This is a genomic window from Shewanella sp. Arc9-LZ (assembly GCF_010092445.1).
In the GTDB taxonomy this organism is placed as follows: domain Bacteria; phylum Pseudomonadota; class Gammaproteobacteria; order Enterobacterales; family Shewanellaceae; genus Shewanella.
This window is the reverse complement of sequence record NZ_CP048031.1, coordinates 1845486-1903156: the sequence shown is the minus strand read 5'-3', so window position 1 is coordinate 1903156 and position 57671 is coordinate 1845486. Positions and strand designations below refer to the sequence as shown.

Below are 57671 nucleotides of genomic sequence, written 5' to 3'. Positions count from 1 at the left end.
ATCAATAAGCGCATTGTGAGCAGAATAAACGGGTAAACGGTAACGTTCACGGCTTGCATTCAAGCGTAACGAGCCTTCTTTCAATACCGATTGTTGCATTAAACAACGTTTTTTTTCTATGGCCAACGTATCGATAAATACCAACGGAATTGATTGACCAAAACAGCGTATCAACTGCTGCTGAATAAACTGTATGTCTAATGGTGCATGGTGCGCCACTAAAATATAACCCTTTGTTTGTGATAAAAACCAATCAATTGCCTCGGCTAACGTTAACGCCATATGCAATTGATTATCGACAATACCGTGAACCGTCGCGCTATGACCCACACTGCCACTAATGGATATCATCATATGTTGTGCTTTTTCAAGCGGAATGACACCGTTGATAATTGGTACCAAACCGATACTGATGACTTGATCATGGATTGGATCTAAGCCCGTCATTTCAAGATCAATCGCCATCAATGGAGCATCTAGAAATAGTGTTGTTAATGCCGGCGTGATTGCTTCTAAATATGTATTTAATGGCGACGGTAAAGTGGTCATTTTTTTACGCCACAACACCGTTTTTACCCACCAAAAATTGACCACTAGAAACTCCTCATGAACTTAAGCTTTATTCCTGCTTGTGCATCGTGCACCACTTTAAATGCATCACGAAGCTGATGACGCATTAATGAAGAAAGATGTTGTGGTTTAAGATAATTGTTCACTGGTAAATTATTGGTGGCTTGGTAACCTTGATTAGCTAGACGCATGTGCGCAATGAACTCATGGGCATCCGCCAAATTAAGTGCATCTTTACGATTAATAATATTAGCGTCCATTAACGCTCTGATCCGCTTAGCAGTATTAACCTCTTTGATACCTGCACTTAACGCATATACTCTGGCAATGTCATTAATTAATGCACTGCCCTTATGCTTTAAATCCATACCTTTCACTTCACTACCATCACGCTCAAGGACAAACTTCCTAAAAAAGCCCAATGGCGGTGATTCAGTTAACGAGTTCCCCGCCATTCCGGCAAGGAAAATATCGTTATTTTGTGTAGCGGCTAAAACATCATCTTGCAGTTCACTGAATAAACTCAATGGCCCAAACACTGGGCGCATGTCGAAAAATATACTGGCATGCATTAAAGCTTTTGGTTCCGGCGTGTTTACCCATCTAGAGAAAAGCCCCTTCCACTTCACCAGTGACAAGCGCCATTTGGGATTTTGCGCCATAATGTCACCAGGGCAATAAATATAACCACATTCATCTAAGCCCTTACATACCGCTTTTGTTAATGCTTCAAAATAAGCACCAGCAAATTCATCGGGTTCATGTGCCAGCAATAAGCCATTATCTTGGTCAGAACAAGCAACCTGATCTTGCCTGCCTTGGGAACCAAAAGCCAACCAACAAAACGCCATTGGTGCCTGACCTAAAATCTGTTGATTCAATTCAATCAGCCGACGCGTTAATGCATCAGTTACCGAGGTTAATACTCTACCTATCTCTTCAGCTCTAGCATCGGCACTGATTAAATTTTGTAATAGTAGCGGGATTTGCTTACTCACTTGAATAAGTTTCTCTATATTCGCTTGCCGTCCTATTTCGCCAATAAGCAGTAGAGGTTGTGAGCTTTGCGAACGCAAAATATCAGTACTAGTGATCATCCCTAACGCACGGCTTCCATCAACCACAGGTAAGTGGTGAATATTATGTTCACTCATCGCCAACATTGCTTCGAATACTAGCGCGTTGACATGAGTTGTCACGGGATTGATGGTCATGGCTTGACTCACCAGCGTATTGACATCTAAGCCTTCTGCGATAATTCGATTACGTAAATCTCGATCGGTCAAAATACCGGTTAATTTTTGATTATCGATAACGAGCACCGATGAGACCCGGTGTTCACGCATTAATTTAGCCGCATCCATAACACTGGCATGAGCGTCGATGATAATGGGCTGAGATGACATAATTGAAGTAATACGGCTAGTCGTGGTCAAGTCTTTAGCGGTAAATTTAGTTTCATTGCGTAAGCGTTTAGCAAAAGCACGAGCAAAAAATTGATCAAAGCTGCGATGTTCAGAACGTAATTGGGCAAAGACTGATTGTGGTAAATGATAAACCAAACCATCTTCTAAAATGGCCACTTTATTAATGACCTTTTCACCCGATAATAAGGTGGAAAAACCAAAACATTCTCCTTCGCCAACACGGTCAACCAATACACCTTCAGGATCGCGCACTTCAAATGCACCGCTGCGCACAATGTACAATTTCGGATTGTCTTTATCGAACTCAACAAAGGCAGACGCTTTACTGTAATAACCGACGCTAATCTTTCTCGCACAATATTGAATACTATCTTTAGGTAGCGTGTCGAAAGGCGAATGTGCTGCTAAAAACTGCTCTACGGGTTGTAACTCACTGGCATCCATTAATCATTTCCCTATTGTGCATGGGCGAACAATATCACTATAACAAAGCGTTTCGCTTATCTGCTATAGGACTAAAGCCCAACAAAAAGAGCGCCTAAGCGCTCTTTTTAAACAGTGTTGATTACAGCAGTTTAATGATCGTGTGCTTCGCCTGACCCTTTAGGGAAACGAATAGACTCAACCATTGCGACTATTTCGTCAGGAATTTTAGCAGTAACTTTACTGACAGCAAAAGCGACACCAAAGTTAACCATCATTCCCACCATACCAATACCTTCTGGTGAAATACCAAATAACCAGTTTTCAGATGTATTCGATGCAGGATTAATAAACTTGAAGTAGGCAATATAACTAGCAGTAAATAATAGCCCGATCACCATACCTGAAATAGCACCTTCTTTATTCATGGTTCTAGAGAAAATCCCCATGATAATAGCAGGGAATAACGAGGCTGCTGCGAGACCAAATGCAATGGCCACCACCGCGGCTACGAATCCAGGAGGATTAATACCAAAGTAACCCGCCATAACAACCCCGAAACCAGCAGCTATCCGTGCATACATTAACTCTTTCTGATCCGAAATATCCGGCATTAGATTTTTCTTGAGTAAATCGTGCGACACAGAGGTTGAAATTACCAGTAATAAACCCGCAGAGGTAGATAATGCTGCAGCTAAACCACCCGCGGCAACTAATGCAATAACCCATGCTGGAAGATTGGCAATTTCAGGCGTGGCAAGAACCATAATATCGCGGTCAATGTTCATCTCATTTTTTTCACCATTGGTGTAAAAAATCTTGCCATCGTTGTTCTTATCGTCCCATGTAATTAAACCCGTTTTTTCCCAGTTTTTAATCCAAGTTGGCGCAGTTTCATAAGGCACGCCAGTTGATTCTGGTCCATTGATGGTTTCAATCATATTAACGCGAGAGAAAGCAGACAATGCAGGAATAGTGGTGTACATAATAGCGATAAATACTAAAGCCCAGCCCGCAGAAATACGCGCGTCTTTTACTTTAGGAACAGTAAAGAAACGTACAATCACATGCGGTAAGCCTGCTGTACCAAACATTAATGCACCGGTAATAAAGAACACATCTATCATCGACTTGGAGCCTTCGGTATATTGGGAGAACCCGAGTTCTGCCGATAATCCATCGAGCTTATCGAGTAAATACACCCCCGTACCATTACCTGCGGCATCAATCATCTCAGCGCCAAAACCAATTTGCGGTAATATGTGACCTGTCATCATTACTGAGATAAAGATAGCAGGAACCATAAAGGCAAAAATAAGAACGCAGTATTGTGCTACCTGTGTGTAAGTAATCCCTTTCATGCCACCTAATACAGCATAAAAGAATACGACTGCCATACCAATGTACACCCCTGTTTCTACGTCAACTTCTAAGAAACGAGAGAACACTACGCCAACACCACGCATTTGGCCTGCAATGTAGGTAAAACAAATAAAGATGGCACAAATAACAGCGACAGTACGTGCCGTCTGAGAGTAGTAGCGATCACCAATAAAGTCCGGAACCGTAAATTTACCAAATTTACGTAAATAAGGCGCCATACATAATGCTAATAGCACATAACCGCCGGTCCAACCCATTAGATAAACTGAGCCATCATAACCAGTAAAAGATACAATACCGGCTAATGAAATAAACGATGCTGCTGACATCCAGTCGGCTGCAGTTGCCATACCATTTAGAACAGGGTGAACACCACCACCTGCAACATAAAACTCTTTAGTTGAACCAGCACGAGTCCAAATGGCGATCCCGATGTACAGCGCAAAAGTCGCGCCGACAATTAAATATGTTAGTGTTTGAACATCCATCTTAGTGCCCCTTAGTCTTCCTGAACATTGTATTTTTTGTCTAATGTATTAGCTTTCGCCACATAAACAAAAATCAGCGCCACGAATACATACATTGCACCCTGCTGCGCAAACCAGAAACCCAGTTTGAATCCCATAAAGGTAATTTCGTTTAACACATCTACTAATAGAATACCGCAGCCAAATGACACTGCAGCCCAAATTGCAAGCAAGCTAAGTACTAAACGTAAATTCTCACGCCAGTAACCCGCTGCCTTATCGTTATTTTCGAAACTCATTGCGACTCCCCTAAGTTATTTTTTGTAAAGCCATTGTTAATTTAGCAATTCAGGGGGCCATCACAATCAAGACCTTAGTCGTACTTGATTAACAAACGTTAACGTAAAATATTAAAATGCATATAAATCAGATGATTGAGAAATAATGAATTGAAATGAACTTCTTGTTTTTCAATTTAATTAGACCAAGGTCGAACAAGATTTCGCCATTAAAAGATTGAGATCTGCATCACAAAAGATAAAAAGGAATATTTGTGAGTAAAAAAAACTTCGTTTGCGTTGAAATCTGTTCTATTTCCTGAGATAAATGCTTAGATAGGAATAAATCTTTTTAGAATACAAATAATAAGGATATTTTTTTGACATTGCCTCGCATTAATCAACAACACCTTTTATTCTCGATTATCTTGGGAGTAATAGGATTGTTCATCAATTGTTACCCGATACAATTTTTTGCTAACGTGCAATTTGTATTAGGTAACACGGTGACTGTCATTGCTGCTGTTTTATTAGGGCCTTGGTATGCATTTTTGACCGCAATGATGGCATCAACAGGATTAATGTTGATATGGGATAGCCCGCATGTTTACTTATTTTTTGGGCTTGAAGCATTATTTTTAGGCTATGCCAGACGCCGTGATATCTATGCCTTATATGCCGATGCCGCTTATTGGTTATTTATAGGTGCACCAATGGTGTATTTATATGTGGTTCTATTGATGGATATACCGCCATCTCACTTAGGCTTTATTATTTCAAAGCAAGGCATCAACGGACTGATATATACCAGTATTGCATCATTACTTATTTTAGCTATTCCAAAGTTATGGTTTTTAAAAGACAAAGTTAAAGACCGCAACCGTAGACAATTAAGCGCGCAACTGACTTATTTCTTCACCTTAATGGTGACGTTAACATTATTGTTTTCAGCGTTAATCTTTAATTTTTATTTTTTAGAACGTCAACAAGTCATGTTAAAACAAAACATGACGGAAGCGGTCGCCCACCTATCGACCTCTGCACAAAATTATATCAAAAACCATCAAACCGTGATCCAAAATACAGCAAGTCAATTAGATTTAGTTGCCGATAAACCAGAGCAATGGCAAGGCATTTTATCAAGTTCACATCAAAACTATCCCGGTTTTATCAGTATGTTGATCGCCAATCCGGCAGCCAATATTGTGGCAGCCAGCCCAGTATCAAGACTATTAACACAGCAATTACCAGAACAAAGTATCAACATTAACGATAGAGATTATTTTATTGAGTCATTCTATAACCAACGCCTATTCGTATCATCTGCCTTTCTAGGCCGCGGTTTTGGTAATGACGCGATTATTGCCATGAGCGCTCCCTTTTATCTCGATGAGCAACGCACACAAGTAGCAGGAATAGTAGAAGGTTCGCTTGATTTAACTCATTTTTCACATATTGATCAAGTTAATGAATATACCGAAGATGAATCTGTAGTGATGGTTGATGAACAAAATCAAATTATTTATGCTTCCAAAAAACTCGGTTTAAAACCACTTTCACAATTTAATTTTGCAATAAATAAAGGAGTGTATCGTGCCAATCTTGAGTTAATCAATATTCACAATACTACCTCAATTGTGCCTGAATATATGTATGCTCACCGGGAGCTCGATAATGGTTGGACAGTGTATATTTTAAAAGAATTTTCGCCGCTACTAAAACTCGCTGAAGAACAAATGTTCAGTAGTTTTATCATGCTGTTGATTGCATTATTGGGTACCTTCTATATTTCAAAAAAGCTCAGCGCGTTGTTAACGGTGCCATTAGAAGCTGTCGCCAATCAATTCAGTCAGTCATATTCAAGTCCAGAAAAAACCTCGGCAATTGACGATAGTTCACCCAGAGAAGTATTCAACCTGTATCAACGATTAGCAGCCAGTAAGCAACAACTCATCGCGCATCAAGTCGAGTTAGAAGAGACTGTGGCTAATCGTACCGCGGAATTAGAAAAGGCCAACAAAAAACTCACCGAGCTGGTTGATAGAGATCCGTTAACTGGCTTATATAATCGCCGTTATGCTGAACGTAAATTTGGTGAGTTAGTGGATTTTTGTTTGCGAAGCGATCAGGCCATTACTGTTGTATTGCTTGATTTAGATTTCTTCAAAAAAGTAAATGACAATTATGGCCATTTAGCTGGAGATGAGTGCTTGCGGAACGTGTCGCATTTATTGCAGAAATACTTTAAACGCGACATTGATATTGTGGCCCGTTACGGCGGAGAAGAATTTTTGCTTATTCTGCCTTTGTCCAATACCTTACATATTGAACACCATCTCAATGGCTTTAGAGAAGCACTGTCGCAATTAGAAATCACCTCACCCGAAGATAAACAGTCATTCAACGTGACGGTCAGTATTGGTGCTATTACGGCCAGTGCTGATTATGAAGCTGAACTCGATAAGTGGATTAAAGTCGCTGATGATAATCTCTACCAAGCAAAACAACAGGGACGTAATCGAACAATCATTAACATCATTAATGACTAATATTTAGCGGTTTATTGCCTAATGGTGACTCAGGTTGATACCCTTGAGTAAACTCATCAATTCGAGTCATCATGTAAGGATAAAATGGATTCCATTTCTGACGTAACATGTCATCAGCAGTCACACTGAAAATGCCTCGTTCACCTTGATAAATTGCTCTGCCTATTTGGATTTTATCCGAATCAATGCCTGGTAGAGGCCCGTAAAGGGTATCTTCAATCGGAAAACTTAACGCCACATGAGATAAAGAATACACATCATTAGGCCAAGTTAAACTTAACGCTAACACATCATTGGTTATCGATTTATCAGCTAGCTCCCTGACTTGAACATGATTATCCCGTTGCGGATCATTTTCAACCAAACTTAAACGGTAAGGTAATTGCTTTGGTAGCCAAAATGGAGCAAAAGTCGCCAGTGGATCTTGAAACAGTAATTGGTTGTTACTCTTCGTCCTATTGACATCAAAGAGCACCAATTGATGGCCTTTGTTTAGCGGCAATTTTTGATATAGCAAATCAACCACAGCAAGTGAAGAGACCGTATCATCAACAACTGACTGAAACGTTAGTATTGCAGGAATAGCATCAAACTGTTGCGGCGATAATGACGCTAATAAGGTCTGGTTACGCTGAGTTAACTGATATACAACATCGCCAGCATTAACAGCAAAAGACCGATATTTAAAGGGATCATATTCCGTTTGAATGCTGTTCCAATACAGTTTATCTTGGCCGAGTAATTTACCCAGTTTAGCTTGCCAATAAGCGCCTGCTGCAATGGGAGCAAGACCAATGGCTGGTGATAACATGACCATACCGGCAAAGCTTGTAGGCTTATCTAAACTGATATTCTCAAGTTCATGGTTTAACGCTAAAGCAGCTCCTGTCGAAAAACCGACCACATAAATGGGTTTACCGGGTAATTGGGCAGACAAGCGGGCAACAGCTAGTGATACAGCCCCAGCAAGATCAGGCCAAGTAATGTCGGTTAATCCAGAAGGAATGGTACCGTGCCCTGGCAAGCGCAACCCTAAAACATAAGCCTGGTGCTGATAATGCTGCGCAAAATGCGACATCACATAAGGTGAGTCGGACATACCGTGCAGCAATAAAAGGCCAAACTCAGCCTGGGGATTTTTCCATTCGAAAGAACGATTCCAATTTTGTTGCCATAACCCAGGATCAGACAGGCTATTACGCTCATAACGATTAATTGGGGATGCTATTTCAGGTTGATATTGACGGTAAACTTGCTGTTCTACTTCAGCAAAAAGTTTATCTTCTAATTGTAAATATTGGCTAAAATCAGTTAAACCAGACTGTTGATGGTATTCAGAGGTTAGGTGTGTCGTGTGCCATAATGATAAATTAGGCCGCGCATTAAGCATCCAAACAGCAGTAATAATTAACGCTAACCCAATACCTAAAGCACCATAAAATGCGGCAAATAAAAAATGTTTTGTCGATCCAATCACAATTGCACGCATAATTACCTTAAAAAATAGATACCGAATACAAACAAAAATTTAGCGTAACATTTACTGCTGAACTGTCAGGCACTTACTATTCATAACAATACTGGAAATAATATGTCATCAGGTTTATATAGCCATATATGGGGACCGATGAATCCCGATATCATTTTTTATTTACCTACTCCTCCAGAGCTACCCGCGCACTGGCAAGCCACGCATCCCGATGCAATCACACAACTGGTCACATTAAATGGTAATCACTGGCGGAAAATTGTCACCATAATGGCGAAGATTTGCTGTTTAGAGCACGATATTAATGCTAATAAAGGGATTAATTGGAAACAGATCCGTGACCAATTATTTAATGAACATCATAATCCACAAACCGGAAAACACATCAACACTCCATCACGCTTGCATTGCCAATTACGTATTGTTAACCCCAATATTGAACATCACGACGAGGTAGTATTTCTTCCTGAATTTTGGCATATTTTATGTGGTAAAGAAGCCCAGCAACGTATGGGAATATCCGATCCTCGGCAGTATACATCACTAGATGAAAAGCAGAAAATACAGCACCAGCACACGGTGTTACTGACGCCATATTTAGATTATCGACAATATGCTAATGCGCTAATAGAACTCACCCGACAACACATCACCTTAAGCAAAGTGTAAGATATTAATCGTAAATCGTCGGAATAGGCTCACGTTTATGTTGGGTACGTTTATAGATACTCACCAATTTATCTTCCACAGACTTAGCAACATCTTTACCTTCTAAGAAGTCATCAATTTGATCATAGGTCAGCCCTAAAGCGACCTCATCTTCAAGTTGAGGCTTATTGTCTTCTAAGTCCGCCGTAGGGGCCTTTTTGACCAATATCTCTGGCGCGCCTAAATGGGCTGCTAATTGACGTACTTGACGTTTATTTAAGCCAAATAACGGCGCTAAATCGCAAGCCCCATCGCCCCATTTGGTATAGAAACCAGTAATATTTTCCGCACTATGATCAGTGCCCACAACAAGGCCGCCCATAGCACCTGCGATATCATATTGGACTATCATGCGCATTCGGGCTTTAACATTACCCTTGAGAAAGTCAGTCTTAGCAGCATCTGTTGATGCTAAACCCGCGGCGGTGAGACCCACTATAGTGGCATTATGGATGCCAACAACACCATCATGAACATTCACGGTCACCTGTTTTGAAGGCTGAATAAACTGACAGGCTAGCTGAGCTTCAGCTTCATCTTGCTGGACATGGTAAGGTAAGCGCACTGCAATAAACTGATACTCGTCACTGGTTTTTTCTTGATTAAGGCTATTCACTGCCAGTTGGCATAAACGTCCAGCAAGTGATGAATCAACACCGCCACTGATCCCCAAGACTAAAGTTTTGCTGTGAGCATCTGATAATTTTGCCTTAATAAAAGCAATTCTGCGTTGGATCTCAAACTCAGGCTCAATAGCCTTAAGTACATGCATCTCTCTTAAGATTTGTCCTTTCACGTGACGCTCCTGATTGCTTATTAATATTCTGACTTTCGGTGCCTATTCTATAAAAATCTACACAAAAAAAAACGATAATGATGCATCATTATCGTTTTATTTTTATCGATGACCAATCATCGTTCCCAATATGACTCTTCTAGACTGTCTTCTCGCTCTGGTAAACCACGAGATAAACGTGGACTATGCTGCGCTAACACCTCGTATGCAACGCGATTAGCGTATTTACACACTTGTGAAAACGACGAATAACATAAACCATCTCGTTTATGTTTACTCGAACCAGGCACATTGGTTTTATGGAACGTATTGGCTGATAAATCATGAAGCAACGCAGACAAAGCTCCATCACCAGCACCATTGGTATTACGAATTAATTCAGGTCCACCCATGTAAGGGGCAATGTGAGCGTACACTTTTATGGGCGTATCGCAATCCACTTGTAATTTAGGGCGAGAAAACTCATAACGGTTAAATTCAGGAATGGCGCCCGGTAATAAGGTATGGCTGGTTTCACGCTTTTCAGCATCTTCAGTATAACCCGCAGTATAAAGCCCTATCGCACCCGCCGTGGTTAGCACCATGTCACACCAATCTAGCGCCATTTCACTGGCAAGCAACGGGTCTTTAAAACCCGTTAACGCTTCACCTTCGTCTTCATTCATGGCTAAAATAGTGACATGCTCATTAATAAAATTTTGCCACCATTGCGGATCTTCTTGAATTAAAAAACGTGTCCCTAAGGTTAACACCACTGGTACATCGGCTTCTTTAGCGTAATTAATGGCCGTCATTGCCGCATCAGTAATGCCATCACCTTCGCTTGCTCGCATCAGGTATGCCGTTAATACTAACGCCGAACTGCCTTGTATCACCTCTTTATCGATATACTCAGGTGTTAGCTTATCCATCGCGCCTTTACTGATAGCAAACGTGCGTTCACCACAATCGGAAATTAACGTAAAGCAGCGACCGATAGGACCATCGACAGGTTGTAAAAAGTTAAGATCAACCTTTGAGGAAGTGTTACATAAATAGCGATATGCATAGCTACCCACCATAATATGTTGGCTCATAACCCCAAAAAGCACTGAGCGGTCATCGGCTAAAATCGAATAATTATGGACGGTGTTACCAATAGTGCCACCGGCAAATTCATCGCTGATCATCTCATTGGATTTAAGTTCATGGTACAAATTATGGGCTTGCTCATCATTAATGAGAGTAGAGTTGCCTTTAGGTAAGCCATATCGCTCAAGTAACTCGTCTTCTACTTTAGCCTCGATATCAACCAAGGTTTGATCGATACCGCAAATGTAAGTAGAAAAAGGTTGAGGCTGCTGCGTAAGTTGAGCCAATAACGGATCACGACTGTTTACAGGGAAATAGTGTTTGGACTTACGTTGACCAGGAAACTTCATATTGGGCTCTCATAGCTTGGCGTCCGTGCAAGTGTGAAATTAATTACCACTGACACTCATTCAATTTTATATGAGTCGTCATCCGCGAAAATGGCGGCAGATTTTATCATAGGTAAGCGTCAATCCTATATCACTTTTATCACATTCACGGCCTAAATATGTTCCGTTGAGGTCATCAGTCTTATTTTATTAGTTTTTGACCTACGCCGATATATTGCCTCTGGCTAAATCAACTGGACAATATTAGTCCGTTCAATCACACATTAGCCTCAATAGTGCTGTATTGAATAACTTAAGTTTGGGCTGATAGATTGGGTAAATCGAGTAAAAGGACTGTTCAACAGTCATGTGAAACTTGCCATTGTATGACTATCAAGGCGCATGAAGACTTCAATAGCGAGCCGATGCAATGGTGGCATTAGAATTTGATAATCGTGTTTACAATCTCGAGCGGAGGTTAAATAAACATTGATTCTATATGAGTGATTCAATATCAGTGATTCAATATTAGTGAAAAGTATTCCCACTAATATACAGCAACGGTTAGGTTATTCTTTAGGCATAAAAAAAGCCTGCAAAGCAGGCTTTTAATGGCGGAGCTAATCAGCGATTATTTTAATACGCTGGCTAGTTGCTCACTCACTTTAGCGACAGATTGAGTACCATCATACTTGTTGTACTGAGTCTTACCGGCAGCAGCAACTTTGCCATAATAATCAACTAATGGCTTAGTTTGCTCATGGTAAATGCTTAGACGCTTGCGTACGGTACTTTCTTCGTCATCTGGGCGGATAGATAAATCTTCGCCAGTGACATCGTCTTTACCTTCCACTTTCGGTGGATTGAACACCACGTGGTAAACACGACCAGAACCAGAATGAACACGACGTCCGCTCATACGCTTAACGATTTCTTCATCAGGCACATCGATTTCGATAACATGATCAATCTCAATACCATTTTCAGCCATAGCATCAGCTTGAGGAATTGTGCGAGGGAAACCGTCAAGTAAGAAGCCTTTTACGCAATCTTCTTGAGCAATACGCTCTTTCACTAACCCAATGATAAGATCGTCTGAAACTAATTGACCTGCATCCATTACTTTCTTAGCTTCTAAACCTAATGGCGTACCAGCTTTAACCGCGGCACGTAACATATCACCAGTTGAGATCTGTGGGATACCATACTGTTCCATAATGAACTGAGCTTGGGTACCTTTACCGGCACCTGGGGCACCCAATAAAATAATGCGCATCTCAAAAGTCCTCTTTTAAGTTTGTGTTCTTTTTAGGGCGGCGATTTTCGCACATCTGCCGCACTTTTAATAGCGCTTTTGTTATGACATTAGACCAAGATCTAATAAGGGTTGTAACAAAACAGCTTCAATTTGTTTAATACAACAAGGTATACAATTTACGGCGATATTGATTGGCTAACGTATTGCCCTGACCTATCGCGGTTAGAATTTCCATGAAGACTTGTTTAACTTTGCCATCAGCAGCACTCATATCTTTTTGTAAAATAACAAACAATAATTCAAGGGCTTCTTCGTTACGTTGAGCAACATTTAATGCTTTGGCTAATATAACAACTGCGTCTAGATTATCAGGTTGCTCTGCGACATTTTGTTGCAGCTGACGAATTTCTGGAGTATCTGCCGCATCTTCCGCTAACGCTAATTTAGCCACTAAATTATGATAGTAACTGTCTTGATCCGCTAAACCTATACGGGCAAGTAGCCCTTTGGCTTCTGCGAGTAAACCTTGCTGTAAAGCCACATCAGTCATCACCAATGCAACTTCAGGTGCTTGTTGTGAATCGATAAAAATTGTTTTTAACTGGTCAGAAATTTTAGCTAAATCTTCTGGCGATAACTCACCTTGGGCTAATTGCTGCTTAACATCATCAAACTCTTGTATCCACATTGGCGGTAAATGTTTGTCGAGCAAATCACTAATTTGTTCTTGGCTTTGCGCCCCAGAAAAACCATCAATGGGTCTACCTTTATCTAAAATCAATGTGGTCGGTACGTTCTGAATTTGGAAGTAATTCGCAATTTCTAACTCAGTTTCACAATCCACTTTAGCGAGAATAAATCGCCCACCTTGGCTATTGGCAAGATGCTCCAGCGTCTGCAACATTTGTACACTTTCGGGCTGTTGTTGCGCCCAAAATGCTAATACCACCATTTTTTGCATTGAGGTATCAACAACTTGTTGAATATTATCTTTAGTAAGATTAATGAGGTAGTCCATATTGCCTCCGCAGAATGACAAAAACAAAAGCGGACTTATTGTCCGCTTTTACTGCTTAAATCGAGTTTACTTTACACTCGCCAATAACATTTGATTGGTCAGTTTAATAAACGCTGAAGGGTCAGCCAAACTGCCTTTCTCGGATAACAATGCCTGTTGTAATAACAAGTTAGCCCAATCAGCAAACAATTGCTCGTCAGTTTCGTTATTCAAATGCTCAACCAAAGGATGCGTTGGGTTAATCTCAAATGTTGGCTTAGACTCTGGCACAGGCTGACCAGCAGCTTGCATCAGTTTAATCATTTGCGTCGACATTTCGCCTTCGCCCGCTACCACACACGCAGGAGTATCAGTTAGACGAGAAGTAACACGAACCTCAGAAACGCTGTCTGCTAACGCAGCTTTAACACGCTCAATTAAACCTTTAGACTCTTCGGCTACTTTGTCATGCGCTTCTTTATCAGCTGCATCTTCAAGTTCACCTAACTCTAAATCACCACGTGTCACTGAATGCAACTTCTTGTCTTTGAACTCAGTTAAGTGATTAACTAACCACTCATCGATACGCTCAGACAATAACAATACTTCGATGCCTTTTTTACGCAGTAACTCAAGATGAGGACTATTAGCAGCAGCTTCATGACTGTCAGCAACGATATAATATATTTTGTCTTGACCGGCTTTCATGCGCTCAATATAGGCCTCTAATGACACTGTTGTTGCGGCAGAGTTGTCATGAGTAGAAGCAAAACGCAATAAACCTGCAATGCGTTCTTTATTAGCAAAGTCTTCTGCAGGGCCTTCTTTTAATACTTGCCCAAATTCAGCCCAGAAAGACTGATACTGTTCTGGCTCATCTTTAGCCAGTTTTTCAAGCATGCCTAACACACGTTTGGTGATACCCACGCGCATTGCTGTTGTTACTTGATTATCTTGTAAAATTTCGCGAGATACGTTTAATGGCAAATCATTTGAATCGATTAATCCACGTACAAAGCGTAAGTATGTAGGTAAAAACTGTTCCGCTTCATCCATAATAAATACACGTTGAACAAACAATTTCAAGCCATGCTTATGGTCGCGGTTCCACATATCCCAAGGCGCTTTAGCTGGGATGTACAGTAAACTGGTGTATTCTTGCTTACCTTCAACACGATTGTGAGACCATTTTAATGCGTCGCTGTAATCGTGAGAAATGTGCTTGTAAAATTCTTGGTATTCTTCTTCCGTGATGTCTGACTTATTACGAGTCCAAAGCGCTGTCGCTTTGTTCATCACTTTCCACTCACCTTCCGTTGCCGCGACTTTCTCTCCATCAGGGCCGTCTGACTCAGGTGTACCTTCATTCCACATTTGTACTGGAACAGAGATATGATCAGAGTACTTAGTGATAATTGAGCGTAAACGGTAATCGTCTGCAAATTCAGTTTCTTCGTCACGTAAATGCAGCACAATTTCAGTACCACGTTCATTTTTAGTGATACTTTCTACATTGAATGAACCTTCGCCTTCAGATTCCCACAAGACACCTTCGTTAGCAGCATGGCCGGCAGCGCGAGTGCGTACAGTAACTTTTTTCGCCACGATAAAGGCCGAATAAAAACCCACACCAAACTGACCAATTAATTGTGAATCTTTTGACGCTTCGCCTGAAAGATTATTAAAAAATTCTTTAGTGCCAGACTTGGCGATAGTCCCTAAATGTTCGATGACGCTATCGCGGGTCATACCAATACCATTATCTGAAATGGTGACTGTGCCCTTTTCTTTATTCGCACTTACACGAACGCGTAAATCACCGTTACCTTCATATAAGGTATCGTCAGTTAATGCTAAATAGCGAAGCTTATCTGCTGCATCGGCCGCGTTTGAGACTAGCTCACGTAAGAAAATCTCTTTATTCGAATACAGAGAGTGGATCATCAATTGCAGAAGTTGTTTTACTTCGGTTTGAAAGCCATGAGTTTCTTGTTGTGACATGAGTATTTCCCTTGGTGTTACGTTTAAACAATCACGAGTCGAAAAATCCACTCGCCTAAAATTCTGTGTTAACCAAGAGATGGGGGACGTTACAATATTTTCAAGGGGCAACACCGCCTTGTTGAATAATAAATCATCAGATAAGACCAAATCGGCTCAATATGACACATTTTTGTAGCCTGTATTCCTCATGACTCATCCAAGATTGAATAAAAAAATGCCAACAAATCTAATTTTTGACTTGCTGGCATCTTGGTTTCTAATCAGCTACGGGGCTATTACAGCGGAATACGACCATTAAAAGATAATGCTAAAGTGGTGCTATCAACGTATTCAAGCTCACCACCCACGGGAACGCCATGTGCGATACGACTAATCACCACATTGTGTCTTCTGGCCATATCAGCAATAAAATGTGCAGTGGCATCACCCTCAACGGTCGGATTGGTAGCAAGAATAAGCTCGCTCACGTCATCTGATGTTAAATGGCGTTCAAGTAACGCTAAACCCAACTCTTCAGGACCAACACCGTCTAACGGCGACAAGTGCCCTAACAGCACAAAATAACGGCCATTAAAATGACCACCAGCTTCAATAGCAAGCACATCAGCAGGCGTTTCAACCACGCAAATGATCCCAGTATTGATGCGACGATGGCTACTGCATATAGGGCATAAATCTTGTTCGGTAAACGTACGACAACTTTGACAATGTCCCACCTCAGACATGGCTTTTTGCAACGAATCTGCGAGCTTAAGGCCCACTTTACGTTCACGCTCAAGTAATTGAAATGCCATACGCTGTGCAGACTTAGGGCCGACGCCAGGCAACGCACGTAAAGATTGAATTAATTCATCGACCAAAGGACTAAATTTCATAAAATTGCCAATACCTTAATAGCTAAACTCATTGTAATGTCATGGTGAAACCGTCTTGTGATCGGCTAAGCCAATATGCGGAAACACCAAAGCAGTGCGATTATTGTCTGTGCAGCGTTTGAATGCAAAGATTAAAACCTCTGTTGCAATAAATGAAGCCACAATCGACGAATTAACAGTGTTCTTATTGAATACTGTAACTCTATGGCCACAGCCATCATAGATAAGGGAATTGCTCAACGACTACTTTTTAGCAAAAAAGTTACGGCGATTACGGGAGCAGATTAATAACGAAACAACGTGTCGCTACACCAATTTAAAACCAAGCAAACCAAGCAAACCAAGCAAACCAAGCAAACCAAGCAAACCAAGCAAACCAAGCAAACCAAGCAAACCAGCTTAAAGATACTCTATTGACTCATCTTTGTTACTTTAGACACAACCGCAAATAAGGCGTTAATTAACTTTTGAAAGCCATCACTTTTTTTGTTCAATCCATCTGATATTCTACTATTCAGAACTTAATATTGCCTGTGAGGACCTAAGGAGGTCATTCACGATAATATTTAAAACACCACCAAAAATATGAGTTTTCAAATTAAAGTGTCACCTATACAAGGGCCCAATATGCAAGATACTTTACCATTATTAGCTAGTGGGTTGGTTATTTGCGGAGCGCTAATACTTGCAATGGCTATCAAACCGGTATGGACGATATTTAGCCGACTTCCAACCGGCGAATTGCGCCACAGTTGGGGATTTCTTATTCTGCTGATCCTGTTTTTCATCACAGGTTATGTCATTTACGCTAAATTTTGCGTGGTTACATTTTCTCAACCACTCGATTTAGTAGTGCCAGTGATATTTTTTTGCGGAGCTATTTTTGTATTTGTTGTGTGTAGCCTATCCCTCAAAACCACCAATGACATTATGCAGATACATGCCCTTAAACAAGAAAACATCACCGACTCACTAACAGGAATTTTTAACCGTCGATACTTAGATCGTCGCCTCAAAGAGGAAACACAAAGGGCGCAAAGTTATTCTAAACCACTATCCATCTTCCTTATCGATATTGACCATTTCAAAAACATTAATGATAAGTATGGCCATCAGATTGGTGACTTAGTTTTGAAAAATATCGCCCAGAACATTAAAATGTCGTTAAGAGAATCAGATATAGTGGCTCGTTATGGTGGTGAAGAGTTTATCGTCATCCTTCCTCTAACCCAAGTCTCCACATCTTATACACTTGCTGAACGACTCAGAACGATTATCGAAAACACTCAGTTAGTACTGCCTGAGATAGATATACTTCCCATTGGTGTCACTGTGAGTGTAGGTGGTGCTGGAATGACATCTGAATGTAAAGACTACCAGTGTCTGATTAAAAATGCAGACAGAGCACTCTATCAATCAAAACAAAATGGCCGTAATCAAGTGAGAGTAGCTTAGACAGGACGCAAATAACGTAACAAAAGGCTGTTTGAGGGGATTTTATTATCACGTGTTTAGGTTACTTACCTGAACGATAAGTAAAAACCTTATCCAACGGTAAATTAAACACCTCTGCAATTTTAAACGCCACTTCAAGTGTTGGAGAGTATTTATTTGACTCTATTGCCATCACCGTTTGACGCGTCACACCAATTTGTTCGGCCAGTTGCTTCTGCGTCATTTCGTTATGTAAAAAGCGTAACGTACGAATAGTATTTGAAATCCCTACTTTTACATCATCCCGATTATCCATAAATATCACCAGTGCGCCCCTTATACAATTGCACACCGTAATGTGCCAGTTCAGCAGTTAGAAAAGCCACAATTAAAATATGCAGTGGTAAATACGGCACAGTCCGTTGTTGCATAAAATCAAAATCTTGGGCGGCGATATTATACTGAAAAATGGCAAATACAACGCCCACTTGCAAAATGATAGCCGAATATTTATAACCGACTAAACTGATTTGTTTTTCTCTCACATCCATCGGTTGTGATAACTCATCGTCGCTAATTAACGCTAATAAAATATAACTGACAACCATCAGTACAATTGAGTAAATGATGATCTCAAGCAGTAAACTTGATAACCATTCAATAGATGCAAGTTGCTCTGGGGTTGCATTAAACAACTGGCTCAAATAAAGATAGAAAATATAACCTGTTACCAAAAAATCTATCGATAGCGTTAGCTCGCGAAAGCTGGTTTCTTGCAACCATTGGTGTACTTTTTGTTTATTACTCATGTTAACCCCAGCGAACTCAAAGTAAAAAATATTTAACTCACCTCATGATAGTTTGATGTCAATCAATGTCAAATATTTTTTACTTTGAGTTAATATTTAAATGCTTTACATAAGGGTAATAGCAAAGTATATGGCTGCATGAACCGACACAAGGTTGGTTAACTAAATAGATTGCTTAGATTGGTCAAACTCATAACTTAATGAGTAAAATAACTAAGTTACAGAATAGAGAACAAATAACTTATTGATTATATTTAGTTTTTATTTTGGCGTATAAATTGCTATAACTAGATGAGTTACTCATGGATTTATAGAATAATATTAAGGACATTATTGTGAAAAAAATCATCATTGTTATTGTTGCAGTTTTATTAGGTTACTTTATTAACCTCAAATTTGTTGAAATCGCATACTCATTAGGTTTCGCTGAATTAAAAAAAGAAACACTATTGATAAATGACCAAAAAATGAAAGTGAAATGTGATTCTTATGCCTTAGGTTTTTTTGATAAAGTTAAACTTGAAAATAAATTTCAGCAATGCATTAATGAGTACCAAGCACAAGGCTATGTAATTATTGACCAACAAGCTGCGATGAAAGCGGTTTAGCGCTGTAAATAAAAAAGCTCAAGCATTATGCTTGAGCTTTTTTATTAATTAACGACATGATTAAAATGGCATTTTCATTCCAGGAGGTAATTGCATACCACCAGTCACTTCGGCCATTTTAGTCTTTTGATTTTCTTCTATACGACGGGCTGCGTCATTACACGCTGCGGCGATAAGATCTTCTAGCATCTCTTTATCGTCTTCCATCAAACTTGGATCAATTTCAACTTTACGCACATTGTGGTTACCTGTCATGGTTACTTTAACCAAGCCAGCACCCGCTTCACCCGTCATTTCTGTGCGTGCAATTTCTTCCTGCACTTTAGCCATTTTGTCTTGCATCATTTGGGCTTGTTTCATTAAATTGCCCATACCGCCTTTTCCACCAAACATAGTCGTCTCTCTCTAATTAAGGTTGTTAGCAAGTCGTCATAATGGCGACAATCTTACTGAAATAAAATCGATTGGCAATATTACAGATACATTTTTGAGATGAAGATATATTCATTTTCTGTAAAACCCCCCTATTTGTGTACTTATGAAGCGCTGATGAGTGCAATATCCTGCGCTATTTGCCCTAGTTGCTCCGATGGATATTCAATCGTGTCACTGTCTAACTGAGCCGATAAGTGCTGGATCATCCACTGAACGTTGTCATCAAGCAAAATAGATTGTTGCGCTTGCGCAATAAGCTCCCGATGAAAACGTTTACGTAACTCAAGTGGTGTTTCTCGTTTTTGCACCACACCAATCTGTATCTCAACTTCAGTTGGTCGCTCAAGGTACTCAGATAACGCTACTTGTAATTGATCGATAGCAGTTTGCGCAGACAAATGTTTCTGGTCTGGTTTTAACACCAATACTATTGGGTTTGACAATGTTGGGCACACGGAGTTCACCCCTAATTGCCTAACCCTTCCGCCAACTGACACATTAGTCATTATTTTATACCAATGTAAATCAACTTCATCGCCTTGAATGCTGTGTGGTTCAAATTTGGCGAGCACATTAGATTGAATCACCGGCTCTGCATTAATGTTTTGCGGATCAGCAGCCAGTGAACGGGTTATTTGTGCGCTGGCCGGTTTTTGATGTTGATGACCAGCTTGCTGACTGACTGAACTCGATGGTTGAAATGTTGCTTCAACTGCTGGTTTAGTCTCTTGATTAATATCTGCAAACGCATTAACGATCTCACCCTCTTTGGGCGCGACCCAAGGAGGCCTATCATAATCGGCCACAACTTTAGACTTGTCTATTCCGTTGAGCGTTACAGATGATGCTTCGTTGGCTGTAGGTGCGCTAAACTCAGCCTGTTCTGACTTATCAGAAGACTCATTAGCGGCCGTTGTTGATGTTGATGCCGCAGCCGCTTTGCTCACTCTAGAACTGATTGTTTTTGTAGACTCTTTTTTGGCAAGTTCTTCTTGTTGCTGTAATACACCAACATCTGCAATGAGAGAATCTCGGCTGGCTAACACTTCATCTAAAAAGTCGTCTAAGTTATCATCTGCGCTAGTGAGGTTTTGACGAGCATTATCACTCATCAAGTCGCTGTTATTGTCAACAAGATGATTAACCGTTTTCGGTTCAGACATCGACTCCGAAGCTTCAGTAACATTGTTAGCTTCAGTTATCTCGTTTGAAACCGAAAACGCAACATATTCGTCATGATCCGAGGGTTGATATTCCATTGACGGATCGTCTGCTTCGTCATAATCCATAAAGGAATAGGCATCAAGTGAGCTCTTATCTGCACTATCACTCGATTGGCTATTTTCTACTGTATTGGTGTCTGCTTTACTCGGCACTAATGTAGGTTGCTCTGCAACCTCTTCAGACTCGGTAATATCATTAGCCAAATTTTCAGTATTGGATTCAACAGTTGCTTCAGTATCAGCATTATGAACAACATCATCAGATGAAGTTGCACTAACAACATCAGCTTCGGCAGCTTTATCGACATCATCATTAATAAGCTGGTCAGACTGCACATCGACACTTTTGGGCGGCAATGAGTTAAACCCTAAGCTTTGTGCTTGGTCCAACAATAAAGCTTGCTCAGCAACCAACGATGGCTCGACAGCGATATCATCGAGAACATCAATATCTTCAACTTCGGGGGTCGGCAACTCTTCAGCCTGAATAGCGGGTACTGCTATCGTTAAATCATTATGCGTTTGAGGCAGAACATCAGGCTTTGGGCCTGTTTCAATGACCTCTTGCGCTGAAGTTGATGAGTGATCAATAACACTTAAATCAATATTAGCCGGTGTCGTTGTTACCCAACGTTTTACTTGTTTCTCGGGCGTAAAGGCTACCGCACGAAGCAGTGCCATTTCCAAGCCCGATTTAGGATCGGGAGCAAAGGGTAAATCTTTACGGCCGTTAAGCAGCATTTGGTAATAAAGCTGTACTTGTTCAGGCGCTAATTGCTGCGCGAATGCCAAAATTTGCTCACTAAACAGCGATTGCTGTGCAGCAGCTGGGGCAAATTGAGTTAAGGTGATTTGATGTAATAATTCTAATAAGCTACGCAATACTTCTTCGGCATCTGCGCCAAATGCCAATACTTTTGCCACTGTTTGCATTAATGGCCCAACATCGGCATCACACAAGGCTTTCAATAACGCGAGCACATGTTGCTCATCAATACTGCCCAACATGGTTTGCACTTGTGTAAGCATCACTTGGCCACTGCCAAACGCTATCGCTTGATCCGTTAAACTGAGCGCATCACGCATACTGCCATTGGCCGCTTTGGCTAATAAACTCAGTGCTTGTAACTCAAATGGTAACTTTTCTTGAGTGATAACATACTCAAGTTGCTTGCTAATTTCGTCCTGCGATAAACTTTTCAAATTGAACTGTAAACAACGAGATAGCACAGTAACCGGCAGTTTGTGCGGATCGGTCGTCGCTAATAAAAACTTAACGTGCTCTGGAGGCTCTTCTAAGGTCTTTAGGAGTGCGTTAAAACTACTACGCGATAACATGTGGACTTCATCGATTAAGTAAACCTTAAAACGACCACGGGATGGGCGATACTGTACATTGTCGAGAAGTTCACGAGTATCATCAACTTTGGTGCGCGAAGCAGCATCGACTTCAATTAAATCGACAAATCGACCTTGGGCAATTTCAATACAACTAGAGCATTCACCGCACGGCGTAGCAGTAACGCCTGTTTCACAATTAAGACCTTTAGCAAACAAACGTGCCAAACTGGTTTTGCCCACGCCGCGCGTACCGGTAAACAGGTAAGCATGATGTAAGCGTTGTTGGCTCAGTGCATTGGTTAATGCCATTAATACATGGGATTGGCCGACCATTTGTTCAAATTTAGCTGGACGCCATTTGCGGGCGAGTACTTGGTAAGACATGAAATTCCCCACAGAGAGCTATCGGGAGTCAATCCCTTTAAAGGGGTTAACAATAACATGCCAAGGGCCGGCATGCTATTGTTGAGCAAGCATTTGATAGAGCAAAATCTAGTTAACTGCTTAATAAAATGGCAGTTTATTTTACTTTACTTACTCGCCGTCAAACTCGCATAAACTTAACACTTCTATTCCCATACCTTGTAAACGCTTCTCGCCACCAATTTCTGGTAATGAGATAACAAATGCAGCATGGCTCACTTCACCGCCTAATTGACGAATAAGTTTTACCGTAGCTTCAATCGTGCCACCGGTGGCTAATAGATCATCAATAACGAGCACTTTATCATTAGCATTAATTGCATCAACATGAATTTCTAAGGTGTCTTTACCGTATTCTAAGTCATAAGTTTGGCTTATGGTTTTACGGGGTAATTTACCCGGTTTACGTACAGGTACAAAACCAACGCCGAGCTCTAACGCAAGTGGGGCACCAAATAAAAAACCACGCGCTTCAGTACCAACCACTTTAGTGAAACCTTTTGATTGATAATGAGCGACTAGAATCGCAATCGTGGCTTTATAAGCTTCTGCATTTTCAAGCAAACTGGTGACGTCACGGAACATGATGCCTGGTATTGGATAATCAGGAATGGTTTTAATGCTCTGCTTAATAAGCGCTAAACTGTCTTGGTTCATCATAATGTAGTTAACTCTATCTGAAAGTGATTACGCAATAAAAAAGTCCACGTCAATGGTGGACTCTGGTAAAAATACTGGTGTGATCTTATGCCCGTTTAATCTCAGTTGCAACAGGCATGCATTAACCAGGCTATTTATTATTCTAACTCTGGGATCCGCCACAAGAAAAATAATAAAACAAGCATCATGCACAACAACATAATTTTCACCCATATTATCGGTACAATCATAATACTAATCGTAAAACTAAGGCCGCTCATTAACATGGCTTTTCGCTTGAGCGATCGGCTCAACGCACGTTTCGATTGCCACTGAGAGATACCTTCAGCAAACCAAGGGTGATTGATTAGCCAATGATGAAGGCGATCGCTAGAACGAGCAAAGCAAAACGCAGCCAATAAAATAAATGGCACTGTAGGTAAAAGAGGCAGTGCAATGCCAATAATGCCTAACACTAGACTGCACAAACCAATAATGAGAAAAAATCCGCGTTTCACTGCCATATGCGCCCTCATACAAACAAAAAAACCACTCTATCCGAGTGGTTTAATAAGACAATATCATGACAGGTTAACCTGAAGTAAGCGTTAAATTAATCCTGTTGCTTTCAACCATGAAAGACTCGCGGGTAATGTTGGAATTAATAAAACCAAAATAAAACCAATAAAATAAAAGATGTTAAACGGGTCTTTAAACGGCTGACTCATGATTATTCCTAGATTAAGGTGATGTTGTGACTGCGATAACTTACGTCTTTCATTTGTTATATTATGCCAACTGCTCAGTTAGCATAGCGGACAATAGACGTGAAGTGGATCACAAAAAGTGGCTTATTTTAGACCTATCTTCACAAAATAAAAACCTTAAATATAATAAGCCTATTATGACTCGATTGATGAAATAACGATGCCCTTTTGGGCGAGTTGTTGCAATAAAGGCAAGCAACCTGACAACAAGGTGTCATTTGGCATTTGTGGATAATGCTCACTTAACCAACTTATAATGGCATCGACTGTTACACCCTGTTGAGAATGAGTCATTTGTTCAATGTAAGCTAACACTTGCGCACTTAATGGTGTCAGCTGTAAAAATGCGACGTCATCATCAGCACCTCTAAATACACAAAAAAAGTTCGCTTGTGCTGTCGGCTCTATAGGCTGGTAGTCAACACTAATATGTTGAACGTCAAAGGCATATTGCGCCACTTTGGCACAAGCTGCTAGGCATAACCTATGTTGGTTTAGTTCGATAGTATTGATCGATTGAGCTGCGGGAGTATCTGGCGCGACAGCGACACATAATTCTAACCATTCATAATGTGCTAACGGCAACATAAAAACAGGATCATATTCTGTCATCTGGTATTCATGTTGTAAAAACGCTAAAAACTCACCGGCTATTTCAACAAATATTGGTGTCTTACTATCGTGGGTGACAAAAAATTGCTGCACTAAAGCCTGCCATTGTTCGTCCTGATATACACTTTTCAGCACCGGAAACGCACTCGACACAAAACCTGCAATATTATTAAAAAATAATTCTCGATAGATTTTCATGCGCCTAGGTTCAATCCCCTCGGGCAATGGCAAACTAGGATCGCGGATATAGTCCATAAATTGTTGTTGTACTTCAATGAAACCCATTATGCCTTCCTCAATATTGACTGCTGCGTTAAGGCATTTTGTTGATACTGATGAATTTGATTAATCTCATTAAGAAGTATGTCTGTTTTAGGAATATTAAAGTCACGCTCAAGCAAGGTCGGGTGCACGCCATGTAATTGGTAACACTGCTGCAATAAGGCCCATACAGGATCGATAATATCCGCACCGTGAGTATCAACCATTAAGTCGGCCTCTTCTTCATAGTGCCCTGCAATATGCAGATAAGCGATTCGTTTGGTAGGCATAGCCGCTAAGTAAGCTGCAGCATCGTATTGATGGTTAATTGAATTAACGTAAATGTTATTTACATCAAGCAGTAATTTGCAGTCGGCCTCTTGCAGCACCGCATTAACAAACTCTTGTTCGGTCATTTGTGCACCTGGCGCCGCATAAAATGACACATTCTCTAAAATAAATGGACGCTCGAGTATGTCTTCGACTTGCTTTATCCGCTTAGCGGTATGGATGACTGCATCATCAGTAAATGGGATTGGCATCAAATCATACATATGGCCAGTCCCTGAGCAATAACTTAAATGCTCTGAATACACTTCTATATTATGCTCATCTAAAAAGCGTTTTATATTTTGTACAAAGTGACTATCAAGCGGTTCAGGACTACCAATGGATAATGAAAGCCCGTGGCAGAAAAAAGCGTGTTGGTCAGTTAATGTTTTAAACTGACGCCCAAACTTGCCGCCTAATGTCATCCAATTTTCAGGCGCCACTTCGAAAAAATTAATGGCAGATGGCACCTGCTGACAAAATTCATCCAGCATTTCACGGCGAAGTCCTAAACCAACACTAGCCTGACCCTGTGCGTTGCGATGCTGAATAGACATAATGCGTCCTTAAAAATAAAAAACAGATAAAACTAAGGCCTGAATCTCAGGCCTTAATTGTGTCAGATAAGCCAAGGCATTATCAAATAGAAGTCATTAATTATTTCTGACCGCCACACTTACCTTCACCACACTTACCTTCTTTGGCTTTCTCAGCAGACTTTTTCATGTCGCCACCACATTTGCCTTCGCCGCACTTACCTTCAACCGCTTTCTCAGCGGATTTTTTCATGTCGCCGCCGCATTTGCCTTCGCCACACTTACCTTCAGCTGCTTTTTCAGCAGACTTCATTTTATCGCCGCCACACTTGCCTTCGCCACATTTACCTTCGGCCGCTTTCTCAGCAGACTTTTTCATGTTCTCGCCGCATTTGCCTTCACCACACTTGCCTTCTCCGCCATCAATTTGATAACCAGAAGTTAATTGTTGAAAACCAAATGGGTTAGCTTCTACTTGAGCAGAAAAGCCTGCAGTCATTACAACAGAACCTAATGCAACCGCTAAAGTAGTTTGTTTGATTGAATTCATAATAATTATCTTCCTATATCTTGATTGTGTATGGTGACCAACATCATTGCCGGCTTGGTTAAAGAGACCTGTAGTAAGTAAATTTTATTGCAAAAAAATTAAAAAAATGTGAAAAATGTCTATTTATTTAACACAAATAGTTGTTAGGCAAGCCTCAAAACTAATGCCATGTATAGTTAACATAAATACAACAAGATCGCTATCAATATGATTATTAGCAAGAATTTGTTTAGTTAATCGACAAAAAAACACGTGTAGCAATTTAGTACTGATATCAAATAATAAACACGCTAAAATAGCGCACTTTTGACTTCAGCAAGGTGTACTGTGCGCGTTATTTTAGCTCCAATGGAAGGTGTGGTTGATGACCATATGCGTGAAATATTATCTGCCATCAATCCATTTGACCTGGTTGTGACTGAATTTGTCAGGGTCGTCAATCAACTCATACCAGATAAAGTGTTCTATAAACTGTGTCCTGAGCTACTCCATCAAGGGCTAACCGCATCTGGAACACCTGTACGTGTTCAGTTATTAGGCCAAGAACCTGAGTGGATGGCACAAAATGCCATAAGAGCTGTAGAACTAGGTTCAAATGGCGTTGATGCTAATTTTGGTTGCCCAGCCAAAACCGTCAATAAAAGCAAAGGCGGCGCAGTATTACTCCAATATCCTGAGAATATTTACAGTATCGTCAAAGCCATGCGCGACGCAGTACCGTCTGAGCATCCTGTTACTGCTAAAATCCGTTTAGGCTACGAAGACAAGTCGTTATTTATGGAAAACGCTTTAGCGGTATATGAGGCTGGCGCTACAGAGCTTGCAATTCATGCTCGTAGTAAAACCGACGGTTATAAACCACCGGCATATTGGGAATACATTACTGAGGTGAGACAGCGCCTGCCTATTCCTGTTATCGCTAACGGAGAGATTTGGAATGCCGCTGATGCTCAGAGATGCATGGATGTCACCGGATGTGACAGTATAATGATTGGCCGAGGAGCTATTTCTTTGCCTAACTTAGGCGATACCATTAAAACCGGCGCGACCCCATTCAGTTGGCAACAAACCCTAAGCTTACTTATGGCCTATACCGATAAAGAACTCAATGGGCGTAAGTCCGATTACTACCCTTCACGGATTAAACAGTGGTTTAGTTACTTGAACCGTCAATATCCCGAAGCAGATACTTTGTTTAGAGAATTACGAATATTCAAAACTACTGAAGAAATCGTTAAGGTTCTACAGCATGCTCATAGATCGCTCATATAAGCTTGCAACAACGCACCAACTATACTATTTCGGATTAAATCAACCTTGGTGAAAATGTGTCATCAAGGTTATAAACCGTATTAATCCTAAGTCATCACAAAATAGCGAAATTATCTTTTTTTGTGTTCAATCAGCTGCGATTAATTAACCATATATATGCGACAATCAATCATAGCTTATCGCTAAGACAGACACATAACGTTGGCTGAGATGAATAAATGATAAATTATTATTCATGTTTTTATCACAGAAATCTTATCGAGAATTGATCTTCGTCATAACGCCTGCTTTATTTGTGCCTAAAATAGATTACCTACATTGGCATAGTCAGTTAAGGTTATCTCAGTTGCACAACACTCAGGACATACAGCAAAAACTTCAACAACTTGAACTTATTTTGAGGCGTGAGTTAATGCTGGTTATCAAGGATTCATTAAAAGCTACTGAAGTTGCTCATATTTCAATGGAAACCCCTCTGGTGAAAGTGATTGATTACCTACCACAAGTCAAACTAATCAATACTGATATTTTTACTAAGTTCATGAAGCTAGATGCTGCTTATTGTCAGCTTGAACTGGGTTTATATGGTCTTTGCTCTGATTGTGAAATGGACATAGAACCGCCCCGCTTAATCGCCGATCCAACAGAACAACGTTGTACCGGTTGTGAACAGAAATTCCGTCGAGAACATCGACATGAATTACGCTTAAATCACTAGATTTCTATATTATTGACATAAAAATCAACGTAATAAAAAGGCCTACAATAATGTAGGCCTTTTTATGTCAGACAATGTAACTGTCACATTGTCTGATGTTTAGCTCAATAACTAAACGGTTATTTAGAACTTAACCGTTACACCACCGTAGTACTGGCGACCAATAGTGTCATACACTTCTGGTACCGTACCACCATCACTACCATTTGATACGCCTGATGGCTCTTCATCAGTGATGTTTTTCACACCAGCGCTTAAGGTAATCATGTCAGTAACATAATAAGTACCGGCTAAGTTGTGATAAAGAATCGAATCAACTTTATCGCCTGTATTTAGATCGTCCATTTCACCAATGTAACGGTTGAAGTAGTTAACACTCCAGCTATCTTGACCGGCTTGAATGCTGAAGTTGTTACGAACTTCTGCATAAGCACCAAAGTTACCATCGATCTTGTTGGTGTAATCATTGTCTTCTTGTTCAAAGTTCAACAAGTAAGTTGTGTCATTGCTGATTTTCCAATCTAACGATAAGGCTTCAAAGTTATAGGCTAAGTTGAAATCTAAACCGCTAGTGTCTTGGCTACCTACGTTTGTTAACGAGTTAGTAAGATTAGACAAATCACCGTTTGCGCCAATGTTAAAGGTTTCACATGCAGCAGCTGAAGCATTAGCAAAACATTCTTCTAAACCAGCTTGAACATCTAAACGAGTGATTGCGTTGGTCACTTTAAAGCGCCAGTAATCAAGTGTTAACGATAGACCTTCAACATAGCTTGGTGAGTAAACTAAACCAGCGGTATAAGAGTCAGACTCTTCAGCTTTTAGATCATCATCAGACGTGTAACGAACTAGAATCTGTGGGTCCTGAGCATTGCCCCATGGATCATCCAAGTAGTCGTAAGAACCAGTGTCACCACCAAATAACTCGCTGATGCTTGGTGCACGGAAACCTGTTGCCGCTACAGTACGAAGCATCAAATCATCACTAGCTTCATAAGTTAGACCTACTTTCCAAGTAGACGCTTTACCGAATGTTGAGTAATCGTCATAACGCAGTGCAAACTCACCGGTTAATTTTTCAGTGAAAGGAACACTGACTTCTTGGAATACAGACAATACATTGTAATCGCCGTCTGTAGCATCTTGCTGTGCAGCAGTACTGTCACCAGCAACTGTTACAGGATCTGGATTGTAAAAACCGCTTTCATAACGGTATTCAGCACCAATAGCGAATGCAACTGCACCAGCACTTACATCAAACAACTCACCATTTAGGCCAGCAGAAACAACATGTTGCTCATTTCCGCCGTCAGCATTATCAGTAAAGCTAATGTCATTAACGATTTCACCTGTTAATGGAACACCTGTGAACCATGCATCTTGGTTAGCATAAACAGATTGCTTAAGATTGGTTGCATTGATTGAGTTCTCAACACTTGAATCAGCCTTGTTTTTGCCATACGTGTAAGCGATATCCCAGTTCATGCCTGTATTGATATCAAGCTCACCCGCTAATGCAGCAGAGATACGGAAAGTATCAGTGTCTTGAGAATAAATACGAGGACCGGCATCGGTAGTACGACGACGATAATTTACACGACCAGTATCATCAGCAGCAATTTCACCGTCTGTCATAGCTTGGTCAAGTGTTATACATGCTGCACCAGCAGCAACACCTGGAGCACCACATACGTTTAACATAACGTCAGCAGGTTGCGGAGCTAATTGCTGATCAGACTTACGCTTAGTGTAAAGAACGTCGCCTGTTAGCACTAAATTATTGTCTAATTCTTGAATCATGTTTGCAAACAAGCTGTAACGCTCGTTTGGTGTTTGGTAATAACTGCTAGTGGTGTAATCATAACCTGTAGAACGAGCTACCCATTCACCAGCGTCATTGCGAACTTTTCCGCCTAATGAACCGGTAGGTAAAAATGAACTTGCACCTGGCTCTGTCCAACTACGATCTGACTGAATAACACTTTCACGCTTTGAATACGCAGCACCAATAGTGTAGTTACCACCATCGGTGTTGAAACCGTATAAACCACTTAACTCGCCAGTTTCACCATCACTTTCACTGGTAGTACTACCGTTAAGATCTAGTTGGAAACCTTCGAAATCTTTCTTCGTGATGATGTTAACAACACCAGCGATAGCATCTGAACCGTATACTGCTGATGCACCATCTTTTAAGATTTCAACACGAGAGATCATCGATACAGGGATAGAGTTCAAATCGACAGAGCTGTCTGCACCTGAACCAGAGTTAACCATACGACGACCATTTAATAACACTAGCGTACGTTGTGAACCCATACCGCGTAAGTCAACTTGAGCAACACCGTCTGAACCGTTGTTTGAACTAGAACCTAGAGCAGCACCAGCCATTGACGTTTGAGCTTGAAGTAGTTGGTCAACTGAAGTGAAACCTTCTGCGCGAATAGCTTCAGCTGAAATGATGGTTACTGGAGAAGCAGTTTCCATGTCTTGACGTTGAATACGAGAACCGGTGACTTCGATTCTTTCAACTTTCTGTTCATCGGCAGCAAATGCTACTGAAGAAAATAAGCCTGTTGTCGCGACACTTGTTGCTGCTACAGCTAATAAACTGCGGCGAATTGCCTTAGCAGTTAATGTGACTGAACTCATGAATAAACTCCCTATAACTTGGAATGAAATAAAACAAGTCGTTATATTTTTAATTATGAATAATTGGTCAGTGCCAATTACTGAAAAACATTATTAATGAATAAAAAACCTTTAGTCAATAAGGGCAACATGTGAACAACATCACATTTAACATGTGGATTGATAATTAATTTGACTTAAACCGATTCATTTAAAATCAATCAGTTACTTAATTTAACGGTAATTATCAAGATTGTTAACATTTTAAATCGCAAATAAAAGCACAAACAAAACACCATTAAAAAACAAATAAATACACCAATAAAAACAAAAACAAAACATTATTAACAATTTAAAAACAATCGATCATTAAATGTATCAAAAATTAATTCTCAATATTTTAAATATAATTGACTATTTGTCGTAAAAATCGTCAGAATGACATTTCAATATTACTGAGTATTTATTCAGAAAATTAACTTGTTAGCATTTTTATAAGCTAATCTATTCAAAATAGCCCTAATATCGGTCCTGACAAGCCCTGTTTATTAAACGGCAAAAAAGCCTGTTTGGTGATATTTAGTATAAGATAAGGAACTTTCTGACGGAGTACAGATACCGTATTTAACACAACATCAACATACTAGGTCGCAATCTTATTGTTAATTAAATATAAAATAGACATGGTGTTTTGACATGGACTTATTAGCGCATTAAAGAAAAAGATTAACTAGCTAAAGTGATAAACCTCTGAAGAGCGAACACAAAAAAGGAGCCGAAGCTCCTTTTTTATCAACTTACAGCAACGATTAACGAGTGCGTGGGCACACTTCGTCAGCGCTGAAGAAGTAAGCAATTTCGCGTGCCGCTGATTCAACTGCATCAGAACCGTGAACTGCGTTTTCGTCGATGCTTGCAGCATAGTCAGCACGTAAGGTGCCACGAGCAGCTTCAGCTGGGTTAGTTGCACCCATGATTTCACGGTTAGCTAGAACAGCGTTTTCGCCTTCTAACACTTGAACCATTACTGGACCAGAAGTCATGAAAGAAACTAAAGCACCAAAGAAAGGACGTGCGCTATGTTCAGCGTAGAAACCTTCAGCTTGTTCTTTAGATAGTTGTACCATTTTAGAAGCAATGATCTTAAGACCAGCTGATTCAAAACGGTTATAAATAGCGCCAATGTGGTTTTTAGCAACTGCATCTGGCTTGATAATAGAAAATGTGCGTTCGATCGCCATAACTAGCTTCCTTAATGTGAGCAAGTTTAAAAAATTCGCGCGGATTATACGTAATTTAGTCATATATTCCTAGCCTTATCCGCTTTTACGGTGATATTTCATCACTAAATTGAGTCATTTTTATTAACATGACCCAATTTCTGCTCTTTGGTAATCGCTAAATCTTATTGTGCTGACTTGATGGACTTGTTGGCATTCTTTTCCATAAAGCCAATAATGGCGTCGGCAACGTCTTTTTGAGTCGCTTTTTCAATGCCTTCTAAACCAGGAGATGAGTTAACTTCCATCACAACCGGACCATGGTTAGAACGTAATAAATCAACCCCAGCAATATTTAACCCCATTGTTTTTGCAGCGCGAAGCGCGACTGATCGCTCCTCCGGAGTTAATTTAACCAAAGTAGCACTACCGCCACGATGTAAATTAGAACGAAACTCACCCGGCTTTGCTTGGCGCTTCATCGCAGCAATCACTTTATCGCCCAGCACAAAACAACGAATATCAGCGCCTTGTGCTTCAGCAATATATTCTTGCACCATAATATTGGCTTTGAGTCCCATAAAGGCCTCAAGCACGCTCTCTGCAGCTTTGCGGGTTTCAGCTAATACCACGCCAATGCCCTGAGTACCTTCTAACAATTTAACCACTAATGGCGCACCGCCGACCATATCAATCAAATCAGGGATATCGCTGGGTTTATTGGCAAAACCAGTGATCGGCAAGCCAATACCTTGACGTGATAACAGCTGCATTGAACGCAATTTATCTCGTGAACGCGCTATTCCAATTGAACCATTAACCGCATACACACCCATCATTTCAAATTGACGTAATACTGCAGAACCGTAGAAGGTCACTGAAGCACCAATACGAGGGATCACCGCATCAAAATGCCCCAGATCTTTACCCGCCATATGAATGCTAGGTTTGGTCATATTGATATTCATATAGCACTTTAATGGATTAATAACTTTGACTTCGTGTCCGCGGGCGACAGCAGCTTCAACTAAGCGTTTAGTAGAATATAATTGCGGGCCTTGAGACAGTATTGCGATGCGCACAGAGTGCTCCAAAATTGGAATTTTCGCGCATCATACGCTGAGTTTATTTAAAATCAATGACTGGAATGACCACAGATAAAAAAAGAGCCAATCTAGCAAGATTGGCTCTTTTTTTTTTGATCAATTACCCGCTATAAATGGGATTATTGATACGTTAATACTTCGGCAAACACTAACCTTCGCTGACCATATTGACTGTGTATTTAGGAATATCGATAATCATATCGCAATCCACCACTTTAGCTTGGCAAGATAAACGACTTTCAGGCTCAAGTCCCCATGCTTTATCTAGCATGTCGTCTTCTAGCTCATCACTTTCGTCAAGCTGTTCAAAACCTTCACGCACAATGACATGGCATGTAGTACAAGCACATGACTTTTCGCACGCATGTTCAATATGAATACCGTTACGCAGCGCAACGTTTAAAATGGTCTCACCCACTTCTGCTTCAAGTACTGCGCCATCTGGACAAAGTTCTTGATGGGGTAAAAATACTAACTGTGGCATCATTTCACCTATATGTTGTCGACCGACTGCCCTTTTAGCGCCGCTCTAATAGAATTATCCATACGTCTTGACGCAAAATCTTGGGTTTTATCATCGAGATTTGCAATCGCTTTTTCAATGGCATCAATATCATCTTGCTGTGCTACGGAATCAAGTTGGGCAATCGCAACGACTAACTCTTCGCGTTCTTGCTCATCTAGAAGCGCTGCATCTTTTGCCAAAGCAGCATTAAGCGATTCGATCACCCGCGCCGCTTCAACTTTTTGTTCAGCCAGCATACGACGAGTAATGTCATCTTTAGCATACTTCATCGAATCTTTTAACATGGTTGCTATTTCAGTATCAGATAAACCAAATGACGGTTTAACTTGAATCGATGTCTTAACCCCGGTGGACTTTTCCATCGCGGTAACACTAAGCAAGCCATCAGCATCCACTTGGAATGTCACCCGGATATGTGCAGCACCTGCCGCTAGAGGCGGAATACCGTGTAAGGTAAAACGGGCCAATGAGCGACAATCATCAACGAGTTCACGCTCACCTTGCACCACATGGAATGCCATGGCCGTTTGACCATCTTTAAACGTGGTAAACTCTTGTGCGCGAGCAACGGGAATAGTGGTATTACGAGTAACCACTTTTTCAACCAGGCCGCCCATGGTTTCAACACCTAGGGATAATGGAATCACATCTAATAGTAACAAATCCGATTCAGGCTTATTACCAACAAGAATATCTGCTTGAATCGCGGCACCAATAGCAACAACACGATCAGGATCGATTGATGTCAATGGTGTCTTTTTGAAAAAAGTTTCAACTTGTTCACGCACCAATGGCACGCGAGTTGAGCCACCGACCATGACGGTTTCAATAACCTCATCCACACTCACGCCAGCATCACGTAAAGTACGACGACAACTGCCGATGGTTTTTTTCACCAACGCGCCAATTAACTCGTTAAGTAAGCTTTTATCGACAATGCAGGTTAATGTCTTTTCAGCCATGACGACAGAAGCTTCAACGCTGTCATTGTCAGTCAACGCTTCTTTAATTCGGCGAGCTTCAATCAGTAATTGACGTGCTAATTGACTGCCTGGTTCTGTTATCTGCCATGCCTGTTGTAAATGGCTCACGAGTAAGTGATCGAAATCATCACCACCCAATGCAGAATCACCACCTGTGGCTAACACTTCAAATACGCCACGGTTTAATCGTAAAACCGAGATATCGAAAGTACCGCCGCCCAAGTCGTAAATGGCAATCACACCTTCTTGCTTTGAATCTAATCCATAAGCAATGGCTGCAGCAGTGGGTTCGTTCAATAAACGTAATACTTTAACACCCAATAATTCAGCAGCATCTTTGGTACCTTGACGTTGTGCATCATCAAAATACGCAGGTACGGTAATCACCACACCTTCTAATTCACCACCTAATGTGGTTTCAGCTCGCGCAATTAAAGGTTTTAAAATTTCGGCAGACACTTGAATAGGATTAACTTGTCCCATCGGCGTAGTAAACACTGGCAAGCCGTTTTCACTCGCGTGTAATGCGTAGGGTAAACGATGTACACCAGACTGAATATCAGTGAGGCTACGTCCCATAAAACGCTTCACAGAAACGATGGTGTTTTGTGGTTCTAAAGCTGATTTGTCTTGAGCTTCATAGCCCACTAACACATTGGTTTCGCCATAATGCACCACAGACGGCAATGAATGACGACCTTGCTCATCAGGCAAAGTTAATGCTTGAGCACTTCTTACCGCAGCAACAAGTGAGTTGGTGGTACCAAGATCAATTCCAACCGCAAGACGATGCTGGTGCGGTGCGGCGCTTTGGCCAGGTTCTGCAATTTGCAACAGTGCCATAGTGTTCCAACTTGTTGTGTTATCGATTAGCCAAGCTAATCATAAATAATAAGGTTTAGAATTTAGGGCCAATTAGTCGAGCAAGCCATCTTCAATACGGGCTAACTCATCATGTAATTTTGCCATAAATTTTAGCTTACGAATTTGATCTGCCGCTAATAAAGCATCTGAACTTTCATCACTAATCAATAGCGTCGCTAGCTTAGTGAATAATGTTGACTCAAATTCAGCAAACGAATCATACAGTTCATCAATTGATGACTGTGGTTCACTACTATCTTTGATGTCTTCAAGTGCTTCACGCCACTCCATTTGCTGCATCAAAAATGCACCATCTTTCAATGTTGTGGTTTCATGACTTAATTCAATTCCGCGCAAGCTCAACATATGTTCAGCACGGCGTAAGGGATTCTTTAACGTTTGATAGCCATCATTAACTTGTGCAGTACGCTGTACTGAAAGGAGCTTTTGTTGCTCGGTATCATTAGCGAATTTATCGGGATGAACCGCCCTTTGCAGGTCGCGATAGCGCTCTGCAAGTAAGGCGGTGTCGATATCAAAGGCAGGTACTACATTAAACAGGTCGAAATAATTCATGGGCAGATATCATGCTTACTGTTTGATATAAAACGGCTTAATTAGGTGAACAATGATTAAACGGTGAAACTTTCACCACAACCACACTCACCCTTTGCGTTAGGGTTATTGAACTGAAAACCTTCGTTTAGGCCTTCTTTGACAAAATCAAGTTCAATACCTTGCAAATAAATGAAGCTTTTTGCATCGATGATGATATTCACACCTTCGATATTATAAAGTTCATCATCGTCATTGAGATCGTCAACGAACTCAATGACGTATGCCATTCCTGAACAACCTGATGTTCTCAACCCAAGGCGCAAGCCGAGGCCTTTCCCGCGATTAGCAAGAAACGATCTAACTCGATCAGCCGCAGCGGGGGTCATTGAAATTGCCATCTTAACTCCAGGTATTACTTAGCTTGTCTGCTTTTGTACTCTTCAATTGCTGCTTTAATGGCATCTTCAGCCAAAATTGAGCAATGAATTTTAACCGGCGGCAATGCTAACTCTTCGGCGATGTCTGCATTCTTAATCGTCGCTGCTTCATCAACGCTTTTGCCTTTGACCCATTCTGTTACTAATGAGCTAGATGCAATTGCGCTACCGCAACCATAGGTTTTGAATTTTGCATCTTCAATAATGCCGTCAGCATTAATTTTAAGTTGCAATTTCATTACATCACCACAGGCGGGTGCACCAACCATACCAGTTACTACTGATGGATCGTTCTTATCAAATGAACCTACGTTACGTGGGTTTTCATAATGATCGATTACTTTTTCGCTATAAGCCATGATACTGCTCCAAAATCTGTGTCGTTATCAGTTTACGATTTAATGGTATTACACTCATTTAATAAGATTAAATTAGTGATGTGCCCATTGGACTTGCTCTAAATCGATACCATCTTTGAACATCTCCCATAATGGAGACATTTCACGTAACTTATCGATAGATTCAGTTATCGTTTTGATAGCGTGGTCAATTTCTTCATCAGTCGTAAAGCGACCAATAGAGAAACGAATCGAGCTATGTGCCATTTCATCATTTAAACCCAAAGCACGTAATACGTAGCTTGGCTCTAAACTTGCTGAAGTACAGGCTGAACCTGAAGAAACCGCTAAGTCTTTCAAGGCCATCATTAACGACTCGCCTTCAACAAAGTTGAAGCTCACGTTAAAAATACCACTATAGCGTTGTTCCATATCACCGTTGATATAGGTTTCTTCAATGTGTTTAATACCGTTCCACAACTTATCGCGTAGATGAGTAATACGTGCGCTATCAGCTGCCATGTCTTGTTTTGCAACAACTGCAGCCTCACCTAAACCAACGATTTGATGTGTTGCTAGTGTGCCACTACGCATACCGCGTTCGTGTCCACCACCGTGCATTTGCGATTCAAGACGAATACGTGGCTTACGGCGAACATATAATGCGCCGATACCTTTTGGTCCATACATTTTATGGCCAGAAATCGAAATCAAATCAACTTTGGTGGTTTGAACGTCAATTGGTATTTTGCCAGCACTTTGTGCCGCATCCATGTGGAAAAAGATGCCTTTTGAACGACATAATTCACCAATTGCGTTGATGTCATGGATAACACCAATCTCGTTGTTAACGTGCATAATGCTGACTAAAATAGTGTCATCACGCATCGCCGCTTCTAAGCGTTCCATTGGGATAATGCCGTTAGCATCGGGAACAAGATAAGTGACTTCATAACCTTCACGTTCTAACTGACGGCACGTGTCTAACGTTGCTTTATGTTCAGTTTTACTGGTGATGATGTGCTTGCCCTTTTTATGATAAAAATGGGCAATACCTTTAATCGCAAGGTTACTTGACTCTGTCGCACCTGATGTGAAAACAATTTCACGGTGATCAGCATTAATTAAATCGGCAACTTGATTACGGGCGACATCAACCGCCTCTTCTGCTTGCCAACCATAACGATGTGAACGCGATGCTGGATTACCAAACACACCGTCCATTGTCATGTGTTGCATCATTTTTTCTGCGACACGCGGATCTACAGGGGTTGTTGCGGCATAATCTAAATAGATAGGAAGCTTCATAACACACTCCGTACTTAGCAGTCTCAGATGAGGCTACATACAACGTACAAATAATAATTATATATCAATCAACATAGCTGAGTTACAAACTCACTCTATGTTCCTTTTGTATTTCATCTTGCTTTAACGAGATAAATCTTACATCTCGCTTTTGCATTAAACCTGCAAGAGAAATACTGTTTAAAAAATCTGAAATTTGTTTACTTAAGTCACCCCATAAAGAATGGGTTAGGCAACGAGTACCGCTTTGGCAGTTACCTTTTCCTTGACAACGAGTGGCATCTACAGATTCATCAACAGCATGCACGACCATGCCAACTGAGATATCGACGGCTTCTAAACCTAATCGATAACCACCACCGGGTCCGCGGACACTCGACACTAGACCATGTTTACGTAACTTAGCGAAGAGTTGTTCAAGATAAGACAAAGAGATACCTTGTCTTTCAGAAATATCGGCTAAAGGTACAGGACCAGTAGCAGAGTGAATCGCAACATCCAGCATAGCTGTCACTGCATAGCGACCTTTTGATGTAAGTTTCATAACTTGTACTGCTCCCAAAAAGTATGCAGTAATTTCAACATACCCGAGTAATTTAGTCAAGTATTAATCCTACTAAAACACTCGGGTATTATGGCATTGCTTATAACCAAAAGGTCCATGTTTTCGCAGGGCGTATTTAACCTTTTTATCTTGTAAGATTCAATGCCGACAAGGAAATTAATCGTATTATCGGCCATTTCTTTGACTTGAATCTACAATGACTTACGGATTATTAAATACTCGGGTCGAACTTATCAATGTCATGTTTACGATTAGTGGCCGCTTCTCGAGAAGCTTCATCGAATGCATCAACGGTTAACTCTGGCAACTTTTTAGTACAGACTTCACCGCCCATTTGTTGAATGGCATTACACAGTTCTTGTACTTTAGAGTCCATCAAATGCATATGGTCAAGCATTTGCCCAATCGCATTAGCGACCGGATCTGGATTGTCTGGTGACACAGCGTACGCATCAAAACCGTACTTTTTGGCCATTTCGGTGCGACGTTCAGTTTTTTCTTTTGACTGGTTGGTCGGCGAAGCCACTACACGTCCAGGAATACCTACGACGGTATGATCGCTTGCGACATCTTTAACAACCACAGAATTAGAGCCAACACGTGCACCATCATGCATAGTGATAGGTCCAAGTACTTTGGCCCCTGCACCAATAACTACATTATTACCTAATGTAGGATGACGTTTGCCTGGCTGCCAGGTGGTCCCACCCAAAGTAACGCTATGATAAAGTGTGCAATCATCACCGATTTCAGCGGTTTCACCAATAACGACACCCATACCATGGTCAATAAAAAAACGTCGACCAATCGTCGCGCCAGGATGAATTTCAACACCCGTTAACCAACGCGAAAATGTTGATAAACAACGCGCAGTAAAGCGCCAGTTGGCAAGCCAGAGTTTATGACTAATACGGTGGATCCAAATCGCGTGCATACCGGGATAATTAAATATTATCTCTAAGGTACTGTTTGCGGCTGGATCTCGATGATATATCGATTCAATGTCTTCTTTTAGTCTATCGATGATGCCCATGGTATGTTCCTTTACTGCTTAATCTTGTTTATCCATTTTCTTATCAATGGAAGTCAAAATACCACGAAGAATATTCATCTCTGGTGCTTCAATACGTGCACGAGTGTATAAACGACGAAGTTTAGTCATCACTTGTCCAGGATGATTCTTAATCACAAACCCTGTTTTAGACAACGTCGACTCTAAATGGACAAAGAAACGTTCTAGCTCAGAGGTTAATGGATATTCATCCGTTACAGCGGGTGTTTCTGTTTGCGCTAGATGGGCAACTCGAGTTTCATAACAAATAATTTGTACTGCTTGAGCCAAGTTTAGCGAGCTATATTCTGGGTTTGCCGGAATAGCTACATGGTAAGTACATTTTTGTAACTCTTCATTACTTAAGCCATGATTCTCTCGACCAAAAACAATAGCAACTGGGCCATTTAAGCTTTCTTTAGTGAGTTTCAAACCCGCTTCACGAGGATCAAGCATCGGCCAATCAAGAGTACGGCTGCGTGCACTCGTGGCAATGACTAGACTACAATCGGCTATGGCTTCTTCTAACGAATCAACTCGCGTAAGGTTTTTCAGAATGTCTGACGCACCAGCAGCTAGTGCTATCGATTGCCCATCAGGCTCTGTTCTTGGCTCTGCAAGATATAAATTTGATAAGCCCATGGTTTTCATCGCTCTAGCAGTAGAGCCAATATTACCAGGGTGTGAGGTACCAACTAAAACAACACGAATATTACTGAGCATGTAGCACTTTCTTTTAGCTAAAAATATTATCCGTATATTATCACAATCGTTAAAAATTACGTTATATGAAAATCTGCATTTGATATAACTGTCAAATTAAGTATAATGCGGGCGCTATTTTACTCGTTCTTTAACATCCAGGGGATTGCAATGCATCCGATGCTGACTATTGCCACGCGCGCTGCTCGCGCCGCGGGCCAAACTATTATGCGCGCCTATACTGAACTTGACCGTGTTGAGGTAAGCAGTAAAGGTATTAATGATTTTGTGACTAGTGTAGACAAGGAAGTAGAAGCAACTATTACATATCAAATTCGTAAATCTTATCCAGACCACACCATTATTGGTGAAGAAAACGGTGAAAACCGTGGTACTGATAAAGACTACATTTGGATTGTTGATCCTTTGGATGGCACTAACAACTTCGTTCGTGGTATTCCTCACTTCGCGGTATCTATCGCATTACAATATAAAGGCAAAATTGAAGTTGCCGTTATTTACGATCCTGTCCGTGAAGAATTATTTTCAGCGATTCGCGGCAAAGGCGCTAAGCTCAATGATTTCCGTTTACGTGTAACCAACGTAAATGATTTGAGCAGCACCATGATTGGCACCGGTTTCCCATTCAAAGCACGTCAACACACTGAAAGCTATATGGCTATTTTGGGTGAAGTATTCCCATTATGTGCTGATATCCGTCGTGGTGGTTCTGCTGCATTAGATTTAGCTTACGTCGCTGCAGGCCGTTTAGATGGTTTCTTTGAAATTGGTCTTAAGCCGTGGGACATTGCTGCGGGCGACTTAATTTGTCGTGAAGCTGGCGGTACTGTTACTGACTTTATGGGCGGACACAACTATATGGTTTCAGGAAACATTGTGGCTGGTAGTCCAAAAGTGACCACGCAATTAGTTAAAACTATGCGTCCCCTACTAAATGAAGGTTTAAAACGTTAATCGTTTACCTTTATTTAGACAAACCGCTAGAGCATCGCTTTAGCGGTTTTTTTATGTCTATTGAATGGCATGACTCTAGCCTCGTGAAGGATTAATCTGAGCCTAGTAAAGATAAAACGCTAACTAATGACTCATAACGGCGTAAATCATACTATATCGATATTGAGTGGAGAGTATATTAACCACTTATTCTGCAAACCACAGTTTATCTCAAAAAATCGACCCAGATCACTGGGAAATTATGCGGAAGTCGTCAATAATAGTGTTTTGATTTTATTAATGAAGATGACTATGCCATTACTGCGAAAAGTAGGACTAAAATCCTTAAAAAATATCGAACATTTAGTATTATTAATTATCGCACTGGCAACGGTATTTGCTATTGGTGAAGAAATTCTCCACATGATTGCCATTCGAACCGTCGAGCTGGCCGATTTACTATTACTGTTTATTTATCTTGAAGTTTTAGCGATGGTCGTTAATTATATTGAGTCCGGTAAATTACCTATTCGTATGCCGCTTTATATTGCAATTGTTGCATTGGCTCGATACTTGATTTTAGACATGAAAGGCATGGAAGATTGGCGTATTTTAGCCATTTCACTGTCGACAATTTTACTGGCTGGCACGGTAATTGTGATTCGTTGGGGTCAGTTGAAAATGCCTTACCCTAAAAACCAAGACTACGATAATTAATCACCTTAACTGCCACTCAACATACCGAGTATCGATGACTCAGCATTATAATGATAATTTTGTCTTGCTTAACAAAGCAGTTATGCTAAAAATTACTAACAGCATAAAAAGGTAAATGTATAAGTCGATGTAAAACGTTAACACTCAGCACTGAATGTTAACGACAACAATAATGAGCTAAACAATAGAATGTTGTAAGGCTAGCGGTAATTAGGCATCTATAGTCTTGATGATGAATTATCGCCAAACAACAGTTCAAGATGCCGATAGACGGATCATTTCAAGGAGAAACAGGATGGGCCAAGAGCCAACAGGATTCGAAGAAAAACGCGGTTCGTTACGTGTAGATATGGAAGCTGAGCGGATCCGCCTAGATTGGATTAATACTCATGGTGAATCATGTGTCGACCATGGTATCTGCATCGATCTTGCTCGCAAAGGGGTATTATTTGACTTTAAAACCTCTTTTAAAGTGGGTGATTTGATAGCCTTAACGTTCAATGAAAACACCGATAAACAAAATACCATTAAAGGCCAAGTTTGCCGTTGCACCGAATGCTCACCTCATAGTTACCATATTGCTTTACAGCTAATTTAATTGATTATTTTCATGCAGTCCTTTATGGCTGCTCTATACTCAAGATAAAATACTAATCGATATTTTCGGTGCTACAAAGCGCCTAGCATCAAGGATCACAACATGATATTGCTGGTTGGTGGAGAAAAAGGTGGCAGTGGCAAAAGCTGTTTAGCACAAAATATTGCTGTACATATTAGCCAAAAACACGATGCAAATGTACTTATGGTTGACTGCGATCCGCAACGAACCACATCCGACTGGATCCAAGCTCGTAATAATGACCCCAGCCTAAAAGCCATCAATTGTATTCAGCTTTATGGAAAAATCCGTAATGATCTACTGAGTCTTAATGATCGGTTTGACTATGTCATTGTTGATTGTGGTGGCCAGGATAATCTAGCAATGCGAGCTGCCATGTCTGTCGCAACCTATGTTGTTATCCCACTTCGTCCTAAGCGACGCGATCTTAAAACCTTACCTCATATGGAAGACATGCTCAGTACTTGTAAAATGGTCAATCCTAAAATGATTGCCGCCATTGTGATAACACAATGCCCTGCACTGCCATCTCAAGGTAAACGGATTTTAGAAGCTAAGGAAGTGGTTGAGTCTTTTGGTTTACGCGCACTCAATTCAGTGACGTTTAGTCGTAACATCTATGATGACAGCGAAGAAAGCGGTTCTTCAGTGCTTGAAATCGATCCTAGCGGTAAAGCGGCAGATGAAATTAGAGCCATTGCCGATGAGCTTTTTGCCATTCCACCAGAAAATAGTTATGAGTTTAACTGATCTTAAGCGCAAGAAACCCAAAGATACCCGAGTAAAGGTATCTGTAGACGACTTTATCGAAGATGCTAATAATTATGCGTTAGGTCTTGGGGCATCGCATGGTCAACCCGATATCACTTCAACAACTCAAGAGTTCTTAAAAGGGCTCGATAAAAAAAGCACTAAAATTTATCGTCATGCCACTTTCACACTGACCGAAAAAAGCATTTCACAATTGGATGAGATAGCCAAAACCAGCAAAGTTGCCAAATCCAAAATTCTCAGAATACTCATTGATGAGTTTTATCAGCAAAGTAGTGTGAAACAATCTGATTTATTGCGTAAAACATCACGTTAACAGCAACAGTTTTTGGTTAATATCTTCAGAATATACTGGCATAGATGCGGTCCTGTGATGCACCAAATACCCAAGTTATAGCGTATTATCGATTGTGAGCAATGATATGTTTAGACAACTCATCATGGTCGACTCATCATGGTCGACTCATTAGTCGTGACAAAACGTGATAGTTCAGCGATGCATCGAAATACAATATCCCGGTTCTAAAACAACCTTAGTTGATAACCTATTATTACTGTTGATAGCTTTTTAACAATAGACTGAAATTGAAATAGTATGGTTTTATATTACACTCACATTTTGAAAACCAGATGCTGAGAACTAGACTTGACTAACCTGTTAATACACGCTCACAAGAGTCAATAATATATCCACCACAATTTGACTGCGTTTAATTAATCCAAAGAGAATATATGTCGTTAATAATACTGCTAACACAGCAAATGTGTGTTTACTTAGTTATCGTTTACTTAGTCAGTAAAACGCCATTGTTTAAACTTTTCGCAGAAACATCAAAAAGATTACCGCACAAAATTTTTATCTATCTGGTGTTCTCCAGCTTTTGCATTATGGCGACTTACTTTGGTGAGCAAACATCTGGAGCCATCGCCAATACTCGTGCTATGGGCGCTGTGTTGGGCGGATTATTAGGTGGACCAGTCACTGGTCTACTGGTTGGGTTAACAGGTGGATTACACCGTTATTCAATGGGTGGATTCACTGATATTGCTTGCGCCATATCCACCACCTTAGAAGGCTTATCCGCGGGTATGATCAGTTATTACTTCAAAAAAGCCGGTAAATCAGAAATGGTTTATCAGCCAATTGTGGTATTTGGTGTGACGTTTATGGCTGAAATAATGCAGATGTCGATAATTGTATTAATCGCAAAACCCTTTGACCAAGCCTGGGAATTAGTCAAACTCATCGCCCCGCCAATGCTACTGATTAACTCATTAGGCGCGGCGATGTTTATGAGTATTGTTCGCGACCAAAAGGCCATGTTTGATAAACTTTCTTCCAGCTTTTCGACTAAAGCACTCAAAATAGCTGAGCGCAGTGTCGGCTTACTGTCTAAAGGGTTTGATTTAGAGTCGAGCCAAAAAGTCGCCCAGATAGTAATAGAAGAAACCCAAGTCGGCGCAGTCGCCATTACCGACACCACTAAATTACTGGCATTTATTGGGCTTGGTGCCGATCACCATATACCTAATACGCCTATTTCCTCAAAAATCACTCTCGAAGCCATCGCACAAAATAGTGTGATGTTTGCTGATGGTGTCGATACCACTTATTCCTGTTCTATATCGCCCAATTGCAGTTTAGGCTCAAGCCTAGTTATTCCGCTGCGCAGTAACGACGAAGTCATTGGCACCATTAAATTATACGAGCCTAAAAACAAATTGTTTTTAAACATTAATCGTACTTTAGGCGAAGGTATTGCCAGGTTACTGTCTAACCAAATTCTTTATGGCCGCTTTGAACAACAACAAAACTTATTGATGCAAGCAGAGATAAAATTGCTACAAGCTCAAGTTAATCCACACTTTTTATTTAATGCACTCAATACAATCAGTGCAATTATTAAGCGTGACCCGCAAATGTCTAAACAATTATTGCAGCAGTTATCGCAATTTTTACGCATCAACTTAACCCGAACGACTGGACTTGTGACAATGGCTGATGAACTTGAGCACATAGACGCTTACCTAGCCATTGAACGCGCCCGTTTTATCGACAAACTGCACGTCAACATAGATATTGCTATGATTTATCATCACCAAAAAATGCCTGCATTTACCTTACAGCCTTTGATTGAAAATGCAGTTAAACACGGTACGTCGCGGATGCTTGATGCTGGTGTTATTGATGTTAAAGCCACTTTAGACGGCGATGACTTATTGCTCAACGTGACCGATAATGCCGGTTTATATCAACCCTCTAAAAACACAGATGGTTTAGGCATGAACTTAGTCCACAAACGAATTCAAAATTTATTTGGCAGCCAATACGGTATTGAAGTTGAGTGTGAACCCGATGTATTCACCCGCGTTAGTGTGCGTTTACCGTTAAAGGAAATTGACCAATGATCTCGTGCTTAATCATTGATGATGAACCCTTCGCCCGCCAAGAAGTGGCAGATTTACTCGACAAACATCCTGATATCAAAGTCCTTGGACAGTGTAGTAATGCCATTGAAGCACTACAACAAATTAACCTGTTAAAGCCCGATCTGATTTTTGTTGATATTCAAATGCCACGGATAAATGGCATGGAGTTAATCGCCATGCTTAATCCTGAAAAAATGCCACGAGCAGTATTTATTACCGCATTTGATGAATATGCGATCAAAGCATTTGATAACAATGCATTTGACTACTTACTTAAACCCATCGATGAAAAACGCTTTAACCAAACTTTAGACAAAGTACGCACCAACATGACGCCGCAACTAATGACACAGATACTGCCAACGCAATTAGCCCATTTACCCTGCTACAGTGGCAATAAACTCAAAGTTGTCGCTACCGCTGATGTAGAATTTATAGTCAGTGATGTAGGCGGTATTCATGTGTGCTCCAATAAAGGTTTCAGTCACACCCAATTAACCCTTAAGGTATTAGAGCAAAAAACTGCGCTATTTCGTTGCCATAAACAATACTTACTGGCCCCAAGTGCTATTTCAGAAATTGAAATCACCGACACGGGCGCAGAAGTCACCACCCATAGCGGAGCAAAAGTGCCGGTGTCACGTCGTTATCTTAAAGAGTTAAAGCAGTTGCTTGGATTTCAATAACCAGGTATACACCACATAAAGCGTGACATGCACCACATTTGCCCAACCACCAACACCGCTCAGGATGACTATTTACCGCTTACTCAGCCTTTTTAACCTGTCACTCAGTTAGTCCCAAATACCCTATTTTGATGTTTTAAAATGATGTCACTATAAAAATGGGGAGATAACAAAATGACGTGGTTTTTACTTTGTGTAGGCCTGCTAATTGGCGGCTATTTTATTTATGGGGCTTTTGTCGAAAAAGTGTTCGGCATTAACACCCAAAGACAAACGCCTGCTTTCACTCAGACAGACGGTGTCGACTTCGTACCGATGTCTAAAGGGAAAGTATATTTAATTCAGCTGTTAAACATTGCTGGTGTCGGTCCAATTTTTGGTCCGATCCTTGGTGCCCTTTATGGCCCGGCGGCGATGCTATGGATAGTATTTGGTTGTATTTTTGCCGGTGCGGTTCACGATTATTTTTCGGGGATGTTATCGGTACGCAATAACGGTCAATCAGTTCCTAACTTGGCTGGTAAATATTTAGGTAAAAATGCCAAACACTTTATGAACTTGTTTGCCATTATCTTATTGTTGCTAGTTGGCGTGGTGTTTATCTCTGCTCCTGCAGGATTACTAAGCAAACTTACCGGACTAGATGTCACCATCTTTGTTGGTATCATTTTTGTGTATTATTTAATTGCTACCATCGTGCCTATCGACAAGATTATTGGTCGCTTATATCCATTCTTTGGTGCATTACTGGTCTTTATGTCACTCGGACTGATTATAGCGTTAGCATTATCAACCGAACATACCATGTTACCTGGTTTTGAAATGGGTGACTTCTTTAGCAACTTAAACCCAAATGACATGCCATTATGGCCAGCCTTGTTCATCACGATTGCATGTGGTGCAGTATCGGGATTCCATGCAACACAATCACCTTTAATGGCGCGCTGCGTTGAAAATGAATCAAACGGCCGCTTTGTATTTTTTGGCGCCATGATTGGTGAAGGTGTTATTGCATTAATTTGGTGTGCAATTGCATTATCATTCTTTGGTGGTGTTGAAGGATTGAATGTCGGTATGGCTGGTAACCCAGCAAATGTTGTATACGAAGCATCTAATGGGCTATTGGGTACATTTGGTGGCTTCTTGGCTATCTTAGGTGTCATTGTATTGCCTATCACCTCTGGCGATACCGCATTTCGTTCAGCGAGATTAATTTTGGCAGAGTTCTTTAACATCAAGCAAATTGAGTTACCGAAGCGTTTAATGCTAGCACTACCATTATTTGTCGTCGGTGCCGTATTGACTCAAGTCGACTTTGGTATTATCTGGCGCTACTTTGGTGTCGCAAACCAAACTACTGCTGTATTAATGTTATGGACCGCTTCAGCTTACTTGCTGCGCTACAATAAATTCCATTGGATTTGTACTGTACCGGCTATGTTCATGACCTGTGTTGTGATTAGCTTTATGTTGAACTCATCAACATTAGGTGCAGGTCTACCGATGACGGTGTCAACCATTGCAGGTTTAGTCACTACCGCAATCATTGCGACAATGATTATTATTAAAACCAAAGGCAAAGGGGATATTGACACTGACGAAGATGACAAAGTTGAACTAGTCAACGAGCTATAGAGGTTAATATCATCAATAAACGGCAGCTTCGGCTGCCGTTCTTGTGTTGATATCACTTTGGCAACAATGTGGGTATAATATTGCCAAACTTAATTAGCTCGCACGGCTCATGACACAAGCAAACAATCCGCTTCACGGCATAAAACTAGAAACTATCGTGACTTCACTCGTTGAAAAGTACGGCTGGGAAGAGCTCGCATCTAGGATAAACATTCAGTGTTTCAAAGATAACCCGAGTGTAAAATCAACCTTGAAGTTTTTACGTAAAACGCCTTGGGCTCGTGACAAAGTTGAATACTTATATCGTAAAGCAAACAAGCTGCCATTACCGCCGCCTAAAGAAGATAGCCGTGGATCATTTTCCGCTAAATCTCGGCCAGCCAAAGCCAATGCGGCTAAACCTGCAGTAAATAAAGTCGTTTCTACTAAAGCTAGCTCAGAGACTGCATCGACAGAACCTGTGAATGCCAATATTTGGGGAACTAGCTCAAATTAATGTATTCACCTATTCACATTGGTAGGGCTTATAGCGGAAATTCAAAAATTAAGCGCCACACTTTAAGCCCACCACCGACTTGATAACTTAATCCAAAATGTTCAATTTCGACACTGTCTAAGCCTATCGCACTCAAGTTGATAGGTTTAGAGAATGCTAGCGTTGCGCCTATTTCATAGGTGTATGAGGTTAGAACATCTTTCCCAACTGGGGTAACAAATTTTAGTTTATCGAAATACCAGTGTCCGGCAATAAACAATCTCGGTTCAACCCGGACATCTTGCCACTGCCAATCATAATTAACCCCAAAATCTACACCTGTTTTAAAAACCGAATAGCCTTCTGTGCTGTCGTTTTGATTACTTTGGTAACCTGCATAATAAATCCGATTTACCCAAATAGGGGTAAACAAAGGCGCATCAAGTTTATAGAGTGCAGAAACGCCAGTGGAAAAAATACCCACATGACTGTAAGTTGAAAAATTATGTCCATAGCCTAAATCAACATAGCTCTCAAGCGTTAACGTGTCGTCCACCAGCCAGTGATATTCAAGCCCAGGGGTTAGAGTAATTGTGCCGACATTGTTAGGAATGCTGCCTTGAGGTAGGTCATTAAAGGAGTAATCAAAAAAACCAAATGATGCAGTAAAGCGTAACTTCAATAAATAGTCATCTGTTGAGTCAAGCACAAATCCCATAGGAATATTGGCGACAGCAGCGCTTTGGCCAGAAGTTCGATACACACCGCTGCCTAGGTAATTGGCAAATGCATAATGAGACGCGTCAGGTTCAGTGATCAGCTCTGGTGGTGTAGTCGGCGTTAATTCAGCAGCATGACTCATACTGCTACAAACAATAAGCAATATCATCAAAGATAAGCGGAAGGTTACATCTATAAAACGCAGGTAATCAAACAATGATGATTCAATAAGCGGTAAGTTCTGCCTTTGTTTCATCATCATTTAGACTATTATTGTTGCAGACTATTCATCGTGGAAATGGTATTCCGACATCATATGGCCCAACTCTGTTGATTTGGTCTTTAAGTATGATTCGTTATAGCGATTCTTTCCCACTTGTAACGGAATACGTTCTGCGACTTCGATACCCATATTTTGCATCGCCATCACTTTACGCGGGTTATTGGTCATCAACTTTACTTTAGTCACGCCAATTTGCGTTAACATCGGCAAAACCATGTCGTATTTACGCATATCAGCTTCAAAGCCTAAACGCTCATTCGCTTCAACCGTATTGGCACCAGCATCTTGCAGCTCGTAAGCTCTTATTTTATTAAGCAACCCAATACCACGGCCTTCCTGGCGCAAGTACAGAAGAAACCCCTGCCCTTGTTCAGCAATACTCTGCATTGCTGCTTGTAATTGAAAACCACAATCACAACGTAAACTAAATAATGCATCACCGGTCAAACATTCAGAATGAATACGACCTAACATGGGCTCTGTGGGATCCAGTTGACCAAATGTCAAAGCAACGTGTTCTTTACCTGTCGCGGTTTCTTCAAAACCGTGCATAGCAAAAACACCCCAAGGAGTGGGTAACTTAGATGTTGCGATATACTTTACCGACATGAATTAACCTTACGACAACTAACTGTAAAAGAAAATATTAGAACTTAGCAGGCGCAAAACCCGTCACATCTTTTATGCCCATTTCACGGCCTAATGCCGTTAAAGGATGCACAACGACTAAACCTTTAACCGACTTGTTTAACTTACCCATATCGGCTTGTTCGGCTTTAGTCAGCACGCGCTTAAATCCTAATGCTTTCAGCGCCACACCTTCTTTGCTGAACTCGCGAGTTTGCTGGCCTTTAATGCTGGCGATTCGCTTAGTCACTGTCGCCACTTCTTTCTTAAACTGCAGGACAATCGTGGCATCGCCACGTGCTTCAGCCGCAGCTAACTTGCGACGAAACTTGTCTAATTTATCATTCAATGTCTGCAGTTCTAGCTTTAAATTCATTTGATTACCTTAAGTGCTTTGGCGTGTTAGTGAATCGTTTACGCTTATACGTTTATCACAACACCGTTTCGGAGGCAGATTATATACCCAAAACCACCTAAGATGCGAATAGCAAACGCTTCATATATGAATGTACAGGCAAAGTTTTTCACCCTGTACAAACAATCTGGATATTATCGCATTACAATTAATCATCAGCGTGAGATGCGGTGCACTTATTGGATAACAAATACTAATGTGTGCTTAAGCCACTTAATACCTAAGCTTTACCATGATTTATGCCCTTTATTGGCAAGTTAACCATGCTCATTCCTCACTCAAATTGTGCAATTGATCAGCAATCAAATCACCAAAACCCATTCTTTGCCACATTTATCACAACACACCATTGCAATACTTATGATAATCATTATCATTCGCAACATTGTTAATAAAGAGCCTAACCCGTTATGACGCCATTACGTTTATCGCTACTCGCCCTTGCTTGTCAAAGTGTACTGTTTCCCGTTTATGCTCACGCACAAACGCCTACTTCCCAATCTGAGGTTACAACACAACCTGCAGATGATACGACCAATGCATCATCCTCTACCAATTATGAACGAATAACAGTTTATGGCAGACAAAACCAAGTAGTGATGAACTCCGGCTTAGCAACCAAATCTGATATGTCGCTGATGGAAACGCCTGCCGCGGTGGTGATTGTTGATGAAGCATTAATTGATGCCCAAGGCATCACCAACATGCAAGATTTGGTTCGTAACATCAGCGGCGTAACCCAAGCGGGTAATAATTATGGTATTGGCGACAATTTGGTCGTGCGCGGATTAGGCGCCAACTACACTTACGATGGTATGTATGGCGGTGCTGGATTAGGTAACACTTTTAATCCAACTCGTTCACTAACCAACGTGAGTTCCGTTGAAGTACTCAAGGGTCCTGCTACTGGTCTGTATGGTATGGGTAGCGCGGGTGGCGTGATTAACCTTATTGAGAAAAAACCTCAATTTGACAGTAAACAGTTGTTTGAAGCTGAAGTGGGTCAATGGGATAGTTATTCTCTCATGGCTGATTCTACGGGCGGAATAACTGACGATTTAGCCTATCGCCTCGTGGCAAAAACGGCTCGAAGTACAGGTTATCGAGATCTTGGTACCGACCGCGATGAAATATATGGCTCGATTAAATATGTATTGAATGAAAACCAAAATATTATGCTATCAACAGCATATATTAGCGATGCGATCCCCGTCGATTCAATCGGCCATCCTATCCGCATTTATAACGCAGCTTCAGTCGAGGGAAAAACCGCTGGTGAAGTCAGCTGGCAAGACTTAGTCAACGACCCTACCAGTAATGGTTTACAACTCACAGACGATCAGCGCCAACAATTAACCGACTCGTTAAGCGCAAATGATGGCCTAACACCGTATGAGTTTGGTCATAACGGTCTTATTTCACCAATGGCGAAAGACAATGAAGGCGAAGAGTTGCGCTTTAAACTAAGCCATAATGTGTACTTAACCGATGACTTATTTTTAAACCAACAACTGCAATACCGTAATTACGAAACCAGCTTTGCTCGTCAAACAGGGGCTTATAATTATGTTTATTGGCAACGTAGTGGCGTAATTAACGCTGACCCACGTGCGCCCTTGGTTGAAGATGGCACTCTATACCCTTATGCGGCACGCCGTCAGGAATACCGCAAAGTCTCGGCAGAAGAAAAGTCATGGCAGTATTTTGCCGACTTACGTTATGACTTCGACATTGGCAATATCAGTAACGAATTATTAGTTAATGCTAATTTTGAAGATCGCGATATTCGCTTTAAACAGTATTCAATTTACGACGCCGATTACACCTTGAAAGATGCCGATGGTAATTTGTCATATCAAGGTTCGCTACCGTATATTTATGATATCCGTAACCCCAATTGGGGCGAAGGTGAATTTGAAGACTACGATCCATTATTAACCAGTAACTACAATAAATCTGTCACAGCTTGGGGCTTGGGCTTACAACATGTGGGTTATTTAGGTGGCGGATTTACTAGCCGTATTGGTGTCGCATTCAATGAAATTAAACAAAGTTATGAACACTTGGGTGTCGATGCTCGTTACAGTAGTAGCTTAGCTGACCCTCAACCAGAAGCGGATACCACAGATAACGGTGTAACCTACAATTTAGGCCTAACTTATATGCCAACTGACGATATCTCTATTTTCGTTAATCATTCTAAAGGCCGTACAGCATACAGTGTGTTAGGCGATGTAAAAGGCAATGAAGCAGACCGTGAAGATTCTCAATCTATCAGTAATGATTTAGGTATTCGTGCCAAAGCATTTGATGATCAATTGCTTGCATCTTTGGTCTTTTTCAAAACATCACGTACTAATGTGGCTTATAGCAATCCAGAATACGAAAGCAGCGAAGCAACACCTGATATCTTCCCGTATTTTTACGACGGCAGCGAAGATACTAAAGGGGTGGAGCTAGATCTGAATGCATATTTAAGTGACCAATGGAAAGTCAACGTTAACGCGGTTTACCAAGATGCTAGAGACAATCAAAATCCAAATAGCAGTGATTATGGCCAACGCCAAAAAGGTGTACCTTACGTCACAGCGGGCGCTTGGGTAACTTATGCCGCAGAATTTGCCTTACCAGCACCGGTATCAATCAGTCTTGGGGCTAAATATGTCGATGAACGCAGCACACACTCTAGTTCTTTTGGTATTCCAGATGGTTATGTGCCAAGTTATACGGTAATCGATTCAGCGATTAGTTATGACGTTGAACGTTATAAAATTCAATTGAACATTAATAACTTATTTAATGAAACATATTACGATAAAGCCATGTTCTTAGGCGGATTACCCGGCGAAGAGCGTAATGCGAAGTTAACCCTAACTTATCGTATTTAAAAACATATCAATCTGGATTTTGTTTGCTCGAAATCTAGATCTCAATTTAGCGTTAAATCTAGCGCTAAATTGAGTAACGAGATGATGAAAGCACTGCCTGTGGCAGTGCTTTTTTTATCCCTTTCTAATAAGGACAATTGACTATCTAGGCTACTTGTAGGATAAACAACACATTAATTCAGCGGCTTACCTTAGGATATTATTTCATGGCTAATACCATTTTCACACCATACACCTTGAGCAATGGTGCCATCATCCCCAATAGATTGGTTAAAGCCGCAATGGAAGAAAACCTTGCTAACACCTTACAACAACCTGATGACGCATTGTTCAACTTGTATGAAGCATGGGCAAAAGGCGGCGTAGGATTAATGATCACCGGTAACGTGATGATTGATCCCTTAGCCATGACCGGCCCTGGCGGAGTGGTATTAGATCCCAACAGCGCACTTGAGCCGTTCATCCAATGGGCCAAAACAGCTAAGCAAAATAACGCCAGAATATGGATGCAAATCAATCATCCAGGCCGTCAGGTGTTTAAAGCGATGGGCGGTAAAAATCTAGCCCCTTCTGCCATCGCTCTCGATTTAGGCAAACACTCATCCATGTTCTCTCAACCAAAAGCGATGACAACAGCAGACATTGAAGAGGTTATCCAACGGTTTGCTACCACAGCACAATTGGCTCAACAAGCTGGGTTTGATGGAGTACAAATTCATGCTGCACACGGATACTTGCTGGCTCAATTTTTATCGCCGTTAACCAATCAACGTAATGATCAATGGGGCGGAAAGCTTGAAAATCGTGCCAAGTTATTACTCGAAGTGGTTAAGCAAGTAAGACTTAAATGTGGTGCCGATTTCGATGTAGCAGTAAAACTCAACTCTGCTGATTTCCAACGCGGTGGCTTTGATGTCGACGACGCCGAAAAGGTCATTAATATGTTGGCACAGTATCACGTTGAAATGGTGGAATTATCAGGTGGCAGCTACGAGGCACCAGCCATGCAAGGTCGCAGTGCTGATGAGCGAACGTTAGCTCGAGAGGCTTATTTTTTAAGTTTAACATCGCAGTTGGTCCAGCGTAGCCCTATTCCATTAATGTTAACCGGAGGTATTCATCGCCTACCTGTGGCTCAACAAGTTATTGATGCTGGTTTTGCATTGTGTGGTATCGCTAGCGCCCTCGCCTTCTATCCAGACTTAGCCAATAGATGGCTAATTCAGCCAGAGTTTGTCCCGTCTATTCCAACAGTGAATTGGCAAAGTAAACCTTTAGCTGGGCTGGCGACGATGGCCGTCATTAAACGCCAACTTCGTCGTGTAAGCCAAGGTAAGTCGCCACACACTAATGATTCACCATTGTGGAGTTTATTGATCGATCAATATAAAACCAAACAGCGCACTAAACGTTATCGCCATATTGTGGGTCTTTCTAATCATTAACGGGTTAACGATTAGCGGGTTAAACATTTATTTGCTAACGATTAACGTGCTAACGATTAGCGCGCTGACAGTTAAAGTGCTGACATTAAGCGACTCGTCTTAACGCCTTCATATAAAACGCTAGCGCATAAAACGATGGATCTGTTGATTCATACTGCCGCGCCATAATAGCGCGGGGTCGGCTTTGTCTTGCTCATACTTACCGTCAATCAACACATCCACAAAGTTCACCACAGCTTGTTGCTGCGGTGTAAGTTCAGCCCGTTGATAACCGGTCCACAGCCAAATATCTTTATCGGGACATTCCAGCTTTACCCGCGTAACCAATTTTAGTACGCCTTCAAAATTGGCGGGATGCAGCGGATCGCCACCACTTAACGACAAGCCTCGACGGTAAATACGAGTATCGGTTAAATCATCAATAATCTGATCTTCTAGTGCTTGGCTAAAAATATGGCCAGCATCTACACGCCAAGTACTTTGGTTATAGCAACCTTTACAACCATGCTCGCAACCGCTGACAAATAACGTACAGCGGGTGCCTTCACCGTTAATCACATCAACGCTATGATATGCACTGTAATGCATTATAAATGCTTCACTCTACGCTTAACTTCTTCTTGCTTACCGAAGTTAAATGGTCGTGCATCTGGGCTACCTAAATAACCACACACGCGACGAGTAACAGACACTCGGCTTGGCTCATGATTACCACATTTAGGACACACAAAGCCCTTACTAGTACAATTAAATTCACCAATAAAACCGCACTCGTAACACTCATCAATGGGAGTATTGGTGCCGTAATATGGCACTCGGCTATAACTGTAATCCCAAACGTTTTCGAGCGCTTCAATATTGTGCTGCATGTTGGGATATTCGCCGTAACAAATAAACCCACCATTAGCGATCGCTGGATAAGGTTGTTCAAAATCAATCTTATCAAAAGGATTTACTTTCTTTTCGACATCTAAGTGAAAACTATTGGTGTAATAGCCTTTGTCGGTCACACCTGCCACTACGCCAAACTGGGTAGTATCAAGCTGACAAAAACGGCTGCATAAATTTTCACTTGGGGTACTGTATAAACTAAAGCCATAACCTGTTTGTTGTTTCCAAGACTCAGTGGCTTGCTTTAAATGACTAATAATGGCGACAGCTTTATCACGTAATTGTGTGTTATCAAACACATGTTCAGCATTGCTATATAAAGCATTAATGGTTTCGTGAAGACCAATAAACCCTAACGAAATTGATGCCCGGCCATTTTTAAAGATTTCGCTCACATCATCATCCGCATTTAGGCGCACACCACAGGCGCCTTCCATATAAAGGATTGGTGCCACTCGTGCTTTGACTCCGGCTAAACGGGCAATACGCGTTTCTAAGGCTTTGCGGGCAATTAACAAACGCTCATCGAGTATTTGATAAAAACGCTGTTCATCTTTACCTGCTTCCAACGCTATACGCGGTAAATTAAGACTGACAACACCTAGATTATTGCGGCCTTCATGGACCAATTGACCATTTTCTTCATAGGCGCCCAAAAATGAGCGACATCCCATTGGGGTTTTAAACGAACCGGTGACTTTCACGACTTGATCATAATTGAGAATATCTGGGTACATGCGCATACTTGAACACGTTAAGGCCATCTTTTTGATATCGTAATTAACATCAGTCGCTTTATGATTCACGCCATCTTTAATGGCAAACACCAATTTTGGAAAGACTGCTGTTTTACGATTTTTACCTAAACCCGCCATACGTACAGTTAACATCGATTGCTGAATTAAACGCGACTCCCACGACACGCCTAAACCAAAACCAAATGTGACAAATGGCGTTTGGCCGTTGGCGGTATGCAGGGTATTCACTTCATATTCAAGTGACTGGAATGCGTCATGACACTCTTTTTCGGTTTGCGTCATGGCATAACCTTCTACGTCAGCCACTTGCCATTTTTTTGCGACGCTAAGGTGCTTTTGATAACTGATTTGCACAAACTCAGCTAACACTTCGTCGATACGGTTAATCGTGGTACCACCATAAATGTGGCTCGCGACCTGGGCAATAATTTGCGCCGTAACTGCGGTAGCAGTTGAGATAGACTTAGGCGGTTCTATTTCAGCATT

54 protein-coding genes (2 of these 54 cut by a window edge) are annotated in these 57671 nt (G+C 41.1%); 17 read left to right on the top strand and 37 right to left on the bottom strand.

The window, feature by feature from the left end; all coding sequences use genetic code 11:
• The 4 genes from GUY17_RS08120 to GUY17_RS08105 all read right to left on the bottom strand — a co-directional run.
• Nucleotides 1-594, bottom strand: partial view of an exonuclease domain-containing protein gene (locus GUY17_RS08120; protein WP_101088182.1) — the 5' portion only. 96 nt of this gene lie to the left of the window's left edge; 594 of the gene's 690 nt are visible here — the first part of the coding sequence; it begins with the start codon at nucleotides 592-594; its stop codon lies beyond the left edge, outside the window.
• Nucleotides 594-2441 carry a DUF294 nucleotidyltransferase-like domain-containing protein gene (locus GUY17_RS08115; RefSeq protein WP_162022816.1) on the bottom strand — a complete coding sequence of 616 codons (1848 nt, stop codon included), beginning with the start codon at nucleotides 2439-2441 and terminating at the stop codon, nucleotides 594-596. Before GUY17_RS08115 ends, GUY17_RS08120 begins: the two co-directional genes overlap by 1 nt.
• 131 nt (nucleotides 2442-2572) lie before the next feature.
• The gene (locus GUY17_RS08110; protein WP_101088178.1) at nucleotides 2573-4291 is read right to left on the bottom strand and encodes a sodium:solute symporter family protein; all 1719 of its coding nucleotides are present in this window, start codon (nucleotides 4289-4291) and stop codon (nucleotides 2573-2575) included.
• Between the two features lie 11 nt (nucleotides 4292-4302).
• Entirely contained in the window at nucleotides 4303-4569 is a 267-nt protein-coding gene (locus GUY17_RS08105; protein WP_011637017.1) for a DUF4212 domain-containing protein, read from the bottom strand.
• Nucleotides 4570-4928: 359 nt separating this feature from the next.
• Between GUY17_RS08105 and GUY17_RS08100 the strand changes: the two genes are divergently transcribed.
• Nucleotides 4929-7097, top strand: a complete 2169-nt coding sequence (locus GUY17_RS08100) for a diguanylate cyclase (RefSeq protein WP_368039261.1) — start codon at nucleotides 4929-4931, stop codon at nucleotides 7095-7097.
• Here GUY17_RS08100 and GUY17_RS08095 read toward each other — a convergent pair.
• Nucleotides 7087-8586 (bottom strand): carboxylesterase, encoded by a 1500-nt coding sequence (locus tag GUY17_RS08095; RefSeq protein WP_162022815.1) that lies wholly within the window; start codon nucleotides 8584-8586, stop codon nucleotides 7087-7089. The genes GUY17_RS08100 and GUY17_RS08095 overlap by 11 nt on opposite strands.
• 102 nt (nucleotides 8587-8688) lie before the next feature.
• On the opposite strand from GUY17_RS08095, the gene GUY17_RS08090 reads away from it, so the two are divergent.
• Nucleotides 8689-9255 carry a hypothetical protein gene (locus tag GUY17_RS08090; RefSeq protein ID WP_254439886.1) on the top strand — a complete coding sequence of 189 codons (567 nt, stop codon included), beginning with the start codon at nucleotides 8689-8691 and terminating at the stop codon, nucleotides 9253-9255.
• Between the two features lie 4 nt (nucleotides 9256-9259).
• Here GUY17_RS08090 and nadE read toward each other — a convergent pair whose 3' ends face one another.
• The 6 genes from nadE to recR all read right to left on the bottom strand — a co-directional run bounded on the left by nadE (nucleotide 9260) and on the right by recR (nucleotide 16624).
• A complete protein-coding gene (gene nadE / locus GUY17_RS08085; protein WP_101088172.1) occupies nucleotides 9260-10090 on the bottom strand; it encodes an ammonia-dependent NAD(+) synthetase in 831 nt (276 codons plus the stop codon).
• A gap of 116 nt (nucleotides 10091-10206) precedes the next feature.
• Nucleotides 10207-11511, bottom strand: coding sequence for an inosine/guanosine kinase (locus GUY17_RS08080; protein WP_101088171.1), 1305 nt, complete (start codon nucleotides 11509-11511; stop codon nucleotides 10207-10209).
• Nucleotides 11512-12121: 610 nt separating this feature from the next.
• Complete coding sequence (adk, locus tag GUY17_RS08075; RefSeq protein WP_101088169.1) at nucleotides 12122-12766, bottom strand: adenylate kinase; 645 nt, start codon at nucleotides 12764-12766, stop codon at nucleotides 12122-12124.
• A gap of 136 nt (nucleotides 12767-12902) precedes the next feature.
• Nucleotides 12903-13766 carry a tetratricopeptide repeat protein gene (locus tag GUY17_RS08070; protein WP_162022814.1) on the bottom strand — a complete coding sequence of 288 codons (864 nt, stop codon included), beginning with the start codon at nucleotides 13764-13766 and terminating at the stop codon, nucleotides 12903-12905.
• A 66-nt stretch (nucleotides 13767-13832) separates the two neighbouring features.
• Nucleotides 13833-15746, bottom strand: coding sequence for a molecular chaperone HtpG (gene htpG, locus GUY17_RS08065; RefSeq protein WP_101088165.1), 1914 nt, complete (start codon nucleotides 15744-15746; stop codon nucleotides 13833-13835).
• A gap of 278 nt (nucleotides 15747-16024) precedes the next feature.
• Nucleotides 16025-16624, bottom strand: coding sequence for a recombination mediator RecR (gene recR, locus GUY17_RS08060; RefSeq protein WP_101088163.1), 600 nt, complete (start codon nucleotides 16622-16624; stop codon nucleotides 16025-16027).
• A 627-nt stretch (nucleotides 16625-17251) separates the two neighbouring features.
• On the opposite strand from recR, the gene GUY17_RS08055 reads away from it, so the two are divergent.
• Entirely contained in the window at nucleotides 17252-18079 is an 828-nt protein-coding gene (locus tag GUY17_RS08055) for a GGDEF domain-containing protein (RefSeq protein ID WP_162022813.1), read from the top strand.
• A 61-nt stretch (nucleotides 18080-18140) separates the two neighbouring features.
• On the opposite strand, the gene GUY17_RS08050 is transcribed toward GUY17_RS08055, so the two are convergent.
• Together GUY17_RS08050 and GUY17_RS08045 are read right to left on the bottom strand one after the other, a co-directional pair.
• Entirely contained in the window at nucleotides 18141-18374 is a 234-nt protein-coding gene (locus GUY17_RS08050; protein WP_101088159.1) for a helix-turn-helix transcriptional regulator, read from the bottom strand.
• On the bottom strand, nucleotides 18367-18867 hold the full coding sequence (locus tag GUY17_RS08045) for a hypothetical protein (protein ID WP_059746794.1): 501 nt from the start codon (nucleotides 18865-18867) through the stop codon (nucleotides 18367-18369). Before GUY17_RS08045 ends, GUY17_RS08050 begins: the two co-directional genes overlap by 8 nt.
• A 335-nt stretch (nucleotides 18868-19202) precedes the next feature.
• On the opposite strand from GUY17_RS08045, the gene GUY17_RS08040 reads away from it, so the two are divergent.
• Complete coding sequence (locus GUY17_RS08040; protein ID WP_162022812.1) at nucleotides 19203-19475, top strand: hypothetical protein; 273 nt, start codon at nucleotides 19203-19205, stop codon at nucleotides 19473-19475.
• Between the two features lie 60 nt (nucleotides 19476-19535).
• On the opposite strand, the gene GUY17_RS08035 is transcribed toward GUY17_RS08040, so the two are convergent.
• The 7 genes from GUY17_RS08035 to GUY17_RS08005 form a co-directional block, all read right to left on the bottom strand.
• The gene (locus GUY17_RS08035) at nucleotides 19536-19868 is read right to left on the bottom strand and encodes a YbaB/EbfC family nucleoid-associated protein (protein ID WP_011637860.1); all 333 of its coding nucleotides are present in this window, start codon (nucleotides 19866-19868) and stop codon (nucleotides 19536-19538) included.
• A gap of 143 nt (nucleotides 19869-20011) precedes the next feature.
• Nucleotides 20012-22858 (bottom strand): DNA polymerase III subunit gamma/tau, encoded by a 2847-nt coding sequence (gene dnaX / locus GUY17_RS08030; RefSeq protein WP_162022811.1) that lies wholly within the window; start codon nucleotides 22856-22858, stop codon nucleotides 20012-20014.
• Between the two features lie 150 nt (nucleotides 22859-23008).
• Nucleotides 23009-23560: an adenine phosphoribosyltransferase gene (gene apt, locus GUY17_RS08025; RefSeq protein WP_101088153.1), complete on the bottom strand. Its 552-nt coding sequence runs from the start codon at nucleotides 23558-23560 to the stop codon at nucleotides 23009-23011.
• 134 nt (nucleotides 23561-23694) lie between these two features.
• On the bottom strand, nucleotides 23695-24060 hold the full coding sequence (locus GUY17_RS08020) for a YbaN family protein (RefSeq protein WP_101088151.1): 366 nt from the start codon (nucleotides 24058-24060) through the stop codon (nucleotides 23695-23697).
• A gap of 378 nt (nucleotides 24061-24438) precedes the next feature.
• Nucleotides 24439-25200 (bottom strand): DUF2063 domain-containing protein, encoded by a 762-nt coding sequence (locus GUY17_RS08015; protein WP_162022810.1) that lies wholly within the window; start codon nucleotides 25198-25200, stop codon nucleotides 24439-24441.
• Complete coding sequence (locus tag GUY17_RS08010) at nucleotides 25200-26063, bottom strand: DUF692 domain-containing protein (RefSeq protein WP_162022809.1); 864 nt, start codon at nucleotides 26061-26063, stop codon at nucleotides 25200-25202. Before GUY17_RS08010 ends, GUY17_RS08015 begins: the two co-directional genes overlap by 1 nt.
• A 100-nt stretch (nucleotides 26064-26163) precedes the next feature.
• Entirely contained in the window at nucleotides 26164-26592 is a 429-nt protein-coding gene (locus tag GUY17_RS08005) for a hypothetical protein (RefSeq protein WP_101088145.1), read from the bottom strand.
• Between the two features lie 327 nt (nucleotides 26593-26919).
• On the opposite strand from GUY17_RS08005, the gene dusC reads away from it, so the two are divergent.
• Together dusC and GUY17_RS07995 are read left to right on the top strand one after the other, a co-directional pair.
• On the top strand, nucleotides 26920-27864 hold the full coding sequence (gene dusC / locus GUY17_RS08000) for a tRNA dihydrouridine(16) synthase DusC (protein WP_101088143.1): 945 nt from the start codon (nucleotides 26920-26922) through the stop codon (nucleotides 27862-27864).
• A gap of 235 nt (nucleotides 27865-28099) precedes the next feature.
• Nucleotides 28100-28582: a TraR/DksA C4-type zinc finger protein gene (locus tag GUY17_RS07995; RefSeq protein ID WP_101088141.1), complete on the top strand. Its 483-nt coding sequence runs from the start codon at nucleotides 28100-28102 to the stop codon at nucleotides 28580-28582.
• Nucleotides 28583-28705: 123 nt separating this feature from the next.
• Here GUY17_RS07995 and GUY17_RS07990 read toward each other — a convergent pair whose 3' ends face one another.
• The 12 genes from GUY17_RS07990 to trmJ form a co-directional block, all read right to left on the bottom strand.
• Entirely contained in the window at nucleotides 28706-31234 is a 2529-nt protein-coding gene (locus GUY17_RS07990; protein ID WP_101088139.1) for a TonB-dependent siderophore receptor, read from the bottom strand.
• 788 nt (nucleotides 31235-32022) lie between these two features.
• Nucleotides 32023-32454 carry a nucleoside-diphosphate kinase gene (gene ndk, locus GUY17_RS07985; protein WP_041413046.1) on the bottom strand — a complete coding sequence of 144 codons (432 nt, stop codon included), beginning with the start codon at nucleotides 32452-32454 and terminating at the stop codon, nucleotides 32023-32025.
• Nucleotides 32455-32618: 164 nt separating this feature from the next.
• Entirely contained in the window at nucleotides 32619-33515 is an 897-nt protein-coding gene (gene rimK / locus GUY17_RS07980; RefSeq protein ID WP_101088137.1) for a 30S ribosomal protein S6--L-glutamate ligase, read from the bottom strand.
• Nucleotides 33516-33687: 172 nt separating this feature from the next.
• The gene (gene fdx, locus GUY17_RS07975; RefSeq protein ID WP_101088135.1) at nucleotides 33688-34023 is read right to left on the bottom strand and encodes an ISC system 2Fe-2S type ferredoxin; all 336 of its coding nucleotides are present in this window, start codon (nucleotides 34021-34023) and stop codon (nucleotides 33688-33690) included.
• A gap of 8 nt (nucleotides 34024-34031) precedes the next feature.
• Nucleotides 34032-35891 (bottom strand): Fe-S protein assembly chaperone HscA, encoded by a 1860-nt coding sequence (gene hscA, locus GUY17_RS07970; RefSeq protein WP_162022808.1) that lies wholly within the window; start codon nucleotides 35889-35891, stop codon nucleotides 34032-34034.
• Between the two features lie 72 nt (nucleotides 35892-35963).
• On the bottom strand, nucleotides 35964-36488 hold the full coding sequence (hscB, locus tag GUY17_RS07965) for a co-chaperone HscB (protein WP_101088130.1): 525 nt from the start codon (nucleotides 36486-36488) through the stop codon (nucleotides 35964-35966).
• A gap of 56 nt (nucleotides 36489-36544) precedes the next feature.
• Nucleotides 36545-36868 carry an iron-sulfur cluster assembly protein IscA gene (gene iscA / locus GUY17_RS07960; protein WP_011637876.1) on the bottom strand — a complete coding sequence of 108 codons (324 nt, stop codon included), beginning with the start codon at nucleotides 36866-36868 and terminating at the stop codon, nucleotides 36545-36547.
• A 14-nt stretch (nucleotides 36869-36882) separates the two neighbouring features.
• On the bottom strand, nucleotides 36883-37266 hold the full coding sequence (iscU, locus tag GUY17_RS07955) for a Fe-S cluster assembly scaffold IscU (protein WP_011637877.1): 384 nt from the start codon (nucleotides 37264-37266) through the stop codon (nucleotides 36883-36885).
• Nucleotides 37267-37338: 72 nt separating this feature from the next.
• Complete coding sequence (locus GUY17_RS07950; protein ID WP_101088128.1) at nucleotides 37339-38553, bottom strand: IscS subfamily cysteine desulfurase; 1215 nt, start codon at nucleotides 38551-38553, stop codon at nucleotides 37339-37341.
• An 82-nt stretch (nucleotides 38554-38635) separates the two neighbouring features.
• Nucleotides 38636-39097: a Fe-S cluster assembly transcriptional regulator IscR gene (iscR, locus tag GUY17_RS07945; protein WP_101088228.1), complete on the bottom strand. Its 462-nt coding sequence runs from the start codon at nucleotides 39095-39097 to the stop codon at nucleotides 38636-38638.
• Between the two features lie 232 nt (nucleotides 39098-39329).
• Complete coding sequence (gene cysE / locus GUY17_RS07940; protein WP_162022807.1) at nucleotides 39330-40151, bottom strand: serine O-acetyltransferase; 822 nt, start codon at nucleotides 40149-40151, stop codon at nucleotides 39330-39332.
• An 18-nt stretch (nucleotides 40152-40169) separates the two neighbouring features.
• A complete protein-coding gene (trmJ, locus tag GUY17_RS07935) occupies nucleotides 40170-40892 on the bottom strand; it encodes a tRNA (cytosine(32)/uridine(32)-2'-O)-methyltransferase TrmJ (RefSeq protein ID WP_101088126.1) in 723 nt (240 codons plus the stop codon).
• 150 nt (nucleotides 40893-41042) lie between these two features.
• Between trmJ and suhB the strand changes: the two genes are divergently transcribed.
• From suhB to GUY17_RS07890, 9 genes are all read left to right on the top strand, one after another.
• On the top strand, nucleotides 41043-41846 hold the full coding sequence (suhB, locus tag GUY17_RS07930) for an inositol-1-monophosphatase (protein WP_011637882.1): 804 nt from the start codon (nucleotides 41043-41045) through the stop codon (nucleotides 41844-41846).
• A 291-nt stretch (nucleotides 41847-42137) separates the two neighbouring features.
• Complete coding sequence (locus GUY17_RS07925) at nucleotides 42138-42542, top strand: phosphate-starvation-inducible protein PsiE (protein WP_041413049.1); 405 nt, start codon at nucleotides 42138-42140, stop codon at nucleotides 42540-42542.
• Between the two features lie 295 nt (nucleotides 42543-42837).
• Entirely contained in the window at nucleotides 42838-43140 is a 303-nt protein-coding gene (locus GUY17_RS07920) for a PilZ domain-containing protein (protein ID WP_162022806.1), read from the top strand.
• 102 nt (nucleotides 43141-43242) lie between these two features.
• Nucleotides 43243-43911, top strand: a complete 669-nt coding sequence (locus GUY17_RS07915) for an AAA family ATPase (protein WP_011637885.1) — start codon at nucleotides 43243-43245, stop codon at nucleotides 43909-43911.
• A complete protein-coding gene (locus GUY17_RS07910) occupies nucleotides 43898-44248 on the top strand; it encodes a replication protein RepA (protein ID WP_101088122.1) in 351 nt (116 codons plus the stop codon). The genes GUY17_RS07915 and GUY17_RS07910 overlap by 14 nt, the downstream gene beginning before the upstream one ends.
• 416 nt (nucleotides 44249-44664) lie before the next feature.
• A complete protein-coding gene (locus tag GUY17_RS07905) occupies nucleotides 44665-46341 on the top strand; it encodes a sensor histidine kinase (protein ID WP_162022805.1) in 1677 nt (558 codons plus the stop codon).
• Nucleotides 46338-47048 carry a two-component system response regulator BtsR gene (btsR, locus tag GUY17_RS07900; protein WP_162022804.1) on the top strand — a complete coding sequence of 237 codons (711 nt, stop codon included), beginning with the start codon at nucleotides 46338-46340 and terminating at the stop codon, nucleotides 47046-47048. Before GUY17_RS07905 ends, btsR begins: the two co-directional genes overlap by 4 nt.
• Before the next feature lie 174 nt (nucleotides 47049-47222).
• Nucleotides 47223-48683, top strand: a complete 1461-nt coding sequence (locus GUY17_RS07895; protein ID WP_101088116.1) for a carbon starvation protein A — start codon at nucleotides 47223-47225, stop codon at nucleotides 48681-48683.
• Between the two features lie 109 nt (nucleotides 48684-48792).
• On the top strand, nucleotides 48793-49179 hold the full coding sequence (locus GUY17_RS07890; protein WP_162022803.1) for a VF530 family DNA-binding protein: 387 nt from the start codon (nucleotides 48793-48795) through the stop codon (nucleotides 49177-49179).
• A gap of 28 nt (nucleotides 49180-49207) precedes the next feature.
• Here the strand turns inward: GUY17_RS07890 and GUY17_RS07885 are convergent, their stop codons facing one another.
• The 3 genes from GUY17_RS07885 to GUY17_RS07875 are packed head-to-tail and all read right to left on the bottom strand — an operon-like array spanning nucleotide 49208 to nucleotide 51164.
• Nucleotides 49208-50140: a hypothetical protein gene (locus tag GUY17_RS07885; RefSeq protein WP_162022802.1), complete on the bottom strand. Its 933-nt coding sequence runs from the start codon at nucleotides 50138-50140 to the stop codon at nucleotides 49208-49210.
• Between the two features lie 21 nt (nucleotides 50141-50161).
• Nucleotides 50162-50770 (bottom strand): GTP cyclohydrolase II, encoded by a 609-nt coding sequence (ribA, locus tag GUY17_RS07880; protein WP_101088110.1) that lies wholly within the window; start codon nucleotides 50768-50770, stop codon nucleotides 50162-50164.
• A gap of 37 nt (nucleotides 50771-50807) precedes the next feature.
• A complete protein-coding gene (locus GUY17_RS07875; protein ID WP_059746680.1) occupies nucleotides 50808-51164 on the bottom strand; it encodes a YibL family ribosome-associated protein in 357 nt (118 codons plus the stop codon).
• A gap of 449 nt (nucleotides 51165-51613) precedes the next feature.
• On the opposite strand from GUY17_RS07875, the gene GUY17_RS07870 reads away from it, so the two are divergent.
• The gene (locus GUY17_RS07870) at nucleotides 51614-54091 is read left to right on the top strand and encodes a TonB-dependent siderophore receptor (RefSeq protein WP_162022801.1); all 2478 of its coding nucleotides are present in this window, start codon (nucleotides 51614-51616) and stop codon (nucleotides 54089-54091) included.
• Nucleotides 54092-54297: 206 nt separating this feature from the next.
• Nucleotides 54298-55536: an NADH:flavin oxidoreductase/NADH oxidase family protein gene (locus tag GUY17_RS07865; protein ID WP_162022800.1), complete on the top strand. Its 1239-nt coding sequence runs from the start codon at nucleotides 54298-54300 to the stop codon at nucleotides 55534-55536.
• 120 nt (nucleotides 55537-55656) lie between these two features.
• Here the strand turns inward: GUY17_RS07865 and nrdG are convergent, their stop codons facing one another.
• On the bottom strand, nucleotides 55657-56124 hold the full coding sequence (nrdG, locus tag GUY17_RS07860; protein ID WP_162022799.1) for an anaerobic ribonucleoside-triphosphate reductase-activating protein: 468 nt from the start codon (nucleotides 56122-56124) through the stop codon (nucleotides 55657-55659).
• Nucleotides 56124-57671, bottom strand: partial view of an anaerobic ribonucleoside-triphosphate reductase gene (nrdD, locus tag GUY17_RS07855; protein WP_162022798.1) — the 3' portion only. It continues 570 nt past the right edge of the window; 1548 of the gene's 2118 nt are visible here — the last part of the coding sequence; the start codon falls outside the window, past its right edge; its stop codon occupies nucleotides 56124-56126. The genes nrdG and nrdD overlap by 1 nt, the downstream gene beginning before the upstream one ends.

What these genes read in the sequence shown, in the direction of transcription:
- GUY17_RS08115 (WP_162022816.1), bottom strand. Translation starts at nt 2,441, where the DNA reads ATGGATGCCAGTGAGTTACAACCCGTAGAGCAGTTTTTAGCAGCACAT.
- GUY17_RS08110 (WP_101088178.1), bottom strand. Translation starts at nt 4,291, where the DNA reads ATGGATGTTCAAACACTAACATATTTAATTGTCGGCGCGACTTTTGCG.
- GUY17_RS08105 (WP_011637017.1), bottom strand. Translation starts at nt 4,569, where the DNA reads ATGAGTTTCGAAAATAACGATAAGGCAGCGGGTTACTGGCGTGAGAAT.
- GUY17_RS08095 (WP_162022815.1), bottom strand. Translation starts at nt 8,586, where the DNA reads ATGCGTGCAATTGTGATTGGATCGACAAAACATTTTTTATTTGCCGCA.
- GUY17_RS08090 (WP_254439886.1), top strand. Translation starts at nt 8,689, where the DNA reads ATGTCATCAGGTTTATATAGCCATATATGGGGACCGATGAATCCCGAT.
- GUY17_RS08080 (WP_101088171.1), bottom strand. Translation starts at nt 11,511, where the DNA reads ATGAAGTTTCCTGGTCAACGTAAGTCCAAACACTATTTCCCTGTAAAC.
- adk (WP_101088169.1), bottom strand. Translation starts at nt 12,766, where the DNA reads ATGCGCATTATTTTATTGGGTGCCCCAGGTGCCGGTAAAGGTACCCAA.
- GUY17_RS08070 (WP_162022814.1), bottom strand. Translation starts at nt 13,766, where the DNA reads ATGGACTACCTCATTAATCTTACTAAAGATAATATTCAACAAGTTGTT.
- htpG (WP_101088165.1), bottom strand. Translation starts at nt 15,746, where the DNA reads ATGTCACAACAAGAAACTCATGGCTTTCAAACCGAAGTAAAACAACTT.
- recR (WP_101088163.1), bottom strand. Translation starts at nt 16,624, where the DNA reads ATGAAATTTAGTCCTTTGGTCGATGAATTAATTCAATCTTTACGTGCG.
- GUY17_RS08055 (WP_162022813.1), top strand. Translation starts at nt 17,252, where the DNA reads ATGCAAGATACTTTACCATTATTAGCTAGTGGGTTGGTTATTTGCGGA.
- GUY17_RS08050 (WP_101088159.1), bottom strand. Translation starts at nt 18,374, where the DNA reads ATGGATAATCGGGATGATGTAAAAGTAGGGATTTCAAATACTATTCGT.
- GUY17_RS08045 (WP_059746794.1), bottom strand. Translation starts at nt 18,867, where the DNA reads ATGAGTAATAAACAAAAAGTACACCAATGGTTGCAAGAAACCAGCTTT.
- GUY17_RS08035 (WP_011637860.1), bottom strand. Translation starts at nt 19,868, where the DNA reads ATGTTTGGTGGAAAAGGCGGTATGGGCAATTTAATGAAACAAGCCCAA.
- dnaX (WP_162022811.1), bottom strand. Translation starts at nt 22,858, where the DNA reads ATGTCTTACCAAGTACTCGCCCGCAAATGGCGTCCAGCTAAATTTGAA.
- GUY17_RS08020 (WP_101088151.1), bottom strand. Translation starts at nt 24,060, where the DNA reads ATGGCAGTGAAACGCGGATTTTTTCTCATTATTGGTTTGTGCAGTCTA.
- GUY17_RS08015 (WP_162022810.1), bottom strand. Translation starts at nt 25,200, where the DNA reads ATGGGTTTCATTGAAGTACAACAACAATTTATGGACTATATCCGCGAT.
- GUY17_RS08010 (WP_162022809.1), bottom strand. Translation starts at nt 26,063, where the DNA reads ATGTCTATTCAGCATCGCAACGCACAGGGTCAGGCTAGTGTTGGTTTA.
- GUY17_RS08005 (WP_101088145.1), bottom strand. Translation starts at nt 26,592, where the DNA reads ATGAATTCAATCAAACAAACTACTTTAGCGGTTGCATTAGGTTCTGTT.
- GUY17_RS07995 (WP_101088141.1), top strand. Translation starts at nt 28,100, where the DNA reads ATGTTTTTATCACAGAAATCTTATCGAGAATTGATCTTCGTCATAACG.
- GUY17_RS07990 (WP_101088139.1), bottom strand. Translation starts at nt 31,234, where the DNA reads ATGAGTTCAGTCACATTAACTGCTAAGGCAATTCGCCGCAGTTTATTA.
- ndk (WP_041413046.1), bottom strand. Translation starts at nt 32,454, where the DNA reads ATGGCGATCGAACGCACATTTTCTATTATCAAGCCAGATGCAGTTGCT.
- fdx (WP_101088135.1), bottom strand. Translation starts at nt 34,023, where the DNA reads ATGCCACAGTTAGTATTTTTACCCCATCAAGAACTTTGTCCAGATGGC.
- hscA (WP_162022808.1), bottom strand. Translation starts at nt 35,891, where the DNA reads ATGGCACTGTTGCAAATTGCAGAACCTGGCCAAAGCGCCGCACCGCAC.
- hscB (WP_101088130.1), bottom strand. Translation starts at nt 36,488, where the DNA reads ATGAATTATTTCGACCTGTTTAATGTAGTACCTGCCTTTGATATCGAC.
- iscA (WP_011637876.1), bottom strand. Translation starts at nt 36,868, where the DNA reads ATGGCAATTTCAATGACCCCCGCTGCGGCTGATCGAGTTAGATCGTTT.
- iscU (WP_011637877.1), bottom strand. Translation starts at nt 37,266, where the DNA reads ATGGCTTATAGCGAAAAAGTAATCGATCATTATGAAAACCCACGTAAC.
- GUY17_RS07950 (WP_101088128.1), bottom strand. Translation starts at nt 38,553, where the DNA reads ATGAAGCTTCCTATCTATTTAGATTATGCCGCAACAACCCCTGTAGAT.
- iscR (WP_101088228.1), bottom strand. Translation starts at nt 39,097, where the DNA reads ATGAAACTTACATCAAAAGGTCGCTATGCAGTGACAGCTATGCTGGAT.
- cysE (WP_162022807.1), bottom strand. Translation starts at nt 40,151, where the DNA reads ATGGGCATCATCGATAGACTAAAAGAAGACATTGAATCGATATATCAT.
- trmJ (WP_101088126.1), bottom strand. Translation starts at nt 40,892, where the DNA reads ATGCTCAGTAATATTCGTGTTGTTTTAGTTGGTACCTCACACCCTGGT.
- suhB (WP_011637882.1), top strand. Translation starts at nt 41,043, where the DNA reads ATGCATCCGATGCTGACTATTGCCACGCGCGCTGCTCGCGCCGCGGGC.
- GUY17_RS07925 (WP_041413049.1), top strand. Translation starts at nt 42,138, where the DNA reads ATGCCATTACTGCGAAAAGTAGGACTAAAATCCTTAAAAAATATCGAA.
- GUY17_RS07920 (WP_162022806.1), top strand. Translation starts at nt 42,838, where the DNA reads ATGGGCCAAGAGCCAACAGGATTCGAAGAAAAACGCGGTTCGTTACGT.
- GUY17_RS07915 (WP_011637885.1), top strand. Translation starts at nt 43,243, where the DNA reads ATGATATTGCTGGTTGGTGGAGAAAAAGGTGGCAGTGGCAAAAGCTGT.
- GUY17_RS07910 (WP_101088122.1), top strand. Translation starts at nt 43,898, where the DNA reads ATGAGTTTAACTGATCTTAAGCGCAAGAAACCCAAAGATACCCGAGTA.
- GUY17_RS07905 (WP_162022805.1), top strand. Translation starts at nt 44,665, where the DNA reads ATGTCGTTAATAATACTGCTAACACAGCAAATGTGTGTTTACTTAGTT.
- btsR (WP_162022804.1), top strand. Translation starts at nt 46,338, where the DNA reads ATGATCTCGTGCTTAATCATTGATGATGAACCCTTCGCCCGCCAAGAA.
- GUY17_RS07895 (WP_101088116.1), top strand. Translation starts at nt 47,223, where the DNA reads ATGACGTGGTTTTTACTTTGTGTAGGCCTGCTAATTGGCGGCTATTTT.
- GUY17_RS07890 (WP_162022803.1), top strand. Translation starts at nt 48,793, where the DNA reads ATGACACAAGCAAACAATCCGCTTCACGGCATAAAACTAGAAACTATC.
- GUY17_RS07885 (WP_162022802.1), bottom strand. Translation starts at nt 50,140, where the DNA reads ATGATGATGAAACAAAGGCAGAACTTACCGCTTATTGAATCATCATTG.
- ribA (WP_101088110.1), bottom strand. Translation starts at nt 50,770, where the DNA reads ATGTCGGTAAAGTATATCGCAACATCTAAGTTACCCACTCCTTGGGGT.
- GUY17_RS07875 (WP_059746680.1), bottom strand. Translation starts at nt 51,164, where the DNA reads ATGAATTTAAAGCTAGAACTGCAGACATTGAATGATAAATTAGACAAG.
- GUY17_RS07870 (WP_162022801.1), top strand. Translation starts at nt 51,614, where the DNA reads ATGACGCCATTACGTTTATCGCTACTCGCCCTTGCTTGTCAAAGTGTA.
- GUY17_RS07865 (WP_162022800.1), top strand. Translation starts at nt 54,298, where the DNA reads ATGGCTAATACCATTTTCACACCATACACCTTGAGCAATGGTGCCATC.
- nrdG (WP_162022799.1), bottom strand. Translation starts at nt 56,124, where the DNA reads ATGCATTACAGTGCATATCATAGCGTTGATGTGATTAACGGTGAAGGC.